The sequence below is a fragment of the Kistimonas scapharcae genome, from assembly GCF_039540975.1.
Classification (GTDB): domain Bacteria; phylum Pseudomonadota; class Gammaproteobacteria; order Pseudomonadales; family Endozoicomonadaceae; genus Kistimonas; species Kistimonas scapharcae.
Map to the genome: position 1 here is coordinate 1 of NZ_BAABFL010000134.1, position 57,671 is coordinate 57,671.

Here is a 57,671-nt window from a genome sequence, read left to right on the forward strand (position 1 = left end):
GTTTTGTGCAAAAACTGTACTCTGTTGCCAAAAGTACGGCCAGCTTGCTCACATTCCCAAGGTTAAGCGGGATTTAAGGCTTATGAACATTACGACTGGGCAATGATTATTATCGGCTGTTTATTGATTCTTCCTATCATGGTCTACTTGGTGAAACTGGCGGCTGAGCAGAATAAACCCTCCTGATCGTCGTTCACAGTACATCGCTTTTTCCTACTGCTGGCATTTGCGACCTGATACTATCAGCGTCAACCATGTCAGCTGTTTTGTCTTTCTCTATGTCCACGTTGTTAATCAGGCTACCTCAGGAACAATACCCCTTAGTTAATCGCTTCTACAAAGCCAACGGACACAAGGGTAAGGCCCGCGGAAATGAAACCGTCTATGTGGTCCGTGATTCGCAGGCGATAATCGCCGCTGTTCGCCTTTGTCCGAAGCGGGATGGATGGTTACTGCGTAGCCTGTGGGTCGCCCAGGCTCGACGGGGAGAAGGGATAGGTTCAAAGCTATTGCGGGAAGTGATGGCAGTCTCCGAACATCGTCCCTGCTGGTGTTATCCCTATGACCATCTGGAAGCATTTTATGCAGCCTCAGGATTCACAGTGCGGCCAGCGGACGAAGTACCGGATGATATACGAAGCCCCTTTGAAGCTTATCGCCAAAAAGGCACCCGCATTTTGCTGATGGGCTATAACAATCACCGGGGTTCCACTGAACCCCGGTGAAACCGGTAAATGTTATTCCACCTTTGTTTTTTCAGACTGCTGCCAGAGTACCTCGCCACCGGACTGACGGGCAGTAACGCGACCCAATACAAACATCAGGTCAGACAGACGGTTAAGAAACTGCAGCAGGGGCGCGTTGATTTCCTCGCCCGCTTCTTTCGCAGCAATCACGCGCCGCTCAGCACGACGGGATACGGTGCGCACCATATGGCAGTGGCAGGCCAGCCGTGAACCACCGGGCAGGATAAAGTTCTTCAGCGGCGGCAGACCTTCGTTGAACTCGTCCAGTACCTCTTCCAGGTACGTCACGAACTCCTGGCGAATCAGCTGATAGCCGGGCATGGCCAGCTCACCGCCGACATCAAAGAGACGGTGCTGGATGAATTCCAGCGGCTTCTGCAGCTTGTGGCGCAGGATCTGGCAGTCTTTCAACTCACAGATCAACATCCCCATCCACGCGTTCAGCTCATCAACGGAACCGATGGCTTCGATCCGCGCGTGGGTCTTGGGGACGCGGGTGCCTCCGCCGAGGCTGGTTGTGCCCTTGTCGCCGGTGCGGGTGTAGATTTTTGTCAGTCGGTTGTGTTCGTTCTCAGACATCTCAAAGCCTCGGTTTCGTCGCGCCGCCCATAGACCTGGGCAGCCACCGGTTCAGTTATTCCGTGACCAGCGCCAGAATCTGGTTCATATCCAAATAGGTTTCGATGGCATCCGCCAGACGGTTCAGGTTGTCTTCCCGCACCTGGTCGAAATTGAAGGTGGCCGCCTCACTCGCTGCCAGTCCCGCCCAGCGCAGGATGGCATGGCAGGCATCGGCATGTTCAAAGACACCGTGGAGGTAAGTGCCGAACACTTGGCCGTCCGCTGACAGCACACCGTCTTTGTGGCTGCCCAGATCAATCACCGGATAATCCAGGTCATCGCCTTTCGTCACCCCCGCATGGATCTCGTAACCGGTCACAGTGACCGGTTCCTGGCCGGGCAAGCTCAGTGTACCGGACACCCGACGAAGCTGCTTTTCACGTTCCAGCGTGGTATCGATATCCAGCAGACCGAACCCTTCGCTGATGCCAGGCTTGCCTTCAATGCCTTCAGGGTCATGCACAAACCGGCCCAGCATCTGGTAGCCGCCGCAGATGCCCATCAATTTACCACCCAGGCGCAGGTGGCGTAGAACATCCTCTTCCCAACCGTTGTCCTGCAGGAATTCCAGATCAGAGCGGGTGCTCTTGGTGCCGGGGATAATGATCAGGTCACAGGGCGGAATACGCTGTCCCTTGCGCAACCAGGTGAAATCAACATTCGGGTGCAACTGAAGCGGATCAAAATCCGTGTGGTTGCTGGTGCGGGTCAATACCGGCACAACAATCTTCAGTCTCTGGCCGTCATGTTTGTCGGCATCAGAAACAGTAATGGCATCTTCCGCATCCAAATGCAGGCCGTGCAGATAAGGCAGCACGCCCAACACTGGCTTACCGGTCTTTTCCTCCAACCAACACAGGCCGGGTTCCAGCAGGCTGACATCACCACGGAATCGATTAATCACAAAGCCTTTCACCCGTTCCTGTTCGGATGGCGAAAGCAGCGCCAGCGTGCCGTAAAGATGGGCGAATACCCCACCACGATCGATATCTGAAACAATAATCACGGGGCAGTCGGCCGCTTCGGCAAAGCCCATGTTGGCAACATCGTTCTCGCGCAGGTTGATCTCGGCAGGACTGCCAGCACCTTCGACCAGCACGTGCTGATACTGGTCTTCCAGACGACGCCAGGCGGCCAGAATACTTTCCAGCACTTTGGGTTTGTACTCGTGATAAGCACGGGCATCCATCTCCGCCAGCGCTTTGCCGTTGACAATCACCTGTGCACCGGTATCGGTATTGGGCTTGAGCAGCACCGGGTTCATATCGCTATGGGGTTCCAGACCACAGGCAAAGGCCTGCAGGGCCTGCGCCCGTCCAATCTCGCCACCGTCCACCGTCACGGCGCTGTTCAACGCCATGTTCTGCGGTTTGAAAGGGGCAACGGAAATGCCGCGCTGTTGGAATACACGGCACAGTCCGGCCACCAGCACACTCTTGCCTGCATCACTGGTGGTTCCCTGCACCATCAGGGTGCCGGGACGGCGGGTGACAGATTCAGTCATCCGGGACTCCTTGTTCGGTCAGTAACCGAAGACCAGCGTTTTCACGATCACCGGTAGTACCTTGTCCTGCGCCAGGGGCTTGCCGATATCGATATAATCGCCGTCTTTCACCGAAATGGAATCGATACAGACGACATCTTTGCCGTACTTCAGCTTGGCCTCGATGCTCTGGCCGAGCACTTTGGCGAAATCTTCTTCCACAATCACGATCAGCGGCTGGGGCAGCTTGATCATGGTGTCCATGCCCGCAATGATAATCTCCGCCAGCTCCTGGACATAGCTGAAATCAGGCTGGCGTCGTCCCTGCAAACCCAGCGCCACATGCTGGACGCCGGTTTCCAGATCAAACCAGGACAATTTTTCCTTAATGACCCGGATCATTTCTTCAGCTGGCAGGGTTTCATCCTGTGCCGTCAGGCGCAAGACCGGGACGTTCTTGATGGGAAATACATCACGGGAGAAATTGATGGTGCTGCCACTGATATCCGTGGCATGGGAACCCGCACCGATGACCGTAGCACGTATGGTTTCTACCGCATCAAACACCGAGAAGTGGCTGAACAGCGGCGATTTACGGATCGCACGCCCCAGCAATACGCCCAGGTCACCGTATTCAAACTCACCGACTGACGGCATTTCATCATAGGCATAGACCGCTACACCGCCGGAGAAGCAAATCTGGTCAATGGTGTAATCGCGACGCATATCCTGAGTGCCACGGCCTACCAAGAAGGCGAGATCGTCGGTCGCAGGACGAATACCACAGGCTTCTTCCAGAATCTCTACCATGCGTTGGATGATGCGGTCGATCTGGCTGCGGCTCAGGACATCGCCGATACTCACCGGCATGCCCATGCGGCGGGTCATCTCGTACCATTTCTCGGAGATGTAAGTGACTTCAGTCCCGCCTTTCTCGAACTTGATCAGGCGGCCGCCGATATCCAGACAGCTGGTATCAATGGGTTCACCCACCTGATACGCCGCAATGTTGGTCGTACCACCACCAATATCCAGGTTCACGACAATGGAGTTTTTGTCGAAGGACTGCTTCGACGCACCCGCCCCTTTGCCGGCAATAATACTTTCCAGATCAGGCCCGGCGGTCGCAACCACAAAGTCACCGGCCAGCTGGCTCAGGGCATCCGCCACCTGTCGGGCATTTTCCTTACGCGCGGTTTCGCCGGTGATGATCACGGCACCGGTATCAATCTGTTCCGGACGGATATCTGCTTTTCTGAATTCGCTTTCCACCAGCGCCCGCACCTGAGTGGCATCAATCATGGTAGGCGACAACAGTGGCGTGAAATGCACCTGGCTGCGGTAGACCACCTCACGGCCAACAATCTCCACCTTGGGAATCATCGCACCCGGCGACACGTTTTCCAGAAACAGACGGGTAAAGACCAGCTGGGTGGTGGAGGTGCCGATATCAATACCGGCGCTCAGGATTTCTTCACGCATGGGATAACCTGATTCGAGTAAGTGTCAGCCGGGATGGCCCTTCAGAGGAGGAAAATCCCAGCGCCGTATCGGGCAACGGCTCGGGTTTGGCAACCGTATCGGGGACGATGATGACAAACCGGAGCGGTCGCGGGTATCGGGGAAAACGCTGCCGGCAACAGGCCGGCAGCATCAGAGACATCAGCGGTAACCGCTACAATCAGGCAGTCTGAGCTTCAGCAGAAGAAGACTTGGACGCCATGTTACGGGTAACCCAGATCGCCAGGGCAACGGCAGTCACACCACCGACCAGCTTACCGGCAACAACCGGCGCGATCATGTCGCTGTTAACAGCGGCGGTGAAGCCCAGGTGGTCACCGAACGCGAAGGAAGCGCTCACGGCGAACGCCACGTTGATGATCTTACCGCGGTTGTCCATGTCCTTCATGATGTTGAACATGGCGATGTTGTTGGCCAGGGTAGCAACCAGACCGGCAGCGGCGGTTTCACCCATGCCCATCATGCGGCCCAGCTTCATCAGCGGCTTGTTCAGGTGAGTGGTGATGAAGTGAACCATCGGGAACGCACCGGCCAGAACCATAGCGATTGCACCGATGATCTCGATACCTTCAGAGATCGGCGCCATGCCAGGAATGATCACGACACCGGTCAGGGTTTCAACAACGATAGACGCCAGCGCCAGGGTGATAACGGCAACAACGCCCTTACCGAAGATTTCGAAACCGCTGATCATCTTGTTAGGCATGAAGTACAGGCCTGCAGCGATCAGACCGGCAACGATGATGATCGGTACCAGGTTGACCATGATCATGCCGATATCGAAACCGGCAACAACACCACCGACCAGGCAGCCCACGGGAACAGTGGTCAGACCGATCAGAACACCACGTGCCAGGTACTGGGTGTCTTCCTTGGAGATGATGCCCAGGGCAACCGGGATGGTGAATACGATGGTCGGGCCCATCATGGCGCCCAGGATCAGACCGGCGAAGTTACCGGCTTCAGGGGTCTTGGCCATTTCCAGCGCCAGCGGGTAACCGCCCATGTCGTTAGCCAGCAGGGTGGTGGCGAACATGGCCGGGTCAGCACCCAAGGCTTCGTAAACAGGCACAACAACGGGGCTCAGGATGGTGTTCAGCACAGGGGCCAGTGACACCACACCGACCATGGCCAGCGCCAGGGCGCCCATGGCCATGAAGCCTTCTTCAAACTGGGCACCGTAGCCCCACTTGTTCCCCAGGATCTTGTCGACGGCGCCAAGCACCATGAAGCCGACCATGACGTAGAGGATGATATCGTTGATACTCATAAATTCCTCGTGGACTGTGTGTTGGTAAATCTCAGAGTTATGGTCCGTCACGCGTCATCGAATCATGCAGTGCATGACCCGGGGATGGCCCGGGGATGGCCCGAGGCATGCGGGTCGGCTCGTGCTGAGTGTACGGACTGTTGCGCGGCAGGCTAACAGGAACGGACGTGAGGATTTATGACACTGCTCAATGGCGAAATCGCGATCATCCGGGGAGTTGATTTGCGTCAAGAATTGCAGAAGAAGATGAGCGTCAGTTTGCTCTGACGCTCATACTTTCGAGGCGTTCTCAGGGCTCAAAATGCATCACTTGCGAGGCTCATTGTCACTTGCGAAGCGCACTGTCTTTTTGACTTTAGATGCCGGTGCACCTTCAATCTTCAAAATAGACTTTGGCTTATTGCCGTCACCCTGAGTCGCAAGCTGCTCAGCATCGCAATCAACGGTCTGAGAGCTCTCTGCCTTTTTGACCGAAGATGCCGGTGCACCTTCAGGCTGCAAAGTAGACTTTGGCTCATTGCCGTCATCCTTAGCCGCAAGCTGCTCAGCATCAAGCTCAACGGTCTGAGCACGTATATCCCGGCTTAATTGATCATAAACGGCCTGCACTTTTTTCTTGTTTGTTCTATCACCAGCAGGCAATAGGTCCATAGCCAGATGACGCATAGTCTTTTCATTTTGATTCATCCGAAACAATCTGGTCTTTCCACCATGATGATCCCATGATGGCAACTCATCGTTTTTCTTCATCAAGGTTGATAAAGCGGATTGGTATTCGGCCTTGTCAACAACAACATTCACCTGCCGACTAAATAGCGCTTTTCGTGAGGTCTTATTGGTAGTGCAACAAACTACCTCGCTGACTGCTACCTTATGATTCTGAGCACATTTTCGACCATTCTTTGTGTTTTTCTGGCCATTTACGGTGTTCGAAGAATCTTTATTATCTGAAGCATCAAGTGAATACTGTTTTTGTGTTTTAAACATTCTAAAAAATGCATTAATTGAAGCCATAAAAAACATCCTTTTTTATTTTGTTGTCAATATATTAATTATCTACTAAAAGTTCCCTGACACCATTAAACATTGGTAGTAAAAAGGCTATTTATTCGACATTTATTTCAATAAGTAATAAATAAATAGACAACTATCACAAACAGTCAACACGTCAAAAAATATCCTCTTCGATTGAATCTAAAATTAATTAAATAGCCATCATAACTAACAGGATGTTTTTAATGTCGACTCTCGTTCAGGAATTCCTGCAGGAACATGCCCATATCACAGATACCTTATTAAATGTCCAGCGTATTGGTATCCATACCGAGCAGGGCAGGAAGCTTCTAATTCTGGCCAAGGAAGAATTGCTGGCCCATCTGGCAAAAGAAGATGCCAATTTGTACCCTGTTCTCTGGAAAGCAGCAGAAACAGACGAAAAACTGAAAACCACACTGGAAAAATACGCCAAGGATATGGATCAAATCTCAGCCAGCGCCCTCGCCTTTTTCGAAAAGTATTGTTCACACGGTGACGAGGAGGGTTTCGAGAAGGACTGTAAGGGCCTGATCCGGGTTCTGTGCAAGCGCATCGGTAATGAGGAAGCGGTACTGTACAGAAAGTACAACGAAATCATGCGCTAACAACTCGTCTAACGTCAGACTGTCGATCCCCTATACTTTGCCGAGGCGTAGTATCGCGCCTCTTCGATGCAATCTGCAATAATTCTGCTGTCTGTTAGAGAACCTCACTAAATTCGTGATTTAATATCCCAGCGTTACACCCATCACTTGGAGAATAATGATGAAGCGGCTACTTGCCTGTACAGCTGCCCTGCTGTTTACCACCCTGATCACTGCCTGCTCCCCGGAAGTAGGCTCAGAAGCCTGGTGCAATGGGCTCCAGGAAAAACCCAAGGGCGACTGGACCGCCAATGAAGCCACTGACTACGCCAAACACTGCGTATTTAAATAGTCTGAGGCTTACCATGACGTTGGTCGATTCAGCAATGACGGTAGTCTGGCCAACGTCTGCTTAAGAGACGCAATACGGCTATTCTCTAGTTTGGGAATGCAACCACAGGGATGTCACGATGAAACGATTACCACTCACTACTTTACTCCTAGTGTTCTTTCTGGGTGCCTGTAACAGTGATCAGGAACCCCAGCAGAATGAAGCGGATTCACACTTCCTGTCCGGCCATCAAAAAGCCATCGATCAGGCCAAAGCCATGTCCGGAACATTGGAAGAAGCGGCGCAAAAACGTGATGAGGCACTGAAAAATCAACTCGGTAAATAGCCATTTCCCCCCTCATGGCTTCAGTTGACTGAATACCGCATAACACCGAATAGGCAACCAACCGCTGCCTGACGACAATGTGTTATTTCAGATCAATACAATAGTCAGGGATTTCACATTGCTTCAGCATCTACTGCAAGCCTACCGGGGGGAACTTTACGGTATTGCTTTTTTCCAGACGTTACTTAATACCGCTACCAGTACCCACGAGCGTCGCGCATGGCAGCTTTTAATCGATATTGAGCAGCGCACGGCAGAATGCCTGAGTGCCTACCTGATACCACGGGGCATTCCCTGCCCAGAAGACGATGACGACATGGTTCGGGCAGGACAACAACAGGCCAACCTCTGGATTGACCTTCCCTGGGATACCTTGATGGCAACACTGGCACCTTGGATCAGAACCTACGCTGAACGTTACCGGCAACAGGTGACAGCGGATAACCCTCACCACACTATCAGCAGTCTGGTGGCAGATCATGAAGATGCCATACTGGCCTTTGTGGAACGGGAAATGGCACAAGCGGCTAACAGTCTGGCGCCATTAACCGAATTCCTGGCCAGGTATCCATCCCCCCGCGCGCTGGCAAATACCGCCTGAGGGAAGGGGCAAGCTGTCCTGCTACACTGAAGTGACAATAAACAACAAACTACGGCATCCATGCGTAATGTCACCAGGACGGTCATCCACCTAGTCTGCTTACTTCTTTTCCTGAACCTGCCGGCTCAAGCCTTGGCGGACACACTCTGCACCAAGGGCACACCCCGTATCAAAGTGCAGGTAACGACCGACTGGAAACTGCGCTTTGGCGGTCGTCCCGTACCGGGCATTGATGTTGAGGACCGGCTGGTTTTCACTATCAAGAAAACCGGATACCGGTTCAATCTTCCCGATCGCTTTCATGGTGACCCCTGTGGCAACGTCAGGGTTTCCAAGGATGGAAAGTATATCGGTATCTTCTGGAGTGAGGATTATCTGGCCAGTCAGAACGGATTGCTGACATTGCGCTCAGAGGATTTCGGGGAGAGCTTCAAACTCTATTGGCTGCCCAACACCGCCTTCTACGGAAAACTGGTGGTTGATGACAAGGGCAAGTCCACAGGCCGCTGGCAGCTTGGTATTAGCAAGATTACATCCATCGACCCGCAAAGTGCCCTTAAAGCCCATAACACCAGACAGTTTAAAAAACTCGCCCCCAATATCACCCAGATGAAATCCAATCAGCAACCTGACGGCTTTCCTTCGGGCAATCACAACAAGGTATCAGCGGATATGTTCACTGTACTGGGCCGTCGTACCGAAAAAGGTGAATATTATGAAATTTTCATCCTGAATTTCCTGCAAACCTTCAATATGGGCAAAAGCTGGCACGTGTCAGCCGATGACAACGATTATCAGCACTTTTTCGCACCGTTAAGCGCTTATCGCTACGTGTGGGGTGCCGATACGGACAAACAGCACCTCAAACGGTTTCAGGGTTTGCCCCCTGAATTCACAGCCGTGTCCTATACAGCCATGGCAGAATGTATTGCCACCTATCCAAAGGGCTCGCATGACATTACTTTCAAGACACTGAAAGCCGCTATTGAGGCGGGAGAGAGCTGCTCCTGATGGAACCCGCATGCGATAATCAGGTCTAAACTGCTACGCGTTGCCCATACGGCAATACCTGCAGGAAACCTTTATGAAACAAACAATCACTTGCCTTGGATTGCTCTGCGCACTGCTCACATTTGCCGTGTCAGGTACACAAAATCCGGACCTGATTGACTGGAACACCCCGGCAGCTGCCCCCCTGCAGCAAAGAATCCCGGCCAATGCGGATTTCTGGCAACTGATTCCACAGCTGACAACCCAGAAAACACAAACCTATTGTGGCATCGCCAGTGCAGTGACTGTTCTCAACACCATGGCCTTTGGGCAAGCAGGTGACCCTGTCTATTTCCCTTATGTCCATGTCACCCAGGACAGTTTCTTCACCCCTGACGTCCTGCAATACGTCACACCGCTGTCCGTATTAACACGCGGAATCACCATGAAAGAGCTTGGCAACGCCCTGCAAAGCCATGGTGTCCTGGTCCACAGCCTGCCAGGAGACAGTATTGACACCGATCAACTGCGCAATCGCCTACGCCATGAGTTAACCGACAAGGAGCACTATCTCCTGATCAACTACCATCGCCCCTCCCTGAACCAGAAAGGCGGTGGCCATTGGTCAGTGTTGGGTGCGTATGACGTCGCATCGGATCGTGCACTGATTCTTGATGTTGCTCGCTATGCCTACCCACCCACCTGGGTCAGCCTGTCGGCTTTACATCGCGCCATCAATACCCTGGATGCGAGCAGCGGAGAGTCCAGAGGTCTATTGATTATCTCTGCACCATCAACCACCGCTCAGAATACCCCTTGAAGAATAACCACCCAGCGACTTAAGGCGCTGGATTCGGCTGTTCGGTATGAATTGCTTCAATGGCTTGCAGTAACTCATCGGACAATGTCAGCTCACTGGATGCCAAATTACTGTCCAGTTGCTCAAGGGTCGTTGCACCAATGATATTACTGGTGACAAACGATCGAGATGTGACAAAGGCCAGCGCCATCTGGCTGGGATCCAGGCCAGACTCCCTAGCCAGTGAAACATAAGCTTCAGTCGCTTTCTGTGCCTGTGGATTGTTATAGCGCTGAAAACGGGAGAAGAGCGTCAGGCGTCCATCAGCAGGCTTCGCACCATTGAGATACTTTCCACTGAGTACACCGAAGGCTAATGGTGAATAGGCCAGCAGGCCCAAATGTTCGCGGTGAGCGATTTCTGCAAGACCAATCTCAAACGAACGATTCAGCAGGTTGTAGGGGTTTTGAATACTCACCGGACGCACCTGCTGCCTGATCTGACTATCTGTCAGGTAGCGCATGGCACCCCACGGGGTCTCATTGGACAATCCGTAATGCCGGATCTTGCCAGCCTTCACGAGTCCATCCATTACATCCAGCGTTTCTTCGATCGGGGTACTATCATCATTGTCCTGATGTGAATACCCAGACGGCCAAAAAAGTTGGTGTTACGGTCAGGCCAGTGCAGCTGATACAGGTCTATGCAATCCACGCCCAGTCGCTGAAGGCTGCCATCCACCGCGCGCTCAATATGCTCACAGTTCAAACGCCGACCACCGTCCATATAGTCATAACCGGGCCCACAGACCTTGGTAGCCAGCACCAGATCATCATGCCGACCACGCTGGCGTAGCCAGTTACCGATGATCTGCTCCGTTCGCGTCCATGTTTCCGCACCCGGGGGGACGGGATACAACTCCGCCGTGTCAATGAAGTTAACGCCGTACGCTGTTGCTCTGTCCAGCTGGGCAAATGCCTCCTGTTCCGTATTTTGTTCACCCCAGGTCATCGTACCCAGACAAAGTGCACTAACCTGAATATCGGTCTGGCCGAGTCGTCTGTATTCCACGTCAAGACTCCAATGTTGGCTGTTATATGTCCATCTGCCATCTGTCTAATGGGTAGATGATTATACGACAGTTATCGAAAGAATAGACTGCGCGCATGTATGTTGACGCATAAGGCAATCAAAAAACAATGGGGGTGATAGAATCTTATGCAAAATAAAAAACCTATAATGCCCAGGATTCGTTTGGGCAACATCGAAAGGCATATTCTATACTTCGGCTGCAATAATAATTTGATACTTGAATATAATAGTGCAACAAAACATTCGCGCTCACTACACCACTTTTTATTGATACTTATATTCTCAGGCTTTAATCATGACAAAAGTACATATTCATTTATTGTCTGCAACCCTAATGCTGACAGGCTTAACATTCATCACAGAAGCACTATGCAATAACATACCCTATCGCACAGGTGAAAATCCTATAACGCTAAAAATAAGAAATGAGGGATGGTATTTGTTGAACTACGAATTTGATCGGTATATTTGCACACATAACGAAATTGGTACAGGCTCTATTATCAGCGGATCTTTATTAATGGGGAGATCGACCTCCTACCCAATATACGATACCAATCCGACAGGTCTACAATGCAGGGTAAAAGTCTGCCCCACCCCCTGCTATGAATCATTCACCCATTATTACACCATTACAAAATCAACCACGATTCGCTGCTCTGGAACCATATTCTCATTCAATTGCGACATTTACTAGCACTAAAATCATATCCACCGACTAAATACAGCCGGTGGATTATTTCATCAATTTGACTTTATAGTAATCGACAACCTGGAGTTTTTAGGGAAAGATTGCTTTTCAACAATGGTTGGATTCCAATATCCTGTATGCGACGTACAATTTTTACCTACCTCTTTAAAGTTAAGATTTAAGTAAATACAATATTCATCCATCTTATTATCACCACCTAAATAGCCTCCGGCAGAAATAATAAACATGTACTGATCTTTTTCACGCCCATGTTTCCAGCTAACAAGCCCTGCGAGATAATTATGTAACCCATCGAATACCGGAGTCAGTGTCATTATTGTATTCACCGGGAAGCCTGAATAGGATGCCAAATGATAACTGCCCGTTGCTATTGCAGGATCTTCAAGCCCTTCGATCCCGCGAGCACTCACCTCAAACAATGGAAAAATTTCCTGATGAATTTCCACCGTTCCGGCATGGGCCATGCTACCAGACACAACCAATGCAAAAACAAGTGGCATGGAAGAAATAGATCTCATTTTCAAACCCCTTTCACTGCTGCCTGGTATTAACCTTCGCAGTTTTCTGGAAAATGAATGTCGGACACAATGCCTGACGATCCCCACCGGCATCTCAATACATCAAACACCAGGTTCGGATAAAAATAACACAACATGACAAACTCTGTTTTTTTATTCATTATATGGAGCATTTTCTTGCATTAACGGTTAAAATAATGCTGTTATTCATATATACCGTGTTTTGCTGAACATTTTTACCAATAACAACAGTCGCGATCAAAAACAAAAAAACACCTCTAACAATATCAGATGACACCTTTCTTCCTAAAGTCCATCCTTTAGACATGGCACACTCTCCAATGCCTTTTCCACTGACCCAATATGCCTAGAAAGGTTAGCAACAATATAGGGGATTCTTGCATACATCGCGTGAGGATTTTCATGTCTTGGCACCATGTAATATCTCCCCCGTCCCAGAAAATATTTAGCACTCTTCTTCAACTCGCCATTATTACTCTCTGGAAAGCACTCTTCTATATAGGCGACAATTTCCAAGCAACACCTGATAACATCATTAATTAAAGGCGACATAGCTCTAATAAAAGAATACTCCCGCACCCCTAACTCTTTATTGTATGCGCAATCGTATTGATCAAATTCATATTGCCTATCGACGCCTCTTTTTAATTTCTCTATTTTATGACGCGCAATCGCTAAATTAAGGTACTGCTTATGAATCTTGCCACATCCAACAAATAGCGGCTTAATCGCCTGATCGGATTCATCATCACCACCTGACGCGAGATACTCCTCCAGCGATTGGTAATACTGCCCCGTCTCCAAGCATCGATACCCCACTAAAATAGCAGGTTGATTCACATACTCTTCAACAGGAACGTCAGACGGATCAATAGTAACATCATGTATCAAAAACTCTTCAATACGGCGTATATTGCAGCAATTTTGACAATTGATTAAATGGATAACCGGATTAATCAGGTAATGAATTAATACATTAATACAAGGTTTAACGATATGATTCAGAAACCACGCACTTCGCGTTATACAACAGGGCTCTGTTTCACCATTACCAGACACGTTCATTGAGATACTACATGCTGCAACCATTACTCTAACCTAGCACAGTGTGTTGATAAACAGCTCGATCGAAAAGTTAGAGGAACCCTTTATGGAAAAGTTCCTTTCAGATGCTAGCGCGTAACGATAATAACGGAACTGTCAGAAAAACCAAACAATATCGAAACAGAATAAGCCTGCATCCATAGGTCTCCTATTCGGATGCAGGCAACATAATTTTCCTTAGAAAGGATAGCGATCGTTATAGCGAAGCTTAACCCCTGCCTGACGCAGAAGATCACCCGCCAACGGTGAAAGCAGCGTACGACGACTCAATAAGATTTCTTTCACCCCCCACTCCAGCAGCATGAGCACATCCGCTTCTGAAATGGTTTTCTGGTTACTGAAATCATGCACACGGATAGGCTGCACGGTTTTCTTTTCTTCTTCCTTCGGAGCTTCTGGTAAAACTTCCTTATGCATCAGCCCCATCCGGCTACCCAGAATCGCATTCAGACGGTTGCCAGCCGCTTTATTATCAAAAATCTGCATGGCCCGTTCTGCAACCAGCGAACCGGCTTCCAGTGGTGGAATACCCCCGTGATAGATATTCGGCACCACTGTATCCTCAAAGGCAATCGCTTCCACACCGGAGTACTCGGCTGCCAGTTGCCGGGTTTCCTCATCACCCAACCGATAGACCAGGTAAGCCGACAGGCTACGGGAAGACTCGGCATCGGAACCGGGACGTTCTCCCAGCAGCACGATCACCATCCGGGCATTCACAACCTGTGCAATATCCTCCGCCAACCGGACCCGGCCATGCGGTGCAATCATGGTTTGCCCAAGGCTGTAGCCACGGCTGCGCAACCCGTCTTCCAGTACAGGCAGCAGCTCCTCGATGTTGTGATGCACTGCCTCGGCACTGAGTCCATCGGTGACAACAATCTGGATATCATTATTTTCCGGCGTTAGCTTTGAACGACACTCATCGCTTAATGTCGCACCGGTATCCGGACGGGAATGGTGTAACGCCAGGGTCGATGCCTTCGAATCAATCCGGCGATAATCGAGGTCTTCAAACGCCTCAAACCGCAATTCACTGACCGCCGCGGCCCGGGCAATCGCCATATTCAAACGAAGATTGCGCATGACCCGGTTAGCCATCCGCGGTCCGGCATTGTCCAGGCCATAAGCCATGGGTACCCGCGACATCAGATGACGGAATTCATGTTCAGAATCTGCAAAGATGGCAGGATTCCCCCAATTGGGACCACGCTGAATCTGGCCTCGCTTATCTTCAGTGAAAATGCCGCGTTCAATACACCAGTGATAAAACTCAGGCGCCGGTTTCAGGTTGTGAATCTCCCGCATGGTCTGGTCATCGTGGCAGCTGGTATCGGCATAGGCCAGCATCCGGTCTACCCCGAGGTAGATATCCATAAAATAGTTGGCGCCGGCCACGGTCAGCAGTTCCACTGCCATTTCCTGGCCTTCTTCCGCTGCATCCGCATGCAGCGTGAAACAGGGCGATACGCCCATCGGCAACCCCATCACCTTGGCCATGAACAGATCCTGCAGATTGGAGTAAACAATCTGTCGGCTGTTCTCATGGGTTTCCGGGCCGATAAACCCGGTCACACTGTTCACCATGCACGGGTCGTAACGACGACATAAGCCGTAAGTCAGCGCCTCAGTCGTTGCCATGTCGATACCGTCATGCTTGCTGTAACTGACCTCGCTGCCCTGCCCCGTCTCAAAATACATGAACTGCTCAGCCCTGCCGGCCAGAGAGCCTTTCTGAGCCATTAAACGGTATGCGTCGTCCATATAGGTAACGGTGACATCAAAGGCTTCACGCAATGTCGCATCCGTTCCGGCCAGCGACTGGAACAGGATTTCCACCGGCGCCCCTTCAGCCAGGCAGGCCAGCTGGGTACGCACATGTGACAGCACACAGATTTGTGTCGGCGCCCCGGTCTGCTTGCGGATTTTATCCAGATGGAACAGGCAGGCGCTGATGTTGTCGACCGAATCCTCAGAGGGATTCAAACCAATCATCAGGTCGCCGTTGCCCATGGAAAGACCCAGCCAGGTCAATGCCGTAATCGCACTCAAATCATCGGTTGGATGGTTTGGCTGAATCCGGGTAGAAAGCGAGCCCTGCAGGCCAAGGTGCGTTCGCGCGCGGGTCGGGCAGGTGATCTTGCGCGCATTGTAGATCAGGTCATGCACGCCCATCAGTTTGGTGACTGCCGCCACCATCACTGGCGTCAGACCGGTTCCGGCCTTGACCAGTTCCGCGCCGCTGGCCGCCTGCATCCAGTCCTTCAACTCGCCCACGGTCATTAACGCGAGTTCATCGAACACCTCAAGGTTAAGGTCATACCCTACCCGCATGATGTCGTCGATTCGTCCATGGCGGTTGACCAGCGGCCGGTCATAGAGGTGCTGGAGAGAGAGGTCTGACAACAGGGTGCGCGCCGCTTCCCGCTCGACCTCATCGGCAGCCGCCAGCCCGGCATTGATGTCGCCGGCCTTGCGCAGGTCAGCAGCACCCAGCAATGCCTTCAGACCGGTAAAGCTGTATTCCCGCCCCATGACATTCAGGCGGTACACTTCATCCGGCCGGGGCTCCGGTACCGAAATGTCTTGCAGCGGGGTCAGGCGGGCATTCGCCATAGCCATAACTGTTTTCTCTCCAGAATTTTGTCTTCATCATGCGCCGACATGCACTGGGCTCAAATCAGTGCATGCCGTAAAAATAAACCGGAATCACATAATTCCGTACCGCCCCCAGGCTGACGAACTCCGCCGGCCGGTCCGGCACTTCATCGACGGCCATCAGGTTCACCGGCAGCTGTCCCCAGCGGGTCGCATAGTTTCCAATGACCTTGCCAAAATCCTGCGGCGCCAGCAGTAGCAACGGATGCCCTTCAGGAAACGCTATCGTTTCCAGCAACCCGGCCAGTCGCTCACCAAACTGTTTGACCTGGGGGAAACGGGGATATTCACCCGCCGGCACCATTGCCTGGATACAGGCCCCGTTGGGACTGCGGCAGGCCAGTTCCACCGCACTCGAAAGCGCTGAGGTATCCGCGTCCAGTGTCAGGCGGGCGACAATCGGGAGGTCATGTAAGGGTAGCTGTCCGGGTCGCGGCATATACAGGGTATTTCCCGACAACTCCGCACTGTGAAGGGTCAGGCCATAGACCGTCGCACGTCCCCCAAACTCCGGAATATGCGAATAGAGACTGCGTGATAGCAGTGGAGAATCCACAATGCCACGGCAAATATCAATACCCAGATCGCCATACCAGGTCGTCCCGGGCAACGCTTCCCCCATGACCAACCGGTAAAGCAGCTCTCCGACACCACCGGAAAACGTAATAATGGTGTCGTCGGTCAGAGGGCTGACATCTTCGTTATAAGGGGCCTGGCACAATCCAGCCCCGGCACCATCATCGGAAAACCATGCCGCCTCACCGGTAACAATGGCCTCGAGACCTCGCACGGTGAAATCCACCACCGCCTTGACGTCAGCCTTTGAAAGCACTTCCCCGACGGAGGTATCAATCCCCAGTCGCTCAAAGACCATTCGCCCGTAACGGGATAACCCGAGAAGATGATAGCTGCCAGGCTGAAAACGGAAATGACGTGCGCCAAGGAAATAGCTGCCGGCTGCCAGAACATTACCGTCAAGACCCAGTGCAGGGTTAGTCGTGCCACCCCCAATATCCAGGTTGATCACAGGACGCTGCGGCTCCTGGCGGGAAAGCTCCAGGCTGTTGCCCATAAAGGCCAGCCAGGATTCAAGACAGGGGTCGTCTGCTGTCGCCACGATGACATGCCCGATCCGTTCACGTACCGCCTGGGCAATGACATGGGCATTAGCCTGCTCTGCCGCCAGACCGGTGATAATAACGCCGCCCGAAAAGATCTGCTGGCAGTCGATACCACTTTCTTCCAGCCAGCAATCAAGGCACTCAATGATTCGGGTACGCGACAGTTCTTCACCATCAAACGGTGTGAAAACCGGTTCAGAGCGATAGAGCAAATCAGGACTACCGAACTCCATTCGCCCCGTCGTCATGCTGCGCTCCATGCGCGCACGGGCCACCAGGGCACGACTGGTGGTCGACCCGAAGTCCAGGCCTATCATCAGTGCCGTGTCGCGGTCACCCGCCTCGTGCGCATACACACGCTGTCTGGCGGACTCTGTTCTCGGGGGAAAAGGCGTCATGGAATCAATACGTCGTAAAGCAAAGAGATTATCTTAAAACCTGAAAAAACTGTGCAGAGTGATAAGTAACTAGTCCATTGTGTTGACCTTAACCAATGCTAATAGAGCCGTCTAACCAACAGCGGGCTTACCGAAAACCGATAAGCCCGCTGTTTATGTGTCGCAAGCTGGTATTACTTAAGCGCATCCTTGGCCAGCTGACCGACTTCAGGGTGAGTCAGGAATTTCGAGAAGGGGGCGGTAGCCGCCTCTGGACCGAAGGTCATGACAAGCACGGGAGTATCGGTATGCGTACCGGTTCCCCAGACCACATACTGATCTTCCGCCAATGCATGGCCCATCAGGTTCCAGCGGGTTTCTTCACCATAAACATAGAAGGACTCGAAAGGCGTATCCACTGCCGGCCAGGTCTTGGAGGCCAAGTAAGAATGACCTGCTTTCTGGAAACGGTTCGGGCTGGTTTTCAGCACAGTGGCCGCCATGGCTTCTGTCACTTCAAACGCATGGTGCTTGCTCATCAGCTCTGCCAGTTTCTTAGCCGTCTGCTGATCGGCTGGCAGGGATTCGAAATCACCCCAGATGTTTTTGTTGCTGCGAGTCTGTGCATAGATGCGATCCAGCAGGCTCAGGTCAGCAAAGTTGAACATGGGCTGATAGTCGTGCTCGTCACCAAAACCAGGCGCCGGCAGTTTCTGCGGCTCAGGCACATCCTTCATGCTGTAACTGAAACCGAAGGAACCGGTTTCGTGGTCAGCGGTCACAATCATCAGGGTATCGTTGCGCTGCGCTACCCATTCGTAGACGGCTTCGATCGCCTCATCAAACTTGACCATGTCATGCAGCATGGCGCCGACATCGTTCTCATGGCCGGCCCAGTCGATCTGACCACCTTCAACCATCAGGAAGAAACCGTCTTCATCCTGGCTCAGGATATCCAGCGCCTTCATGGTCATTTCTTTCAGGGTGGGCTCAGAGCGATCACCGGCATCTTTGGTTGCCGCGTAATCAATACCGTCCATCATGCCGGAGTTGGCAAACAGACCCAGCACCTTGCCATCCTGAACCTTGTCCATCTGTTCACGGGTGAACGCCAGCTGGTAACCTGCCGTCTGTGCTTCGGTGAGCAGGTTCACTTCATCCTTGCGCTTGGAGCTGAAGGTGAAGGCTCCGTCATTCAGTTCACGAATGGCTTCATAGGTCGCGCCCTTGTCATTCACTGACTTGGGTACAAAATGACGCAGGCCACCTGAGAACATCACGTCTGGCCCGATACGGATCATATCCACCGCGATCTCATTTTCCAGGTTGCGGTGGGGCTGATGCGCGGCAAAAGCGGCAGGTGTCGCATGAGTCAGACGGGTATCGGATACCAGGCCTGTCGCCTTACCCATCTTCTGGGCACGCTCAAGGATGGTTTCCAGGTATTCACCTTCGGTGCCAACACCAATAACTTCACTCAACGCCGGTTCACCGGTCGCCAGCTGGGTCGCGGAGCAGGCGGAATCCACTACGATCTTGTCGTGTGGGCCTGTGCTGGAAACACCCAGAACACCCGCTTCAATCAAACGATCAATACCGGTCGGGCGGCCTTCGTAAATGGAGTTGGGTGCACGATGCGCATAAGTACGGAGCAAACCTACCTGCTGAGGCCCCATGCCATCACCGATCATCATGATGACATTCTTGACCTTGCCGGATTCTGCAACCGTTTCAGTGTTCTGCTGGCCATCCAGCGCACATCCGGCCATTGCCGCACATCCGGCAACAACAAGGCCTGCCAGTAGTTTCTTTCTGAAATACATCAGAATTCCCCCAAAAATGAACGTACAGAGAGTTCGCCCGACCTTATTCCATGCAGTTCCTTCACCACGATGACAATTGTCAGGCGTGTATAGATCGCGGCACATTCTTGCAATTTCAGGGTGTTTTACATTGATATTCTGCAACAAATGTCGTGGCTGCTATTTTGAAACATGACCTGCATCAAGCAGCACGTCAGTTTTATAAAGAATGGAAATCAATGCCGAATCCGAGCCGGCAAAACGTATGACACCCTGACAATTAACTGGCCACCCCAAGGTAGGCTTTCAGTTCAGCAATCCCCTCGCCAGTCACTGAACTGATTTCAAAAAGGGTGTGGGCACCGGCCGCTTTCAGTATTTCCCGTGAGAAAGCGACATCGCCCCCATCACTATCAATCTTGGTGATAATGCCGATCGCCGGACGATTGAACATGCCGGTAAAGCAGGGAGGGTAATGGTTGTTTTTACGTGTGCAGTCGTGCACCAACCCGATAACATCGTAATCCACGGACGATGTCATCAGAGCTGAATAGAAGTGGCGGTTCTCAATGAATTCACCGGGTGTATCCAGCATGTACTGGCTGTATTCCATCGCCTGCGTCTTGCGATAGACCAGTTCCTGACCATAGAGCGCCTGGGTCAGTGTAGTCTTGCCCGATGACGTCGAGCCGATCAGCATCATCTTTTTCATCGGCATGCCATCAGGAACGGGTAATCTGGGCAGGCGAAAACTTCAGGATACCACCCAACAGATCCAGCACTGCCGTGAGTGCGGCTTCCACACTGCCAACATCACCACTGATCACCAGGCATCCGGAAAAGCGATCCAGGAAACCAATCTCAACACCTGCGGCTTTCGTCGCAACATCGGCGGCAATAATGGAACCTTCACTTGGCGTGATCGTCATGATACCGATGGCACTGACCGTCTCGGCATTCAGGCCAAGCTTGGTCACCAGGCCAGGCTGGGGATGGGCAATCAAATGGGCCAGGGTGACCTGTTTACCAGGTACATACTCCTGAATGATGCGTTCTTTCTCTTGCGACATAAGCTAAAAACACCTGCCGCATAAACGGCGAACAAAAACATAATACGTGCAAACTGAAACTCGTCGGCGATCACGCTGCCAGTGTCGATGGCGTCGGTGTCCGTTTGCAGCAGCGGCAGGGATGCCGCGGTAGCGCGGAGGGCTAAGGATAGCCCTTCAGCGCGGGCGGAAAACGGGCACCGATGCCATCGGCTCCCCCGATCCCGAAAAACCGGATCAGGGACGGATCAATCAGCCATTCTTCTGGCGAGCAATCTCTTCCCAGTTAGCGGGATAGACAACAAACAGGAAGCGTGCAAAATCTGGCGCGCTGAACTGGATCTTGGAACCCTTGGGAATGAAGATCACATCACCGGCATGACCGACCACTTCGCGGCCATCGATGATCACTTTCAGGGTACCTTCGATGATGTAATCAACTTCATCATACTCGAGGGTCCAGTCAAAGGTGGTCTTATCCATCTCCATCATACCGCAACCCAGACGTGGGCTTTCGGACAGTTCCAGCAGGTCGGTAATGAAAACCTTGTCACCCGGCTTGCCGGTATCGAATGGCTTGCACTTGACGGTAGCCGCCTTGACGACTGCAACACCGGACGCATCCACGTGCTTGTCGAATTCGGGCTTGGTGATCTGTTGTGCCATCTGCTCAGCGACAACCTTGCGGATGATTTGCTCGAGCATTTCAGCGTTGATCTGGGTCATGTCACACTCTCAGAACGGTTAAAAAGAAAGAAACAGAAAGCAGCTCAGGAGGTTGCCAACAGCTTGACCACGGTTGCCTGCACGATCTGAATCGTACGGCTGTCGGTGATAGCAAACTCTTTTTCAAGCATGTCGGCGATACGCTGGCGCAACGTGTCAGGCGTTTCCACCGGTGTTGGCGCCTGAGTTTCCGCCTGCGCGCCGTGCACCACGTGAATGCCATGAATCCGCGCGTAATCGACCGCGCCGGGGGTCATCAACATATCCCGCTCCAGCAGCAGTGTGTCTCCGGTCAGGAACCCGGTGATGTTGTTCCGGGTCACCAGTCGTTTACTCATCCACTGATCTCCATGTTGTCCACAATACCGACAATGGCAGCATCCACAGGACCTTCATGGATCATGGCCGCCTTACGTGCCGCACCGCCCCGGGCTACCAACACCATGTCACCGATCCCGGCGCCAACCGTATCAACAGCCACCATGGCACTCTTGGAATCCGCACCGTCGGAATTCACCAGGCTGACGATCATCAGCTTGAATCCGTTGAGGCCATCCAGTTTGCGGGTCGCCCAGATGTTGCCTGTTACCTTGCCTATCAGCACCTGCGATTCTCCTGCATCAATGCTCCGGATCGTCCGGATACCTGCCGTAAGGCGATGGGGAAAACCGGAAAATCGAAATGGTCGTAACAGTAATATGGGAAGGGGTTGGGTAGGTTGACACGCATCAAGTCGGCTAACGAGAATCGGTTAACTTAGATCAATAGCATCACAAGAATTCTGATTGCAGCACGGTGGCACGTTAATGAGCGGCTCCACTATGGGCGTTTTGTTGACGCTGCTCCAATACCGCTCGAACCACCTGCAAGCCATGCGTTTGATAGAAATTCTGCAGATACATCTGCCATACCTTATTGACAGAACCCAGTCTCTCCTCACAAAAACAAACGACCAGCAAATTCAACAGTGTCCTATTTTTTCTCTGCCAGGAACCAGACAACAGACTTCTGTTAACCAGCTCTGAACAGCAAGTACTGTCAGGCACGAATAACTCCAGCAATGCACCAGGATCGTGATTAATATAGAAATAGTCACCAAACATTAAGTAAGGCTTCCATGCAATTTTTAAACATGGACTTGCAACCATATTACAAACATCATAATTAACCGCTATATTAATCAATGGTTGACCTTCATATTCAAAAATCACTTCTTTGCAATTCAACATGATCTGACTATCAACAATGGTATATTCGTTAGTTTTTCGAACCAACAGACCCGCAACTGCCGAAGGTAACAGACACAACCTATCGAACAGTTCCTTCTGTACATCTTCATTATCTACAAGAAAATCAAAATCATTAACAAATAAAGCGAATGGTGATGAAAAAAAGGCGTTAATATCACATTTAAACAATCCCCTCACACAATATTCCACCAAAAGTGATGAACCATATAAGATGACTTTTCCATTCCCTCTCCTGGGATAATTAAAAACATATGATATATGACCAACTAACGCATCACAGACTGAATATCGACGTTCCAATGCCGCATCATAAAACCGGGCAATAGCAATATTTACCTTTTCCGTCTGCCTTTTTCTTCGTGAAGCATATAGCAAGATCTCAAACTTCTCTTTCAACTTACCGTCTGAAAAAACCTCTTTGAAAAATTCATATGCTTGACTAATTTTATAATTTTCTCCCGTTGCGTCACGATCAAATTCGGCTGACTCCAGTTTCCAGTGAAATGCCATCATGATCTGAGCAAAAAGTTCAAGCCATGAACACAGCATCAAATGCTTCCATTCCTGTAAAACAGATGCATTTCCCTGAAAGGTTGGTACGTATTGCGTAAGAGCAGCAGAAACCCACTGATAAAGATGATTAAGATGCCATATGGGCCATGCCTTAAGAGGTTGTTGCAGAGCCCCTAGAAAGCCCTCAAAAAAAGCATCAAACAGTGGGAAGTATACTTTGCAATCAACACTCTTATCACCTACATATCTAAGCACCTTTAGTACTATTTTTTCCTTATTCAAATCCTTATTGTAAATTGATGCGACTTCTACTAACTTACTGCGAGATAAATCTAATAGCCTTTCATAAGCACTCACAACCTTTACACAATCAATATTTGGCAGCTTTTCATTTATCTCAACGAGTGTACACAATATACTCCACAAATCATCAACGTTCGCATCATATAAATTTTTCGATAGAATCTTCGAAACAACGCAGTCAACATGATGAACACATAAGCGTTTTTCAAAGTACTCATGAGATTCATCCTTGATAAGCTTCAACAAAGAGGAAAGCACAGCATTGAAATCTATCACATCATATCCGCCAGCAACAACATCTGCATGTTGCAATAGCCGATCAAGGAATGCCTTTAAAAGCCGCATACCTATTTCATGAATCCCCTCATCTATCCCTTTCGATATACACCAGATCCCATCTCTCACTGCTCTTGCATCAAGAGAATCCATCAAAATATTCAAGTGCTGGATAATATCTTTTGCCATATCCATATATTGATTTCTTGAAAAGAAACCAAAAGGCTGCATAATCACAAGGGCTGTATAAAATCGCCCAAAAGAACGTCCAACCTCATTATCACTCGTATCTCCACCATAATCACTAATAAAACAGGATACGCCAGAAAAAAGCATTACAATGGCCCGTTTAACGATTTCTTTCTCTCTTTGCTGACTAAAAACACCTGATTTCTTTTCTTTTTTCAGGATATAAGCAAGATCGTATAAAAGGAACGATAATCTGCTGATAGTAAAACGATGTAAATTGCGTGCCATAACATCGATTAATCCAGCCATACCAGAATAAGCAAGAAATGATTGGTGCTGTATATTATTGCCGATAATCTCCCTGACTCTTTTAATCAAGGCCCCCCATAAAAACGCACTATGCTCTTCTGCATCCCAGTTGTTACTGATAGTTGCAGTAAACGCCTCCACCAGATCATTCAACTCAGCTAGAGACGTAGAAGCGGCTACACGGTCTAAAAAGGACTCATAACGCATCGGTTCCCGGGCAGGCGGCAGACCCGGCACCACTTCTGTTTGAACATGTGCAGTGACACCAATACTTCTGACTGTTGTCGGCCTAACAGCGCCCGTCAATTGAGCAGGCAAATGAGCCAACCACGGCCGGGGACTCTGCAATGCGCCTGCTGCATACCAAGCGCCATAAGCCCATCCCAATCGGGGGGAAACAACATGGGGCCGTGGCAATTGATCCCACCCCATCCCCCTTGCTCTTTGACGAGGGTAAAATCCAGGTCTTTGCATTGCTGACAAAAATCTCAAAATGATTAATCGGCTCTCACGTAAACCCATTGGCTTACGAAAGCACATAAATCACTAGACCCGTCATCAAGTCGTAAGTTCACGGTGAATAAATATGCCATTCGCCGGCTCGTGGGGTTTGTTAGTAAGAATGCTGCTGAGTCGAAACACAAGGTAAATAACCAAGACCCTACCACCGCTTAATTCTGTTATTGTATGCCGATAACAGCATACCCATGACGAAGACAGATGGTGGCATTAAACAATGAAAAAAGCATGGACATTCATAGTAGCCGCAGTAACAGTGCTGACATTATCCGCCTGTTCTATCACCACACCATTGGATCCGCACAATCCTTCCCCCAAGCTAACAGATTGCCCATCCACACCCAATTGCGTGTCTACGGACACAGACTCTGCCAGTCACCGTATCCAACCATTTAATCTGCTCATACCGGCTGATCAAGCCTGGCCACAAGTCGTCAACACAGTCTCAGGAATGCCCCGTACTGTTATCACCGTTGAGCGCCCCGGTTACCTGTATGCCAAAAGCTACAGCAAGATTTTTCAATTTTTGGATTATCTGGAAGTCCTGAGTATTCCAGAAGAAAACCGGCTGGCGGTACGCTCTTCTTCCATGCTGGGCATCTCTGACCTGGGCGTAAACGCCAGACGCACTGAAACACTGAGGAAGGCGCTTCAAGAGAAAGGAATCATCGAATAAAACACAGAGAGGTCTTGCGACCTCCCTGTCAGACACACTTACAAGGCAGGATAGGTATACGGCGCCTGAATGCCCAGAGGCAGACCCAGCGCCCAGTAACCCAGCAGGAAAATGGTCCAGGTCACTAGGAAGAACAGGGTGAACGGCATCATCATTGAAGCGACGGTACCGATACCGGTGTCCTTGATATAGCGCTGGCAATAAACGACAACCAACGGGAAGTAAGGCAGCATCGGCGTGATGATGTTGGAAGAAGAGTCACCGATACGGTAAGCCGCCTGGCTCAGCTCGGGAGAGATACCCAGACTCATCAGCATCGGTACGAAAATACTGCCGATCAGCGCCCATTTGGCAGAGGCGGAACCCACCAGCAGGTTCACCATGGCAGTCAGGAAGATAATACCGACAATCGTCGCCTGACCCGGCAGATTCATTGCCTGCAGGACTTCAGCACCGCTCAGCGCCAGCAGGATACCCAGGTTGGAATCTGCGAACGCCTTCAGGAACAGGGCACAGAAGAATGCCAGCACCATGTAGCTGCTCATGCCCGCCAGGGTCTTGCTCAGCGAACCCATGACGTCCTTGGAGCTTTTGAAGGTTCCGGCCAGCTTGCCATAGACAATACCCGGTACCAGGAACAGCAGGAAGATCAGCGGCACGATGGATTGCATCAGCGGTGCGCTGTAGCTGCTCAGGGAGCCGGACGCATCACGCAGGCTGGAAGATTCCGGCAGACTGGCTGCCGCCAGCAGCACAAGACCCGCTACCATGGACAGCGTGGCCCAGGTGAATGCCCGGCTTTCCTTTGCCGTCATCTCACTCATGTTGGGCGCTTCTTCAACATCATCGTCCAGCTTGAGTTTACCGAGGCGGGGCTCAATGATCTTTTCAGTCACATACCAGCCAAGACTGATAATCAACACGGCTGAGCACAGGGTGAAAAAGTAGTTGCTCAGTGGATTAACCACATAGTTCGGATCATAGATCTGGGCAGCAGACTGGGTGAAGCCCGCCAGCAACGGATCAATACTGGACGGTACAAAAGCCGCTGAGAATCCACCGGAAACACCGGCAAATGCGGCTGCAATACCCGCCAGCGGATGACGGCCGGCAGCATAGAAAATGATACCGCCGATAGGAATGACCAGTACGTAACCGGCATCTGAGGCCACATGACTGAAGATACCGATCGCGATCAGTACCGGCGTAAGAATCTTTGCCGGTGTAATACGCAGGATTTTCTTGATACTGGTATTGATGTAACCGGACTGTTCCGCCACACCGATACCCAGCATGGCAACCAGCACCATACCCAGGGGGGCAAAGGTCATGAAGGTCGTGACCATTGAGCTCAGGAACCCGGCCAGGTATTCACCGGTCATCAGGTTCTTTACGGTTAAGGCTTCCCTGGTTACGGGATGGATCAGGTCATAGCTGAACATGGAAAGGAAGGTGGAGAGGGCAAAGATCAATACCAAACCATAAACGAATAACATGGCCGGATCAGGCAGTTTATTACCGGCTTTTTCGATGCCGTTCAGAAAACGGTCCATCAGTGCCGGCTTACCCGACGAAGCGGGCGGTACAGCTGCAGACGACAGGTTACTACTCATTCGACCCTCGTATACTCTTGTAATAGGTGTGTATTGGTGCTTCTTTGAGTAGCCCGAATGTAAAAAAAAAAATGCGAAAAGGTAGATGATATGGATCAAGAAAGCGTACGATCGTGCGCCTTTTTTACACGAACCGGAATCAATGTTTCGACAAGGCAGACATCTGCGGTGAACTCACAACATGCTTGAGAAAGAACAACTGATCAAACTGGCCAACATGCCCATGCCTTTCGGCAAGTACCAGGGACGTGTGCTGATTGACCTGCCGGAGGAGTACCTGCTCTGGTTTGCTAAAAAAGGATTTCCAAAGGGCGAGCTGGGTCAACTGATGGGTTATGCGCTGGAACTTAAGATTGAAGGGCTGGATGCCGTTGTCCGACCACTGACTGTAAACAAGCCATGATCAACGCTTCCTTTTCTTTTCAGTCGGACTCTTTATCCTGATCCAGACTTCACTATCACACCCCAAGGAGGTACAGCACTGAAAAGTCCCATCTAAAACAGATGGTTTAGTGCCTCCCGCTCCCTTGCGGAAGAGTCCCTTCCCGCATTCACCACATATAAAAGCTCTTGGCATTAAACACGATTCAGGAGCATCCAACGAGACAGGATTGCATGAAGATTCAGTACTATCGGTAAAAAAATATAGACCGTAATCAAAAGAAAACGGCTCGTTAGGCTGAACCTCTTCTGTTGTAATAAAAAACGGCATATCAACTACCAGATCAGGTTGATCTTTACTGTGAACCTTGATCCATTGAATGGCAACATTTGTTTTAGCCCTCGTACCACGGGGGTCATTGATGCGTCCAGCGGCATTCCCTACCCATTTACCCCCAGCATCATAGGATGTCACCAGGATTTGATGTCCACCAGAATGAGCACCGCCTTTAAGCTGCTGCCTTTTTCCTGACATGTGCTCAGCATTGTCTTCAAGACCCAGACAATAGTTATTTCTCAGCCTGGCGTTAGGCGACTCATTATCATAAAAATCCAATATCCCTGCATAGTGACATAAGACAGTCCCCCTTGGCATAAAGGCTGTTGCATACCCACCGAACTGTTGTTCAAGCAAAAATGGATGGTTCGCTGGAATTGATGGCGTTTTTTCTACGACCTTCACCCGCACTCGTTGATAAATTGGATCATCGGGATTTGCTGTGGATGCAAGATAATGGTCAATCTGTCTAACAATTTTATTGATTTCGTCAGACTGCCTCTTTTGATCCACCTTTTTCATTTTATTACCATTACCCCGTAATTCCGGGCTAAGAAAATGCAGACCTATATAAGGGGGAGGCGATTTTTTCCTGATAAACTCACTGCCAGACTTTAATTGTAAGAGCTTATAATCTGGGTTTCGGGTAAGATTGGCATACTGCTTCCGGCCTTCATCAGAAATGCCCAGCAGTGGCAGCCTCTTATTAAGAACCTGAGAATTCTCTACTTCCTGATCGCGACAACCGACATCATTTAGCCTTTTGTAATCCACTCGTGGCACATCAGAGTGCCGTGTTTTTCGTAAACGAATTGACGGGTAATGATCCGGTACATTTTCCTTCCGGTCACACTTACGCTTTATCTCCCGAACCAGTGATACCTCGGCCGCAACGCCTTTTCTTTTCAAATGGTGAGGGCTAATACCCTTCTTTCTGATCAAACGTAAACTGCTTGTTTTTCGCTGCAGATTTTCTTGAGCATTCTGATTTATCGGCCGACGAAGTATCCGTTTCAAAGCACGCGCACTATGCATCTCTTAACCGTCCATACCTTAATATAGGGATAGACCACCACTCGATGCCTTTGTCTTCATCTCGTTGTATTTTCCCACGGATACTGGGCAGTATTGTCAGCCACACTGACAATAGGCATTAATCACGCCGTACTTTCCTGACCCGTCCTATCTGCTGCTCCATCAAACTGGAGAGGTAGAGGTATTCATCCGTTTCCAGCACGCCGGTGGTAAAGGCGAAGCGTCCCAGTTCATCTTGAAGATTTCTGACAATATTGCCGTTATCGTCAAAGGCGACGACATGCCCGTAACGCTGTGCTTTTGGCCTCATTGCCGGGGGAAGACGTTGTGCCACCGTGCGCAGAAACGGTTTGTCTGACAGCTTGTCCAATGCAGTGCTTCTGGGTGATGCCAGCCCGATCCAGTAGCGTCCATTTTGCCCTTTGGACAGGTTATCTGGGAATCCGGGCAGATTATCGATAACGACATCAACCGTGCCAGCCTTATCCCCTTCCAGCCAGTAGCGAAGCACCCGATAACCACCGGTTTCATTGACCAGTACTGACCGGCCGTCATGACTGACTGCGACGCCGTTAGCAAAGTTCAACCCATTCACCAGCTCACGGACTTCGCCCGTGGCAGGATCAAACGCGAGCAGGCGCCCATGCCCACCATGCTCCATGAGATCCAGCAGGCTCGCCTCGTAGGTGCCACCTGACGCTTCAGCCCCAAACTTGACGGACGATTCGGAAAAATAGAGCGTGCCATCCGGCCCTTCATCGACGGCATTGGCATACACCAGCGGCTGGCCATCGACCTGGTCTGCCAGCACGGTTTTCCGTCCCGACGGATCAAATGATAAAAGCCCCCGGTAGGCATCAGCCACCAGCAAATTGTCCTTTGAATCAAAACCCAGCCCCAAGGGACGCCCGCTGGTTTCCGCCCAACGCTCCACCTTGCCGCCGGGAATAATGCGGAGGATCGTCCCATCTTTCACTCCGGCATAAATCCTGCCCTGCTGATCCATGGCCAGGTCTTCCGGGCCATCACGCCCTTCCAGCGTGAGCGTTTCCAGTGAAGAGAGTTCGCTGTTCGCCGCGAAGTCACCGGTATAGCCGGGATTATCCGGCGCCTGCCAGGCCACCGGTGTCACCGGCACAGGCCAGGCCACCAGATAGAGAGTTACCAGCAGAAGCACACCCGCTACGATCATCCACAGTTTCATCAGCACTCAGCCATTATTGGGTTTCACAGGGTTTATCCTCTAACCCTGCCATCATAGATGAAGCATTGCCATACGGCTTGCAGATCCCCATACTGATCTGCGGTTTAGCACACGATTGAGACGGCATTCATAATGATGAATAAAAAAACGATTGCCCTGCTACTGTTTGATGATGTCGAGGTCATGGACTTCGCCGGTCCCTTCGAAGTTTTTTCCGTCACCAATGAGCTGAACCAGGATCGCCTGCTCACCCTCCACACTGTCGCTGTGACAACCGATCCGGTTATTGCCAGAAATGGTCTCTCCGTTAACCCGGATATTCAGCTGGATGCCATGCCGCAAGCCGATATCGTTATCATTCCCGGCGGGGATGGAACCCGTGAGGTACTGCAACAACCGGCAGTGATGCACTGGATACAGCAAATTAGCGCCAACGCTGAGCATGTACTGTCCGTCTGTTCAGGTGCTTTGCTGCTGGCAGGTGCCGGGCTGCTCAATGACCTGCCAGCGACAACCCACCACGACGTGTTCGACACACTGGCTGAACTCTCCCCATCTACCCGGCTGATACGTGATCAGCGCTTTGTCGACAATGGCCAGATAGTGACCTCGGCCGGTATCAGTGCCGGTATTGATATGAGCCTGTATATGGTGGCCAGACTGTATGGGCACGACACCGCACAAAAAACGGCCAGATACATGGAATACCCTTACCTTACAAAAGAAGGAAACCCTCAGGGCCAGGGCCGGTTTGACGACAACTCCCCTCTGGCGTTTATGTAACCCGCTTAATGGCAGTGAGCTACTATTACTCCAATATTCCTGATCAGGCAGAGGGTTCTTTCCATGAAGATCGCTGTCTTTGGCACCAAGCCCTATGACCGTGAATACCTGAACCGCGCCAATCAGCAGTACGCGTTCCAGCTTGACTATTTCAAGGTCCGTCTGAACGAGGAAACCCGTGAACTGGCGCGGGGGCACGATGCCGTATGCGTTTTCGTCAACGACATTCTCAACCAGCCGGTACTGGAAACCATGGCGGATGCCGGTGTTCGCCTGATCGCCCTCCGCTGCGCAGGCTTCAACAATGTTGACCTGAGTCTTGCCGATAAACTGGGTATCAAAGTGGCACGGGTGCCGGCCTACTCTCCGGAGGCCGTGGCGGAATATACCCTGGCGCTGATCCTGACCCTGAACCGAAAAACCCATAAGGCCTGGAACCGCATCCGCGAGGGCAATTTTTCCCTGAATGGCCTGCTGGGTTTCAATATGACCGGTAAGACGGCCGGCGTCGTTGGATTAGGTCGTATTGGGCTGGCAACCGCCAAGCTGCTACAGGGTTTCGACATGAACGTCATTGCCTATGATCCCTTTCCTGACGAAGTGGCCATTAAAGCGGCAGGGATAAAGACCGTACCGCTTCACGAGCTATACCACCATGCGGATATCATCACACTGCACTGTCCCCTGACGGACAGCACCTTCCATATGATTGATGCTGAAGCGCTGGAATCCATGAAACCCGGCGCCATGCTGATCAATACCAGCCGCGGCGCTTTGATTGACACTCAAGCAGCCATCCGTTCGTTGAAAGCAGAGCATCTGGGTTATCTGGGCATCGATGTTTATGAGCAGGAAGGCGACCTGTTTTTCGAAGACCTGTCCGAGCAGATTATTCAGGACGATATCATCCAGCGACTGCAGTCGTTCCCCAATGTGCTGATTACCGGCCATCAGGGCTTCTTTACCCGAGAGGCCCTCACCGCCATTGCCGAAACCACGCTGACCAATATTCATGAATTCGCTGAAACCGGCACCTGCAAAAATCTGCTGACGAAAGCCTACCTCGCCTGAAGTCTTGTCTTCAGGCAATATCCCCCTGAATTTATTCGTGCCAGGATGCCCCTCTCTGTCGGGAAACTGACTCATATCATTGTTCGCTTAAACCGTTGCGATCACGCTTCGCACAAATCGGAACAACTTCCCACAACCCCCTTTACGAACAGTGAGCGATTGAAACATGTACCTGGTACTGGTCCTGTTGGCCGTGGTCACCTTTGTCGTGCTGGCCACATCACGCTTTAAACTGCATCCGTTTATCACACTCTTACTGGCGGCGTTTGCCACCGCGTTTCTGGCCGGGCTGCCGCTTGATCAGGTGGCAGCAACCATCAGCGCTGGATTTGGTGGCATCCTCGGCTCGATCGGTATTGTGATTATTCTGGGTACCCTGATCGGTACCATCCTCGAAAAGACCGGTGCCGCCATTACCATGGCGGATACCATTATCCGGTTGCTGGGACAGCGGTTTCCGAATCTCACCATGTCCATCATCGGTTACCTGGTGTCGATTCCGGTGTTCTGTGATTCCGGTTATGTCATCCTGACCTCCCTGAAGCGTTCACTGTGCAAGCGTCTGGGCGCTTCGGCCGTTGCCATGAGTGTCGCGCTTGCGACGGGTCTCTACGCCACACACACTTTTGTTCCGCCGACACCGGGACCGATTGCCGCTGCCGGTAACCTTGGTCTGGCTGAGAACCTCGGCCTGGTCATCGGTCTCGGTCTGGTGGTCGCCGCCTTCACTGCCGTGGCCGGCTTATTCTGGGCCAACCATGTCTCTGACCAGCTGACCTGCGGTGAAGATGCCGACGACGACCAGGACTACGAGGCACTTCGCGCCCAATACGGTGAGCTGCCGTCACCGACCAAGGCATTCGCCCCCATCCTGGTGCCCATTCTGTTGATCTGCCTGGGTTCTGTCGCCAACTATCCCAGCCACCCACTGGGCGAAGGCCTGGCGTTGAAGCTGTTTGCCTTTTTAGGCACACCGCTGAATGCCCTGATGATCGGTCTGGGCCTTGCTATCACCCTGATCCGCGGTGACAAGCGCATGGAACAGTTCACCGACCTGATTGGCAAAGGCATCCTGGCCTGCGCACCGATCCTGCTGATTACCGGCGCCGGCGGTGCATTTGGCAAAGTGCTCTCCACCACTGAGATCGGCAGCTATCTCGGGGAAACCCTTTCCAGCCTGGGCATTGGTATTTTCATGCCCTTTATCGTTGCGGCAGCGCTGAAAACCGCGCAGGGTTCTTCCACTGTCGCACTGGTAACGACCTCTGCACTGGTTGCCCCCATGCTGGGTGACATTGGACTTGCCTCTGAGATGGGACGGGCGCTGACTGTACTGGCTATCGGCGCCGGCGCCATGACCGTTTCCCATGCCAACGACAGTTTCTTCTGGGTGGTTTCCCAGTTCAGCAACATGTCCGTGTCCACGGCCTACCGGGCCCAGACCATGGCAACACTGGTGCAGGGTATCACCGGCATCACGGTGGTTTACCTGATGAGCCTGATACTGCTGTAAACTCAGTCGAAACGCGACGAATGATGTCAGCCCGATGCTTCATCCATCGGGCCCTCATGAACACACTGAAAACCCTCTGACACCATGAAAATTGTGATAGCGCCTGACTCATTCAAGGAATGCCTGACCGCACTCGAAGTGGCCAAGGCCATAGAGGAAGGCATTCTGTCGGTTCTCCCTGATGCCGAATGCATCAAGGTGCCGGTCGCAGACGGCGGGGAAGGCACCGCCCGTTCTCTGGTGGATGCCACCGGTGGCCAGTTGCTGCAATATTCCGTGACCGGACCATTGGGACAACCGGTCAACGCCGCACTGGGATTGCTGGGGGATGGTGAAACCGCTGTCATTGAGATGGCCGAAGCTTCGGGCCTCGCGCTGGTGCCACCGGCAAGCCGAAATCCCCTGCATACCACCACCTATGGAACCGGCGAGTTGATCAGCAAAGCGCTGGACCTCGGGGTTCGACACCTGATCATCGGCATCGGCGGCAGCGCCACCAACGACGGTGGCGCCGGTATGATGCAGGCTTTAGGCATCCAGTTTCTGGATGAACACGGCAACCCAATTCCACTGGGCGGTGCAGGGTTACTGTCGCTGCATCGAATAGACACCAGCCGCCTTGACCCACGTCTTGCAGATGTAACCTGCCAGGTAGCCTGCGATGTGAATAACCCACTGACAGGCCCTAACGGGGCATCCCATATTTTTGGCCCCCAGAAAGGGGCTGGCCCCGAACAGGTTCTAGAACTCGATCGTGCACTAGTACATTACGAGCAACGACTTCAATCTCAACTGGGGAAAACCATCGGAGAAATACCTGGCGCTGGTGCTGCAGGAGGCATGGGAGCAGCCCTGCTGGCGTTCCTTGATGCTACTCTTCAGCCGGGCATTGACATTGTTATGGAAGCTGTCGACTTGGCCAGCCAACTGCAGGGAGCAGACCTGGTCATCACGGGCGAAGGCCGTATTGATGGCCAGACCGCCTGTGGCAAAACACCGGTTGGCGTCGCACGGCATGCCAAAACAGCGAATCTTCCGGTCATTGCTATCGCCGGTTGCCTAGGTCACGATCACGAACTGGTACATGCTGAAGGTATTGATGCCCTGTTTCCGGCAATAGACCACCTTGCAGACATGGAGTCCATCTTGCGGAACGGCTATAAGAACATCCGCCGCACAGCCTGCAATATCGCGAAGCTACTGACCATTTCAGCTGACTGCCGTAATGGCCTTTAACCTTCATTTTCTGACATTCACGCTTTAACCTCATTACAGGCAAAAGAGCCTTATGCTCTTTTGCCTGTAATGGTGCCCCCTTGCAATCGGCAGGAACTTTTCACCATAGAGCAACTCCAAGCTAAAAGTCTTCTATTTCAGCGCTGCTGACGGGGAGCAACAAAAAACACGCTGGGTTTCAAGGTATGAAAGAGAGCACACCGTCAATTACTCATCCACCAAGCACCGTGTTTACCAACAACACGCCAACATTGGATAATTGTGCGCTCCACCCGGAAAGCTATTGGCCAAATGAGGGAGATGTAGCGGCTCTGACACCAGCCCCCCGTATATCGTCGATGTATTAACAGAGGCATCGCTATTTTTGCCGTTATTGGCACCGTTCACTGTGCACTCATTGCAGCGCCAGTGATGGGGCTCGGGGGTGGCTTGGCGGCCGTTACAGTACTTGCTTCAGGAATACCGTTTATGGCCCCAGTCTGTGGGCCAGCAGCAGAAATTCTCGGCATATTTGTGCTGATTGTTTTTTCAGCCGGTGGGCTGGCTGGCGTTGGCTTTACCTTCTTTTATACCCCTTACTGCATGGCCTGGGTTTACGATTCCGCCATGAACAAACTGGAGTCTGATTATCAATCGTCTGGTTTCATACAAAAAGTATTACAAGCCTATGGAGACAGCGGGCCGGATCAACCCTCCTCTCAAGAAGTACTCTTTTCAATACAATGGATGAAACTAAATCACCGGAATGCGTGACGGAATCATCACAAGCACTGACTATTGCATCAGACGAGGTACTCCTTGGAAATCAAAGCACAAAGATACATTCGGAAATTTAATAAACCGGATTCTTTATCACTCAATCAAACCACTTCAATGTCCTACCAACATCACAATCATTGAATACTATGACCAAAGTAGCATTTAACCCCTTATCCCCACATGTAATACTGATTCCCATTCTTTGGGTGTATCTATCCGGAGGAATTAGTACCTTCGTCAAACGAACATTAAGGAACATATTATGTCATGCATCAGCCTACAAGGTACTTCTTCCTGTTGCCACAATCCAGAGACAAATCAAAATAATGCCCCCATTAAACGCACGGCTTTTGGACGGGCAATATTTCGTATTACATATCCATTGCGACGGCTGATATCAGATATTGTCATGACCACCAAGGCTTTTACCTGTTCGATTGCTGATGAAGCATGGCAATCAATAGAAAACAGGGGAATTACAGCGATCATGGTTCCCTGTGTTTTCCTTGCCGGGGTCATGGGTTTTGGCTTTGGTTTGGCATTCGGCGTTATTGGCGGTGTACTGACGTTCCTGCCCTCTGTTTATTGGGCATTCAAATCAGAAATCGATGAACTTGATACAAGCCTGGAAACATACCTGATGACCCCCAGGCCCTGGGAAGACATCTATGAATGAGCCTTTATCTAAAGAAAATACCGCCCTGGAGACACCCCCGTCTGCCGCCGGAACATCGCAATAAACGCACTGTCACTGGCAAAGCCCAATTGAGCGCTTATTTTCGATACAGGTAACTTCTCAGATAACAATTCCATTGCTTTCAATAAGCGCAACTGCTGCCGCCAGGCACTGAAACTCATACCGGTTTCATGCCGAAAATGCCGGCTTATCGTGCGGCTACTGGCACCGACATCCGCTGCAAGCCGGGTCAATATACGGCCATCATCAGGATGTTGTAATAAATGATCCGCTATCCCCCGCAAGCGCCTGTCCTGTGGCAGAGGCAGCATGAGATCGGCACGAACAGCTCGGATTAATTCGTCCTGAAGAACAGTAGCAAGCCGCATTTCAGCCCCGTCCTCAGGATAGCCTGGCTGCCATTCACAGACTCGCAGGATCAATTCCCGAAAAAGAGGGGCGACATTTAGAAGACTCTGACTAATCGGCAGGGACGTGAAATAACGGGTATCAAAATACAGGCTGCGATAATGGAACCCCTGTGTACACGTACTATGCTCAACCCCCGGCGGTATCCAGGCGGCACGGTTAGGCGATAAGATACACAGCGTGTCCGCCATGGTAATCGTCATGCTGCCTTCAACGGCATAAAGAAGCTGGGCTTTCTGGTGCTGATGACTGGGCGATTCGTGGGGTCCGGAATCCACCGCAATTCCCATCAGCGGGCAATCCAGTGTGTCCGGATCCTGTACATCATCATAGCGGTATAAGGGCATCGTAATAGGTCATCAAAAAGCGGCAAAACGTGTCTGTTCATTGCATTATATGATCACCTGAAAGACAACCAATAGCACATCGCTGTCAGCCATACTTACCATAGCCCTGAACACTGAGAGAACGATCAGTCCCGGGTGCCCTGTGGCGTGACAATATCCCAGAAGTCAGTCGGATTCATGGAAAGTGTTTTACCCGGGCGCTGCAGATCCAGCGTATCCTGATACTTGTGAGCCTGCTCAAACAGCGCCAGGCACTCCGTTTCCATAACAGGACCATCAATCACTACCGAGGCGTGTTCAAAAGTCCGGTTAAACATCCGTGAATCCATTTGATCCCCCCAACCCCATATATGATTGATCGCATTCAGCGATGCGCCATAGACTGCGCGGGATACCGAAAAACCCAGCAGGTTAGCCCAGAACAAACAGCCCATGCCCATAGGCTCAATCTCTGCGGTGGAGTAGAGCGTAAAAGTCTCCCCATTGTCCTGATATTCCGGCATTTCTGTTGCCAGCACATGAAGGGCCAGGGTTTCTGCATGATAGAGCGGACTGATATGGGCAGCATCCGTTGCGCGCACGAGAATATCGCCCGTCACATCATGCACAATCACTGCCGCAAAGGGCCAGACACGGTTCGTTTGGGCAAAGTCGATGGCCTCAGCCATGTAAGCAGTATCAGACATATGTAGACTCGTATAATCGCTAATTAACGCTTGGCTTAACAAAAATCTATCATCAACAAAATAGTTTAAAAAAATAAAAGAACGACAAAAAATGAACACATGACTTTCATGACGATTAAAATAGCAGTGTACTTATCCGCACCTAGAAACGTCCAAATAACATTTCTGTTAGAGATCTCAACTATTTCCAGCAATGCAATGATCATTTAAATGATCTGGTGGTCATAATCAGTGACCTTATATCAAATAAGGTTTTTCATTACAGCAGTTTCAATATAACCAGTGAAACATGTATTCAACACCACAGTCTTTAGAGGTATAAGATATGGAAAGAACAGTACCAACAAGCCCACTTAAAAGCTCTTCACAAGAAAATCTTCCTGAACACTTGTCTAAACTCGCAACAGAGGATACTACTCAGGTAAGCCAACATCAGACAGACACAATGGCACCACAAATTTCTAGCGAAAAACGTACGATTGCCGCGCAAACAAGTAATCCATTACAAGCACACGCCACCGCTATAAAAGAGCAAGCGCTAGGGGCTGAAGACTTTAAAAAAATTCAGTCTGCACTCGCCGGCAAAACTATAGACTCAGGCAATTTGGATCTTTTCGAGGCATTTCAACGCGTGATGTCATTCGAAAAAACAGATATTGAAACGTTACGATTCGCCTACAAACTACGCACAGCGCTTGAACCTGAAGATAAAGGCACAATGACCAAAGAACAAATTATAAGCTACTTGAAAAAGGGTAATCTAACTGGAGACGAACTCGCCTATTCATGGATGGATTTATTTTTTCATACGCTGCTAATCCAGCATTTAGGAAATCAGGTCATTGATATCTTGAACAACAATGCCGAGATAAAAAATAGAATTGCAGACTTATTCCCTGATGAGGATATAAAGGAAATAATTGCCGATTTAAAACATAAGCTCAGTATTCATGATTTAACAAAAGCACAAGATTTATATAAAGGCTACCGCAGCCTGCCCACTGTTTTTCGTGGAGGTTACCCCACATTCATTGCAATCCAGGAAAACCCTGAAGGCAATCAGAATCTTGTAGCCATTGCTAATGCGACGGATGAACATACCAGAAATGAAGACCACCATCCGGAATCCTATGTGACGCTGGTTGACCTAAAAACAGGCTCAACGCAAAAGCTACCAGGTGCCAGAACGCTTCTCGCCAACATCAATGAAAGAATGCCTGATGGGACAGCATTCAAAACGCTTGAGGAACTCAATCATTTTGCCGATGATGATAATACGCTGACAAACACTGAAGCGGTACGTAGAAACCTTGAGCAAGCTGGATTTAAAATTCGCTATACGCAGGATAAGCCGATGAAAGCTGCTGCTATTCTGGAGTGGTTCGTGGATGGCACTGCTGCCAGCTTCAGAAGTCCTGTGGTTTCATTAAGAATGTCTGAAGAAGCTTTAGCTTCACAGGGCGAGTTCAGCAAGAACAGGTTTGCTGGTACAGAGGTTAATTTCAGACAACAACCACAAAGAACAACATTCTGGGATTTTTTACCCGATTCATTAAAAGATCAGTGTATCCAATCAAGCGATTTATTGAGACCGCATCTATTTAAATCACTTATCCCCACTGATATTCCCGATGATGAACCTTATACATTTGGACAACTTCTGAATATCTAAAAGTTATAAAAACAAAAGAGTAAGTGTCATACTAAATGGCACTTACTCATAACAATCTATTTTCATTCCATAAAAAATAAAATAGATAATGAGAACTGAAAACACTTATACAATGACGGCACTATTCTCCGCTATTCTTTTAACCATCCGAATAGAGTACTTATACATTCTTGTTTTTTCCCACAAGCAAAACCTATTGCAGAACAGGTCAGGAAACCGATCATTAAACATTGATCAATGACGGCATCACCGATGATTATACGACAAACACAACTCACTTTTTGACAAAAATCAATTTTTCCACTCACTACCATTGCTAGTTTATGTCCCTTATGAGTTGATCGACGATGGACAACGCGTTTTGACCAAAAAGCTAATCACCCCGGATAACCTGGAGAATTTCTGTACCGACGGCACCCTTTACGTGGAGCCCGGCTACATCCTGACGCCCGGCGCCATCGATAAGGCCCGCCTCGCCGATATCACCATTCATCACGGCAAACCCCACCCGAAGGAGCCGCCGGCACTGTCCGAGGCGGGTCCCAGCCCCAGCGACCAGCACGCGGGCCATGATTTCATCATGCCGACCATCAACCTGCTGGGCAGTGGCTGTCTGACGCGCGCCATCGGCAAGATCAAGGCCATGGATTGCAGCAAGGCACTGGTCGTCACCGACGCCATGCTGTGCAAGGTCGGCGTTGCCACCATCGTGACCGATATGCTGTTCCAGCACGGGATTGATGCAGTAATCTACGACGGCACCTGCCCGAACCCCTCTGTCGCCAACGTGCAGTCCGGCCTGGGTCTACTGCGCAAGAATCGCTGCGACTTCGTGATTTCCCTGGGCGGCGGCTCGCCCCATGACTGCGCCAAGGCCATTGCATTGCTGGCCACCAACGGCGGCGATATCAGCGATTACGTGGGCATTGACCGTTCCCACAGTCCGTCCCTGCCCCTGGTAGCCATCAACACCACGGCAGGCACTGCCTCCGAGATGACACGGTTCTGCATCATCACCAATGAGCAGACCCATGTAAAAATGGCGATTGTTGACCAGAACGTAACACCCGCCATTTCCATCAACGATCCACAACTGATGCTGGGCATGCCGGCCAGCCTGACCGCTGCCACCGGCATGGATGCACTGACCCACGCCATTGAAGCCTACATCTCCACCCAGGCCACGCCCCTGACCGATGCGGTCGCCAGCAAGGCGATGGAACTGATCGTGAAATACCTGCCACGTGCGGTGGAAAACGGTCAGGATGAGGAAGCCCGGGAACAGATGGCCTATGCCCAGTTCATGGCCGGCATGGCGTTCAACAACGCAGGTCTGGGCTACGTACATGCCATGGCCCATCAGCTGGGCGGCAAATACGGCCTGCCCCACGGCATCTGCAACGCGGTACTGCTGCCTTATGTGATGGCTTACAACATGGAAACGGCGGCCAACCGCCTGTCCGATGTCGCTTACTTCCTGGGTTGCCGTGTACACGGTAAAAATGCCCGTGAAGCCTCTGTGATGGGTATTGAGGAAGTCTGCCGTCTGTTGCTGAAGGTCAATATTCCCACCAGCCTGACCGCATTAAATGTCAGCGAAGCCGATATTCCGTGCATGGCGGCAAACGCCCTGAAGGATGCCTGCGCACTGACCAATCCCCGCCAGGGCACCCAGACGGATATTGAACAGATTTTCCGCAACGCGCTGTAAATAGCCAAATAGCGGGGATGCACTGACAGCATCTCCGCTTAATCACCCAATATGAGTAGCAGGACAAATGAATACATCAACAAAGGTTGATATTTATTCCGACATCAATGTCACCTAAAGCCATGTTCCAAATGTGGCGATACACTCTGCACGATACCAAGCCTTTGAAGTATATAAATAACACCAGTTGGTGTAAGATGATTCGTACCTAAATCGCCCATTCTATCTAAAAACTGATCCATCCTTTGACGATTCACTCGTTTCAATCTGGTAATTTCCGATTGATCATCAGCCATTAGAATTTCTGATTGACCTTGATCTAGAGACGTCAAATCAACGTCTGATAACTCATCAATCATTAATGCTCTACTAAAGTCTTTCACCCACTCAAGACACATATCGTTGGCACCAGTGATTTCTCCTCTTATCCAAGGAGTGCCTATTACATCGACCATATAATCAAGCGCATTGTCTTTAGTCATTCTCCTCTTTACATCCTCTAAAAGCTGAGGGGGCACTTGATCCTGATAATTTTCTGCCTGCTTTGGATTAGCCAGCTCATTCCGTGCTATTCCATATTTATCAGAGTCTTTCGAATAGGCCAAATGATTTATGATAATTCTTTTCAGTTCTACCATTTCTTTTTCTGCACGATCACTCAGAAGCCCTTGATTTTGATAATACTGTATCCTGTCTTCAATAATGCGCATTTTCCATTGATGGAGTCTCAATGCCATCCAAAGCCTGGCATGTCCTATAGCATCACTCTTTGCGTTATATTGATCACCAAGACCAACATATTTCACAAAACACCCCTCTATAACATCACCTAACTGATCAACACAGGTGTTTGAAGCCTCTATTAGATTAGCGAGAATTTCACAACACTCCTCCTTAAACTCTCGCATTTCCTTCTCTCTATCTAATCTGCTTCTGTTATCCTGACGGTGTTCGATATCCTCCGTTCTTATTCCCCCCCTCCGTTGAGTAACCCTGACAACCTTCCGATTATCAATCCATGCTTTCTTTCGGATCATATAATTTATCAATGCAGAGAAGTAGCGATTTAGTTGATAATTATCCGGGCATTTTTTATAAATATCACTAAACGCACTTTGCAAGTGTTCAACAGAAAAGTCAGGCCCGGCAAAACGGATAATCTCTGCGAACGGATTAGTGCTGAAATAAGACCAACCTGTCCTATCTCTCAATATTTCCCATGAATTTGCCTCGCGGTTATGCATACGGAAGATATCATCAAGATTGAAATTCCAGACGTCATCAACCAAATCAAAAGCGATCCGAGCGGGGCGAGCAGCACACTCAGCATGAATATCTTCCACTGCTTGGCACTCTCTTTCCCAGCGAGAATCCAATGCTCTCCAGTCATAAACCGTCAATTCATCAGGCTGGTTACACATGGAATTTGGTTGTTTTTCAACGGATGCGTGATCTGCATTTTGTCTGCAGCAGAAGAAATTAACGATTGCATCAATACAAGAAATCAAAAATTCCCGAATACGTCTTATACTGCAACAACAGGAGGCATTTGAATCTTCGATATATCTTTGTCTCGCCCCAGCATCAGATATGCGCCGAGAGCTACCAGAACGAACGAGTGGATCTATCTCCCTATCATGCCTATATGCAGGCATATGGCCAGGCATTCGATTAAAACCGTATTCCATAACTCCTAACGTCCATCTCTAAACAAAAATCCCCAATAATAAAAAGTATGTTTTTTAATTTAATCTGTTATCAAAACCAGTCGACATTTTTCATTTCACAGTATCTATAGACTGGTTTTAGATGTCATAGTTCATAAAATAAGGAAACAAGGACTTCCCTGAGATAACAGATACAGGAAAAAATTGTCCTTCACGTTCCATTCAAGCGTTCTGGTTCGATGTAAAATGTGCGATTGAATGAAACACCAAGCTCACGATGACAATCCCCCCTCCAATAACAGCCCATAGAGTCGGTATCTCTCCCAGAACAAGGAACGCCCAGACAGGTCCCAGTGTTGGCTCCAACAACATCATCAATGTCACTTCCGGCGCCGGTACTCGCTTAGCGCCCTCGCCCAGCATAAAAAAGGCCAAACCGGATAACAGCCCCATTATTGCGAGTACCAGCAGCGACTGGAAACTAAACGATAATGACGGAACAAGCAGCAGACACCCGCTGGCCAATAGCATGCCGCCCCAACCGTAGACAGACATGACATTCATCCCTGATGCAGCACTGCGAATCACCGTTATATGGGCGGCAGTCAAGCAGGCACAAGCCAGTGCAAACAGATTGCCCTGCCAGTTTCCCCCTTGAATGTCCCCGGCAAAAACCACTGCAATACCTGTCGCCCCGCCCCCCATGGCCAACCAGGTTCGCCAGGGCGTTATCTCGCCCAGAAACAGCCGACCATATAGGGCAGCAAACATCGGCGTTGTGCTCAATATCACCAAAGCACTGGCAATAGTGGTATGCGTGATGCCCAGAACAAACATCATACTGCTGGCGGCAAACAACACAGAACAAAACCAGGCACGGCGGCTTCCAGGCATAGCATGATGCCAAAAGTGTGAACGATGCCGCGCAGCGAGTATCAGGAACAATGCTGCAGCAATCATGGCGCCTCGCCAGAAGACAAGGCTCCAATCATCCACACCAGCCAGCCTGACCAGCACACCATCAGGTGTCAGACACAGGGCACCGGCAAATGCCAGCAAATGCCCCTGGCGGGAATGCGCTGAATGCATCAATCCGGTTTCCTCCATTGCGTCTCTGGTTGAATATGAAGCTCGTGCCCCTTCCAAAAGCGTCATCGATACCGTCGCTCTTCTCCATTCATAGTATGAGTGAAATGCCTGAAAACCAATGTCCTACCTGAAGATGCGGAGTCCATCACACGGGAAAACCATGGATTGCCAGCTCAGCGCCACTCCTGCCGCCTTGGGTTTCGATGGGTGAAGCAGACAAGATACAGACTGGTGGTGCACCACCAGGCACAGTAAAGACGGTACCACTTAGGCAAGCGACGCCCTGAGAAAGTCCAGAAAAGCACGCACCTTGCCAGAAACCAGTGTTCGATTCAGATAAATGGCGTAGGTGGCACTTAAGTTTTCCTGCGGACTGAAACGATGGCTCGGCAGCAGGGGAACCAGCTCTCCACGACTCAGTTCATCTTCCACAGCCCAACGCGGTATCAGTGCAATACCACCATGGTTCAGTACCAGTTGTTTCTGTCCCTGTACCGTATTGACCGTGAGTGAACCTTGGATAGGCAGGCGAGCTGGTTGCTCATCGAACAGGTACCATTCCCGCCAGCCAGCATAACCATAACGAATGCATTGGAACGCTGTCAGTTCATCGGGGGTTGATGGTTGGCCCTGCTGAGCAAGGAACGCGGGGGTTGCGCAAAGCAGGAAGTCATTGTCAGCCACCTTGGTGGCAATCAGGCTGGAATCCGGCAATCGACCACTGCGAAGGGCCACATCAATATTTTCATCCACCAGATCGACCACTCGCTCCGTCAACTCAATATCGACGGCAATGTCCGGATAGCGAGCCATAAAGGCGGGTATCAAGGGCAGTACGACGCTCTCACCAAACCCCACCGTCATACTGAGCCGCAACCTTCCACGGGGTGTATCGGACAACGCATGAACCGCTCGGCGGGCCTCCTCCAGCTCCTGCAACACATGACGGGAATACCCGTAATACTGGCGACCCGCTTCCGTCAGACCAATACTCCGTGTCGTGCGGTTAAGAAGTGCGATTCCCAGCTCTTTCTCAAGCGCAGTCACCTGACGTGAGACCGATGACGGCTGTACATCCAGCACACGCCCTGCTTCCGAGAAACTACCGGTTTCCACCACCGCATTAAAGTACATAAGACGTGTCATCATCGTAAGCAGTTTCTACCAGCATCCGGTTTACCTTGAGCATCCGTGCGGCAACTTATGCCACCTTTGCGCATAAAGCAAAAATCCTTTGCCGGACGCTGCCTTGTGGGCGGGAACCCGCCCCCCTAGACTGCGTTTATCTTTTTTGAGCTGGATGAGAACTGTTCCATGAAAGCCATGATTGTCCGCCAGTTAGGCGCTGCTGACGTGTTTGAGCAAACTGAAAAACCGATGCCTGTTGCCAAGGCAGGCCATATGGTCGTCGAGGTAAGAGCGACCAGCGTCAACCCTCTTGATACCATGCTCCGCTCTGTCGAAACCCCGTGGTCAGCCAACCTGCCGGAGATCCTTCATGGTGACGTCGCCGGTATTGTCAAAGAGGTCGGAGATGGAGTTACCCGGTTCAAGCCAGGTGATGAAGTCTATGGCTGCGCCGGTGGCATTGCCGGCCAGGATGGAGCGCTCGCGGAATACATGCTGGTTGACGCCGATCTCATGGCCCATAAGCCGAACAGCCTGACTATGGAAGAATCCGCTGCACTGCCCCTGGTAGCCTTAACCGCCTGGGAAGCGCTGCACGACAAGATGAACATCCAGAAAGGCGACAACCTGCTAATACACGGCGCTACAGGCGGTGTTGGTCATATCGCCATCCAACTGGCCAAACATTTTGGCGCAACTGTGACGACAACTACCACACCGCGCAACCTGGAAACCGCCAGACAGCTGAACGCCGACCATGTGGTCAATAGCGTTGATACGCCGGTAGCGGATTACGTTCGTCAATATACGGATGGGCAAGGGTTCGACAAGGTCTTTGACACCATCGCCGGCGCCAATATCCAGCGCAGCTTTGAGGCCGTACGTTTCAACGGGGAGGTGGCTACCACACTGCCAGTAGACGACACTTCACAAGTCGTACTGAAAAGCCTGAGCCTGCATGGCATCCTCATGCTGATCCCGCTGGTACACGGCATCAACCGCCCGGCCCACGGCAAAATCATGGAAGAAATTGCACGGCTGGTCGACAGCGGCGTGATCAACCCTCTGATTGACCCGAAGCGGTTCACTATCTGGGACGTAGCAGACGCACACCGTCATCTTGAAGCGCGTAAAGCGGTCGGCAAGATTGTCCTTAGTGTTGAATAATGCAACCTGCCGTTGTCTGGTCCATAAAAAAGCCCCTCATTAAGGGGCTCTTCGTTTCTGGATTACTGGAACAGGGACTTCAGTTTGTTCAGGTTTTCCTTGTCTTTATCAGACAGTTTTTTGGATAACTCTTCTTCCAGTTTTTTCCGCGCAATGTCCTGCAGGCGGTCAGCTACAACTTTCTCAGTTTGTGCCAACAGGCGGTTCAGAATCTCTTCACTCAGTTCGTCCGGCGTCAAACCCGTGGTTTTATCCCCCAGGTTGGTCATGACGATATTGGGCATCTTGAGGGTATGGTCGCCCTTGTCTTCAGTCATCAGGTTCAGTTTGGCATTGGTGAAACTGAGGTTTTCCACCATCAGGCGGATATCGGCACCTTCTTCTTTCTTGGCAGGCTCAGCGGGCTTTTCTTCTTCACCGGCAGGCTTCTTGGCGCTGCGTTCCTTGATATCCTTCAGCAGGGTCTGGATATTCGTGGTCACACCTTTCTGTTCTGCCGTGATATCCATACCATCAACAAGGATTTCATTGATGACAACCACCGGACCCGACAGGGACTTGGGGCTCACCTGCAGGGCGATCTCGTTCATGCTGAAAATATAGGGGCTTTCAAACCCTTTCGGGTTAGCGATGGCCAGTTGATGTAACTCACCACGACCATCACGGAGCGTGATCTTGACACTGTTCAGCGTGACGGGTGTACCCGTGATCTTTGACCCCGTCGTCTCAATCACGTCTTTGACTATACCATCCAGGTTCCGGAGGGTGATCACGACCACCAGAACCATTAGCGCCACAATCGCAACCAGTGCAATCGAAACCGTCTTCTTGATACTCATGGGCTTTCCCCTTACCCGGCCAGAATGATGTCCGCAAACAATCGACGCAGGTGAGTCTACTCCGCCATGCTCCGTTGTCCAGCGTAGTGCAACCTGTACAGCCAAAAGAATGGATACCCTGAATCTCAAAAAACAGACTAATCCACCCTGTGTGCATAACAGAGATCTTACTTGGAATGCTTACGTGGCACTTCTGGTGATAAACCTTCAGAGGGTGAATTACTATTATCACTAGGACTAGGTGTCGGTGGAATGACTTTTGTAGTTAGCTGAAATCCAAATGTGGCGGGTGAAAAGTCTGCTGGTAATGAACAGCATTCTCTGGTTGGAGATAAATATCTTGATCTATCTGGCGACCTTGAGGGCGATTCTCCGATAGTAGCATGCCGTTCACGGGGCCGTCTGCCAGCTTTAGCCGTTCCTGTTTGTTTTTCTTCTGCAATGCTGACCGCTTTTTCTTTCCGCTCTGTTCTCCTTAAACCTTTTACCGTTGTTTTAAATTTTCGCCTGAGTTTAGCGGTAAACCTTTCCTTTTCATGCATGGTTACCTCCATCTCCAATATTTGATCACACAACGTTTGAATGGACGGAATGAATATACTCCACAAAGCCTCAAATTTTTTAACATACCCACACAAATCATCAATAGTTTGCCACTCCTTCTCAGACAACTTCGTCTTTTGCTCTATTCCTCGGGATGTTTCCTCCCGAGAAACGTTCATTTTTCTTACCAGCTCCTGCCCCTGCTTGAGAATATCTTCAAGTAATGCTCTCGGAACAGGCTGATAACAGAAATAGTCTTTAGGCTTAGGGTTGACATCAACTCCCAGCCTTATTGCAGGCATCACCTTACTCTCTTCCAGCCTGCATTCAGTATCCTGTTGTGATCTGCCCGCCGCAACAAACGCATTCGCTTCTTCCATTGAATTAAAGGAATGGTATTCCGGCTCCATAAGAGATAACGGTGAAGCTTCCTCTATAACCCAACCATTTGCTGAAGATGGCCGCCGGTCTTTCAATACTTGCTCTCCCTCTTTCCGTAAGATATTCACCTCTCCTAGATTTCTCACAGGCGGTACTGGTTTTTCATCAGGCAAATGAACAGAGTGATGTTCTTGTTTATAGAAAACAAGTGCTTGCCGGGGACTACTCGATAATGTTTGCTGCAAACAGTCACAATTTCTTCCCATTTTGGCCCTGCACTCGTCTAGCTTTGCAAATCTTTCTTCTACAGACATATCTGATTTTTTATTATTTATATCCATATGGTCTGGTAGTTTCTCTTGTCTGTAAAATCTAAAAATAGCGGGTAAGCTCTCGCGAAACTTATCCATATAGAAAATAAGTGACTTACATTTACTTCTACAGAGTTCGACCATATTATCTGCAGATACAGTAACCACATAGCGCTCTTCTTCGTCTTTAAAAACTGTCCTTACTGACCATTCTCGATCAATCCTTTTATTATCAGAAAACGCGGACATACAACGTTTTAAATCACCACGAAGAAGATGAAAGCTCTGCATTAATCTACCAATATTATCATAAATAGTGTCACAAACTCGTTTTGGAAGAAACATATTATCCGTCTCTTTCATCTTTTTTACCTTCTCAGCAAGGAGCTCTAAATAATCTAAATCCATAGTGGCTTGCTGAGCAAAACGAAACAACTGATAGGTACTAAAATCATTATCCTCCATTCTTTTACAAAGAAAGGAAGACAAATAAAAGTATTCATACGGTGCCATATGTTCAGGAGGATTATTTACCGTTATTCGCAAATCCTGAAAACTAGTAGCACGCGACAGTGGTTTTAATGCTTCACTATCTGGCAGCTCTTCTATTTCATCTAAATGAAGCATTGAACACGTCCGGCGTAGAGAAACAGTTTTATCAGTAAATTTTCTAGCAGAAGCATGCCCACGGTATGAATCGGGCACATCAGAAGGCCTTAAATATTGTCCATAATCTATGCTTTTTGATGCCATAATTCAGCCATTTAATTAACAATACCTGATTAAAAGATCTATTATCGGATATCTTGATATAATTCATATAACATTTTCACTCAGGTATATTAACACTCGATCTCATCATTGTGCCTGCATACAAGCCTCTGGAAGCATGCGAACTCACCGAAACTAAAAAAGGCGTACATAAAAGTACGCCTTTTTTAAGAAACACTGGTCAGAACATCAATCCAGGTAACCCGCAGGCGGCTGCTTACGATTCGTCAGCGGCGGATAGACGTAATCCGGCTTGCCTTCACAAACCACGTTGACATTGGCATCCATACCGGTACCAAACGTGATTTTTTCAACGCTGCCAACCTTACAGTTGCTTGCTTTCGGCGGATACACGTTCCACAGTTCAACGTTGGTCATGTTGCGGTAAACGTCTTCAGGCACTGACAGCATGAACGCATTCAATACACGACGACCGTAACGTACCCCTTTATCGAAAGCGACTTCATAACCCAGTGCATCGTAGTTTTGGAAGTGACGACGGGATACCTTGCCACGGAACGGATAGTCCTTGCTCATGATGTTGTGGGGATAGTCACTGCCCTCAGGAATACCCGGGATCGGCATGTCCGGATCATAGTGGGTCAGTTTCAGGGTTTTCGGCATATCATTGATGTCGCGGCCTTCAAAAAAGATTTCATCAATAATCCGCTGCTCTTTCTCGGTCATCTCAATGTAGTTGGAGTGAGAGATGAAGTCTTCAGACGCATGCAGGGCACTGCCCAGGTAGGTGAATGCGCCGTTCAGATCACCGGCAATGGCCATCTTGGAAGCGGCTGCCAGGTTCTTGCGGAACATGACGATACCGTTGGTGAAGGCTTCCTTGTTGGTTTCTGTCTGGTAACGGTCAAAATGAACCTCAGGAATGTAGTCCTTGTTACCACCAGTAGTGTTGAAATCACGATCCGGATAAACGACAGAAGCTTTCAGAAGCTGCATGGCTTCCGGCGCCCACATGCCATACTTGGCAGCTTCTTCAGTGATTTTAGGATGCGAACCAAAGGTCGACATACCATAGGACGCTGTAGCGGCAACAGCCAGGGCAACACCCGCAGCAATCTTGCTGATATTTTTGATTGTCATAATCAAAAAAAAACCTGAAATACCTAAGAAAATAAAGGGGTTAGGAACAAGATTTCCTGTCGGTGGATAGTAGTTTTTATCCCCCCGTGCATAGTGATTTACGTCAACGGGCTCTCGTTAATTTTCAGTGCTGATCGGGGTTTAGAGAGGCAACTCGAATATAAGTCAATATTTAGCACTAAAATACCAAAAACGCCTTTTCCCATAAAAAAATAAGCAGGCTGAAAAACGATCAGACCTGCTTATTTTCTCATCCATCACAGTAACGTTTTACCAGGTAATGTAATCTGTCACCAATTCTGCCTTCATGGAGTACATTGCATCCGAGTATTCACTGGTCGTCATGGTAGACGTCAGTTTGCCGTAGACCCAGTAGGGATACATGGCCGTTTCCTCGTAGGCCATCCCTTTTTCATACTCAATGTAAACGATCTGGTTCGGGCTGGGCGGCGGTACATGCACACAGGCGCCGGCGGTCGGCACCAGCAGGAACCGGGTCGCCGTCATGTCATCACGCATGTTCAGTGGTACAAGGTAACCGGGAATCTTGACCAGCTGGTTGTCGTAATCAGTAATAATCTTACGACCATAGCCTTCCATATAGGTATCAAAGACAGCTTTGGTAATGGCACCGTTGCGGTAATCCTTGACCACCGTTTTATCGACGGGAGGCCGAAGGTCTTTCCAGACAACCCGTAGCACATCCTCCTGAATGCCTGCCAGAGTCTGCGTACTGGTCAACAATGCCAGCAGCAACACGGAACAACGGGAAAGCAAACGAACCATAAATGCAGTTTTCATCATGTTGTATCGCATTGTCAGAACCTACACACGAACCGTCAGACCATCCGCCAGCGAGTGCTTGTAAGCACGCCACGCTGGTAACAACCCCAACGTCGCAGATAGCAGGATAATCCCGGCCAGCATCATCACTTCCTTAAACACAGGCAAACCAATCGGCAGGTAAATGCCCAGCTGAGACTGAACCAGTGGTTGCGCCACCAGCAGACCGCCATAGAGCAAGCCGATACCAAGGGCACACCCTGCCACGGTATAAATCAGCGTTTCACTGAGCAGTAACAAAAAGGTATGAACAGGCTTCGCGCCAATGGAGCGGAGAATAGCAATTTCACGACGACGCTCGTTTAATGACGTCAACACCGTGGTCAACATCCCCACCAGCCCTGCCAGCAATACCAACCCCGATACAAACAGCAGCGCTTTCTCCCCCGCCCCAACGATCTGCCACAGGTTCTGTAACGCCACACCGGGCAGAATGGCCAGCAAGGCTTCATCGCCATACTCATTGATCAGGCGCTGAACCCTGAACGTGGCCATCCTTGATGTCAGCCCCATATAAAATGCCGTAACGGATGTGGGCTGCAGGGCCATTGCTCGTGCTTCTTCGGCGCTGGTTTCCAGCCCGGGCACCGGTGCCGAGCTGTTATGCCAGTCAATATGCATGGCTTCGATGCCTTCAAGGGAGACAAGAATGGTTTTATCAATGGGCGTGCCAGTAGGCGCCAAAATGCCACTAATTCGGAATGGCTTGTCCTCGTGATGGTGCATGGCAACAGTATCCACACCGTGCGACAGAACAATGTCCTGACCAACGGTATACCCGAGTTTCCTGGCGACTTCGGCGCCAATCACCGCATCGAACAGATCCGAGAATGGCTGGCCATCCGCCACAACCAGCGGGGAGTCACCGCGGTATCGGAAATGCTTGAACAGGTCACGGCTGGTGCCCATCACCCTGCGCCCCCGGTGGGAATCCCCCAGGGAAACCGGAATGGTCCAGGCAACGGCAGGATGATTGCGGATCTCTTCATAACTCTCCCAGCTGACATTGCTTGACGCATTGCCGATATGGAAGACCGAACTGAGCAGCAGGTTAATATCACCGGTACGGGCACCGACGATAAGATCTGTGCCGGAAAGGGTATTGGTAAAGCTCTGCCGTGCTTCCACCCGGATGCGTTCAACCCCCAGCAGTAACAAAACACTGATGGCGATGGACAGCACGGTCAGTGTCGCAGTCAACCGGCGGTTCAGGATACTTTTGATGGTCAGGCCGAGAATCGACATCAGCAAGTCTCCAGTGTGTTGCCCGCAGCACGGTTGATGGCGTTCAGTGAAATGGTTTGGTCAAACATGCCTTCCAGCGACGAATCGTGGCTGACAAACAGCAACGTGCTACCCGCTGAACGACACTCTTCAAACAGCAATTCGAGGAATGCTTCCCGGCTGTCGCTGTCCAGGGCTGAGGTTGGTTCGTCGGCAATAATGATCTCGGGCTGACCGAGTAATGCCCGGGCAGCCGCCACCCGCTGCTGCTGGCCGATACTCAGCTCGGTAACTGGCCGATGAATAAGATGTTGTCCACTTAATCCCTGGTGATTCAGAAGACGCACGGCTTCCTCTGCCAACGATGCACTGTTCTGCGTGGCACGCGCTTTTCGCACCGGCGCAAAACTCGCAGGCAAGACCACATTTTCCAGCACGGACAGGTAAGGGATCAGGTTGAACATCTGAAAGATGTAACCAATATGGTTGGCACGGAAAGTATCTCTCTGGCTGACCGGCAATTGGTTAATCGCCGTTCCCAGAATATTGACCATCCCTTGCTGGGGCTCCAGTACCCCGCCTATCAGCCCCAATAGCGTGGTTTTACCACTGCCGCTGGGACCTTTCAGAAAGCAGCGGGTGCCCGCCTGAAGTTCAAACGCGGCAATATCGATAACAGGTTTGTTAGGCTGCCAGCCGAATAGCATGTCTGACAGTTGGATAGTTGATGCTTGATCAAACATGGTGATGACCAGATTGCTCCTGCAGAGAAGAACGACGCGATTACGCGCGTCCTTGCGATGTCACAAATAAGACAGGATCAGAACTGGATCGGCAGAATAAAGCACCAAAGTCTCAATTCGTTGAGATTGGTCATGTCCTGCGATTGAAAAAATGATTTATGTCGGGCGGGTTAATTTGAATCAATGAATACGAGGCACTGCACCTGACAAACAGGTACCGTCTTTTATTATGGGAACGATATAAAACAGGAAGAGGATTCGGTCATGACAGACCCACCAGTTTAACTGACAGGTCTGTCCATGCAGGATTACAGCAACTTGCGGAACAGTTCTTCGGTGGGAGACGCAATAACAGTCTTGTGAATCAGCATGCCGGATTCATTGGCCGCCATCACACCGGAATCCACAGCCGCGTTCACCGCAGACAGTTCACCGGTCATGGTCACGAACGACTTACCGCCAATCGCCATGCCCAGCCGCACTTCCATCATCTTCACATCCGCCGCCTTGGCCGCCGCATCCGCAGCGATGACCGCAGAAGCCACATTAAAGAATTCCAGTACGCCGACGGCGCCGGTGTGCTGGATATCGGTCATGCCGCTCAGGCCGGCAATCAGCTCTTCGTGAATATTCGGGATCAGCAGGCGATCAACGATGGTCTGGCGGCCGATCTCTTCACCGGCTTCCACAGAAGCACGTACCGCCGCCACATCACCGGACACGATGACCAGGTACTTACCCGGGCAGATGGTCTTGGCTTCCTGCAGACGCACGTCAGCCGCCTTGGTCATGGCGTCCGCCGCCTGGATTCCCTTTGCAATGCTGGTGAATTCCAGCAATCCCAGTGCATTACTCATTACGCATGACCTCGGGCAATAACAACCTGACTTTCATTCACTGCGACCACCTGGCCGTCGATACTGGCGTGGATCGTGGAGCCCAGCTTGCCTTCCGGAATGTTACCGATCACCTGGCCTCTGACCACGGCGTCACCCACCTTGACCGCTGCTTCACTCGGCGCACCGATGTGCTGCCACAGGGATACGGTGACCTTATCGATGGCCACATCGCGGAACTCCTTCAGCGGCTGATGGTCATAGCTGCCGAGATCCAGACGTGAAATCAGACGGTGCGGCGGCACCTTGCGCATTTCACGGTTTTCACGGGCAATCACTTCGCTGCCATCGTGCTGGTAACGAATGCCTTTCTCGCGCAGTTTGCCGGCGATATACAGGTTCACCTGGCGCGGAGAGATACCCATCGGGCAGGCATACATTTCACAGACACCACAGGCGCAGCACAGCAGCGCTTCGCTCAGGGATTCATCGATCTCCTTCGCGTACTTCACGGCCTGCATCATCTTGTGCGGATGCAGCGGATGGCCGATCAGGTAACGGGGGCACTGGTCGGTGCAGTAACCGCAACTGATGCAGGCACGGGCGCGGTTGAGCATCTGGATTTCGGTTTCATCCGCACGCTCGACCAGGTAATGGTCAGCCGGGATAACAATCAAAGCGCCATCGGTCTTGGTGATGTACATGTCCGCCAATTCGTGCTCATGCACCATGCCGCCCATCATCGGGCCGCCACGGATAATGCAGAACTTCGGAATGCTGACACCACCAGCCGCCGCCAGACACTCTTCAAAAGAGGTGCCCACCGGTACCTTGATCACGCGCGGCTCATTTACATCACCCAGCACAGAAACGTATTTCTCAGTGACGGGGATATCCTGGGTCGCTTCGAACACGTTGATCATTGTGGCGACGTTGGAAACGACACAGCCCACGTTCAGCGGAATACCGCCGGGGGGTACAGAGCGTCCGGTGACTTCGTACACGGTCATCTGCTCGTCACCGGCCGGATAGAAATTCTGCAGTTCGAAAATCTCTACCGGGGCATCCATCCGTGCGATGGTGTCACGCAGTGCGGCAATTTCACGGCCGTACTTACCCTTGACCGCGATCACGGCTTTCTCGGCCTTGATCTGGGCACTGGCCAGCAGGATACCGCCAATCAACTCCGCCGGACGCTCGCGCATCAGGAACTGGTCGGTCTGCAGCAGCGGTTCACATTCCGCTGCATTGATAATCAGGTATTCCGCTTCGGCATTCAGTTTGACGTGGGTAGGGAAACCGGCACCGCCGGCACCGACGACACCGGCCTTGCGGACGAGTTCAACTAAGTCCATGGCTCTCTCGTGGCTATCCGGTACAGCTGTGGCGGACAGAGAATCACCGGGACAGCCATACAGAAAATTTTCGATGGTGGCGCATGGTAACCGCAGTGCCAGACCGTCAGATTGAACCAGGTCAAAAGAGGTGGGGTTGAGCAGTCAAAACCTGCCTGAAATATCATCAAACAGTGACATACATCAATTGGGTTCAGGACGCGTAATCCCCTGCTTTTATTCACGTTTTTTCAGGAACCAAGCAGCCCATACCGTGAACAAATCCACGGGACAAAGGAAACTTTACCTCGGTTTCGCAATCAGAACGGGTAGTTAACACAGAGAGGTTTAATTTCCATGTCCGTTTCATTGCGAAAAACGTTTTTATGCCTGCTTGCCCTGACGGGCAGTATCCAGAACAGTTCTGCCACAAATATTGATGAGGATCACTACATCGTTCCGACAGGACAAACCGTTAATGTCATCCATATTGTGGATCTGTTGAATGTCGCTGCTGACAGTGAGTCTGTTTACAACACCTTGCGTCACCATGTCATCGATGAGGGTGAAAAATACCTGATTGATGTTGTCGACAAACAAGCTTCCCGCAGCGTTGCTGAAATGCGCAAAGCCGTGCAAAACCTGTTTGGTATCGCTTTTGATCAGGATCGGCTCATGGTGAGTCGCTATAAGGAGCAGATGCTCTACACCCCCTACAACAGCCAGGATGACATCACGCTTCCGGAGCTCATTGAAAACCTTGATGCGATCGAGCTGCGCGATCAGGCCCGATCCATGCGGGAGTATCGTACTGTCAGCAGCCCAGACGAGCAAACCTCCCTGCCGCACCTGGCGTTTTACATCAACATGTTTCACCCAATGACCAGTGAGGAGTGCACATTCCCAACCTCTTATATCTGGCCGGAAAAGGGGACGTCCAACTTTTGTGAACGTGGCAATATTTCCCTTATTTACCGCGTCAACTGGGAACGTTCACTGCAATACGGCACCACCGGCTCTGCCACACCGGACGCAAAAATCGTTCGTATCACCCTGGATGACGACGTTTCAGGCGCCGGTATACACCTGAACAGTCGCCTGGGGCACCGTGTTACCAAGCCGGGTTATACCGGCGTAAACAGCTGGTATCGCGACTGGAGTACGGATGTCTATGCCCAGTCATACGAACTCTCCATCAAGGCTTCGAATGATAAAGCGTCAATATTGAAAACCACCCCATCTTCGAATATCAACCCGCAGTATGAGAAGACGGAAACCTCCGGTTTTTCTCTGGGTGTTTCAGCCGAACTGGGAACAGAAAACACACAAGAGGGTGCCAAGGGGTTGCTGATTCCAATTGCCGCCTATGAGCAGAATCGTACCCTGACATTCAGCACGGAAGAATACAGTATCCAGAAAGCCACCCCGAGTGACCGCGAAGTTCTTTTCACCTGGGAAAGAAGTGAATACGCCAGCCGGGACTCCCTGTTATCCAAGGGCACTGATCCGGTGTTTGATTCTTACGTGACCTATCCGGTCGACACCAGCAAAATAAGCCCGATCGCCTATTCCAACTTTACGCCGCGACTTGATGTTATTTATAAAGCTAACAGTCAGGAATCCGGTACGACGACGTTTTCTCTGGACACATCCGTACAAGCGCGCCCTCTATATACGGGCGCATTCCTCTATTTTTACCTGATTGGCGCTCATGTCGCCTATGAAGCCTTCGAGACAGACCACCTTGACCAATACATCACCGCGCATGCCGGCTTTACGGTCGACTGGAATCATCCCGTGTTCACCGGCGGCTATCCGGTTAACCTGCAGCTGGGCAGTTTCAACAATCTCTGCCTGAGCTATGACAATGATTTCAACCTGTCTCCACAGGAGTGCAGCCTGATCAGCAAGCACCAGGCCTTTATTTACGACGCAATGGGGCGTTATCTGAGTACACTGGATACAACCATGTGCCTTGATGGTGACGACATGAGCCGCCTGAACCGTTGTGATGCCCGCCTCAGTCAACGCTGGCAATGGCTGGAAAGTTCAGATTATCTTCAGAATACCCGTTCCTGCCTTCTACTCGCACATGATACTGATACAGGCCAACTTCAGATGCGAGCCATGGATACTGAGGATAATGACACAACCAGCCTGAGGACACTGACATCATTCACTACCATCTATAACACCCCCAAGTGTCACTACTGGCTGGATACCCCCAACAATATGGGACAGGTTGGTGATATTTACCGTTACGATGATTACAACGAGGGTATAACAGAATACTTCCGGTTACTCACGCCGGTTTATGGCGCCTATCCCGATGAAGGGAACAACAGTGACTGGGAGTCACTCGGTCAAGCAACAGCCTGCCATAACTAATAAATGAAAGGGGTGCACCGCACCTGCCTATGGGTAGGTGCGACATCACAGCCAAAATATTTTTATATCCAAGATGAAAAATCGAATAAAAAGGGTAGGTTAAAAATAATCTTTATTGAGAAAGTCATGAACCAACATGAGACAAGAACTATTACTTGTTGTGAATTAGTCGGGAGAAAATCCTGCCGCAAAGGTTTGCTTGATGAAGGCTTCTTGTCTACAAAAACCACAGACCTTCAATTTATGTTTTTCAATCGCACAGACTTTACAAGCAAACATATGTCCACACGGTAAGGCAACGGTATTCACAA

General features: G+C 50.6%; 53 protein-coding genes and 1 pseudogene (1 of these 54 running past the window's edge). 19 read left to right on the forward strand and 35 right to left on the reverse strand.

The features are described from left to right. Positions 1-278: 278 nt before the first annotated feature. Positions 279-725, forward strand: a complete 447-nt coding sequence (locus ABD892_RS09285; protein WP_345195283.1) for a GNAT family N-acetyltransferase — start codon at positions 279-281, stop codon at positions 723-725. A gap of 12 nt (positions 726-737) precedes the next feature. On the opposite strand, the gene ABD892_RS09290 is transcribed toward ABD892_RS09285, so the two are convergent. The 6 genes from ABD892_RS09290 to ABD892_RS09315 form a co-directional block, all read right to left on the reverse strand. Beyond that, positions 738-1,325 carry a cob(I)yrinic acid a,c-diamide adenosyltransferase gene (locus ABD892_RS09290; protein WP_345195284.1) on the reverse strand — a complete coding sequence of 196 codons (588 nt, stop codon included), beginning with the start codon at positions 1,323-1,325 and terminating at the stop codon, positions 738-740. A 55-nt stretch (positions 1,326-1,380) separates the two neighbouring features. Next, positions 1,381-2,871, reverse strand: a complete 1,491-nt coding sequence (locus ABD892_RS09295) for a cobyric acid synthase (protein WP_345195286.1) — start codon at positions 2,869-2,871, stop codon at positions 1,381-1,383. A gap of 18 nt (positions 2,872-2,889) precedes the next feature. Then, on the reverse strand, positions 2,890-4,332 hold the full coding sequence (gene eutA / locus ABD892_RS09300) for an ethanolamine ammonia-lyase reactivating factor EutA (RefSeq protein WP_345195287.1): 1,443 nt from the start codon (positions 4,330-4,332) through the stop codon (positions 2,890-2,892). After that, positions 4,325-4,513: a hypothetical protein gene (locus ABD892_RS09305; RefSeq protein WP_345195288.1), complete on the reverse strand. Its 189-nt coding sequence runs from the start codon at positions 4,511-4,513 to the stop codon at positions 4,325-4,327. Before ABD892_RS09305 ends, eutA begins: the two co-directional genes overlap by 8 nt. 18 nt (positions 4,514-4,531) lie before the next feature. Beyond that, positions 4,532-5,641 carry an ethanolamine utilization protein EutH gene (gene eutH / locus ABD892_RS09310; RefSeq protein ID WP_345195289.1) on the reverse strand — a complete coding sequence of 370 codons (1,110 nt, stop codon included), beginning with the start codon at positions 5,639-5,641 and terminating at the stop codon, positions 4,532-4,534. A gap of 306 nt (positions 5,642-5,947) precedes the next feature. Beyond that, positions 5,948-6,655, reverse strand: a complete 708-nt coding sequence (locus ABD892_RS09315; protein WP_345195291.1) for a hypothetical protein — start codon at positions 6,653-6,655, stop codon at positions 5,948-5,950. 224 nt (positions 6,656-6,879) lie between these two features. Here ABD892_RS09315 and ABD892_RS09320 point away from each other — a divergent pair, with 224 nt between their 5' ends. The 6 genes from ABD892_RS09320 to ABD892_RS09345 all read left to right on the forward strand — a co-directional run bounded on the left by ABD892_RS09320 (position 6,880) and on the right by ABD892_RS09345 (position 10,348). Then, on the forward strand, positions 6,880-7,281 hold the full coding sequence (locus ABD892_RS09320; RefSeq protein WP_345195292.1) for a hemerythrin domain-containing protein: 402 nt from the start codon (positions 6,880-6,882) through the stop codon (positions 7,279-7,281). Between the two features lie 160 nt (positions 7,282-7,441). Beyond that, entirely contained in the window at positions 7,442-7,612 is a 171-nt protein-coding gene (locus ABD892_RS09325; protein ID WP_345195294.1) for a DUF3012 domain-containing protein, read from the forward strand. 118 nt (positions 7,613-7,730) lie between these two features. Further along, entirely contained in the window at positions 7,731-7,937 is a 207-nt protein-coding gene (locus ABD892_RS09330; RefSeq protein WP_345195295.1) for a hypothetical protein, read from the forward strand. A gap of 118 nt (positions 7,938-8,055) precedes the next feature. Continuing rightward, positions 8,056-8,538 (forward strand): hypothetical protein, encoded by a 483-nt coding sequence (locus ABD892_RS09335; RefSeq protein ID WP_345195297.1) that lies wholly within the window; start codon positions 8,056-8,058, stop codon positions 8,536-8,538. A gap of 132 nt (positions 8,539-8,670) precedes the next feature. Continuing rightward, positions 8,671-9,549 (forward strand): hypothetical protein, encoded by an 879-nt coding sequence (locus tag ABD892_RS09340; RefSeq protein WP_345195298.1) that lies wholly within the window; start codon positions 8,671-8,673, stop codon positions 9,547-9,549. A gap of 73 nt (positions 9,550-9,622) precedes the next feature. Next, complete coding sequence (locus ABD892_RS09345; protein ID WP_345195300.1) at positions 9,623-10,348, forward strand: phytochelatin synthase family protein; 726 nt, start codon at positions 9,623-9,625, stop codon at positions 10,346-10,348. Positions 10,349-10,367: 19 nt separating this feature from the next. Here the strand turns inward: ABD892_RS09345 and ABD892_RS09350 are convergent. The 12 genes and pseudogenes from ABD892_RS09350 to ABD892_RS09405 form a co-directional block, all read right to left on the reverse strand. Then, positions 10,368-11,398 (reverse strand): annotated as a pseudogene (locus ABD892_RS09350) (NADP(H)-dependent aldo-keto reductase). Positions 11,399-12,163: 765 nt separating this feature from the next. Then, on the reverse strand, positions 12,164-12,649 hold the full coding sequence (locus tag ABD892_RS09355) for a hypothetical protein (protein WP_345195301.1): 486 nt from the start codon (positions 12,647-12,649) through the stop codon (positions 12,164-12,166). A 306-nt stretch (positions 12,650-12,955) separates the two neighbouring features. Then, complete coding sequence (locus ABD892_RS09360; RefSeq protein WP_345195303.1) at positions 12,956-13,735, reverse strand: hypothetical protein; 780 nt, start codon at positions 13,733-13,735, stop codon at positions 12,956-12,958. A 216-nt stretch (positions 13,736-13,951) separates the two neighbouring features. Then, entirely contained in the window at positions 13,952-16,396 is a 2,445-nt protein-coding gene (eutB, locus tag ABD892_RS09365; RefSeq protein ID WP_345195305.1) for an ethanolamine ammonia-lyase subunit EutB, read from the reverse strand. A 58-nt stretch (positions 16,397-16,454) separates the two neighbouring features. Next, positions 16,455-17,951 (reverse strand): ethanolamine ammonia-lyase reactivating factor EutA, encoded by a 1,497-nt coding sequence (locus ABD892_RS09370; protein ID WP_345195306.1) that lies wholly within the window; start codon positions 17,949-17,951, stop codon positions 16,455-16,457. A 173-nt stretch (positions 17,952-18,124) separates the two neighbouring features. Next, positions 18,125-19,753 carry an alkaline phosphatase gene (locus ABD892_RS09375; RefSeq protein ID WP_345195308.1) on the reverse strand — a complete coding sequence of 543 codons (1,629 nt, stop codon included), beginning with the start codon at positions 19,751-19,753 and terminating at the stop codon, positions 18,125-18,127. A 259-nt stretch (positions 19,754-20,012) separates the two neighbouring features. Then, the gene (locus tag ABD892_RS09380; protein WP_345195309.1) at positions 20,013-20,444 is read right to left on the reverse strand and encodes a EutP/PduV family microcompartment system protein; all 432 of its coding nucleotides are present in this window, start codon (positions 20,442-20,444) and stop codon (positions 20,013-20,015) included. 10 nt (positions 20,445-20,454) lie between these two features. Then, entirely contained in the window at positions 20,455-20,802 is a 348-nt protein-coding gene (eutS, locus tag ABD892_RS09385; protein ID WP_345195311.1) for an ethanolamine utilization microcompartment protein EutS, read from the reverse strand. 231 nt (positions 20,803-21,033) lie between these two features. Then, complete coding sequence (locus ABD892_RS09390) at positions 21,034-21,507, reverse strand: cupin domain-containing protein (RefSeq protein ID WP_345195312.1); 474 nt, start codon at positions 21,505-21,507, stop codon at positions 21,034-21,036. 44 nt (positions 21,508-21,551) lie between these two features. Beyond that, positions 21,552-21,845: a hypothetical protein gene (locus ABD892_RS09395; RefSeq protein ID WP_345195313.1), complete on the reverse strand. Its 294-nt coding sequence runs from the start codon at positions 21,843-21,845 to the stop codon at positions 21,552-21,554. Continuing rightward, positions 21,842-22,111 carry a EutN/CcmL family microcompartment protein gene (locus tag ABD892_RS09400; protein WP_345195315.1) on the reverse strand — a complete coding sequence of 90 codons (270 nt, stop codon included), beginning with the start codon at positions 22,109-22,111 and terminating at the stop codon, positions 21,842-21,844. Before ABD892_RS09400 ends, ABD892_RS09395 begins: the two co-directional genes overlap by 4 nt. 199 nt (positions 22,112-22,310) lie before the next feature. Next, on the reverse strand, positions 22,311-24,779 hold the full coding sequence (locus ABD892_RS09405) for a hypothetical protein (RefSeq protein ID WP_345195316.1): 2,469 nt from the start codon (positions 24,777-24,779) through the stop codon (positions 22,311-22,313). A gap of 304 nt (positions 24,780-25,083) precedes the next feature. Here ABD892_RS09405 and ABD892_RS09410 point away from each other — a divergent pair, with 304 nt between their 5' ends. Beyond that, the gene (locus ABD892_RS09410) at positions 25,084-25,542 is read left to right on the forward strand and encodes a DUF1499 domain-containing protein (RefSeq protein ID WP_345195318.1); all 459 of its coding nucleotides are present in this window, start codon (positions 25,084-25,086) and stop codon (positions 25,540-25,542) included. A 38-nt stretch (positions 25,543-25,580) separates the two neighbouring features. Here the strand turns inward: ABD892_RS09410 and ABD892_RS09415 are convergent, their stop codons facing one another. Beyond that, positions 25,581-27,155 (reverse strand): AbgT family transporter, encoded by a 1,575-nt coding sequence (locus tag ABD892_RS09415; RefSeq protein WP_345195319.1) that lies wholly within the window; start codon positions 27,153-27,155, stop codon positions 25,581-25,583. A 181-nt stretch (positions 27,156-27,336) separates the two neighbouring features. Here ABD892_RS09415 and ABD892_RS09420 point away from each other — a divergent pair, with 181 nt between their 5' ends. Further along, positions 27,337-27,558 carry a DUF3820 family protein gene (locus tag ABD892_RS09420; RefSeq protein WP_345195321.1) on the forward strand — a complete coding sequence of 74 codons (222 nt, stop codon included), beginning with the start codon at positions 27,337-27,339 and terminating at the stop codon, positions 27,556-27,558. Here ABD892_RS09420 and ABD892_RS09425 read toward each other — a convergent pair whose 3' ends face one another. Both ABD892_RS09425 and ABD892_RS09430 read right to left on the reverse strand, forming a co-directional pair. Then, positions 27,559-28,908 carry a hypothetical protein gene (locus ABD892_RS09425; RefSeq protein WP_345195322.1) on the reverse strand — a complete coding sequence of 450 codons (1,350 nt, stop codon included), beginning with the start codon at positions 28,906-28,908 and terminating at the stop codon, positions 27,559-27,561. A gap of 118 nt (positions 28,909-29,026) precedes the next feature. Continuing rightward, positions 29,027-30,112, reverse strand: coding sequence for an SMP-30/gluconolactonase/LRE family protein (locus ABD892_RS09430; RefSeq protein WP_345195323.1), 1,086 nt, complete (start codon positions 30,110-30,112; stop codon positions 29,027-29,029). 132 nt (positions 30,113-30,244) lie between these two features. On the opposite strand from ABD892_RS09430, the gene ABD892_RS09435 reads away from it, so the two are divergent. From ABD892_RS09435 to ABD892_RS09460, 6 genes are all read left to right on the forward strand, one after another. Continuing rightward, complete coding sequence (locus ABD892_RS09435) at positions 30,245-30,895, forward strand: DJ-1/PfpI family protein (protein WP_345195324.1); 651 nt, start codon at positions 30,245-30,247, stop codon at positions 30,893-30,895. A 63-nt stretch (positions 30,896-30,958) separates the two neighbouring features. Further along, positions 30,959-31,966, forward strand: coding sequence for a 2-hydroxyacid dehydrogenase (locus ABD892_RS09440; protein WP_345195326.1), 1,008 nt, complete (start codon positions 30,959-30,961; stop codon positions 31,964-31,966). A gap of 166 nt (positions 31,967-32,132) precedes the next feature. Continuing rightward, complete coding sequence (locus ABD892_RS09445) at positions 32,133-33,479, forward strand: GntP family permease (RefSeq protein ID WP_345195327.1); 1,347 nt, start codon at positions 32,133-32,135, stop codon at positions 33,477-33,479. An 84-nt stretch (positions 33,480-33,563) separates the two neighbouring features. Beyond that, the gene (locus ABD892_RS09450; RefSeq protein WP_345195329.1) at positions 33,564-34,715 is read left to right on the forward strand and encodes a glycerate kinase; all 1,152 of its coding nucleotides are present in this window, start codon (positions 33,564-33,566) and stop codon (positions 34,713-34,715) included. A gap of 429 nt (positions 34,716-35,144) precedes the next feature. Continuing rightward, complete coding sequence (locus ABD892_RS09455; RefSeq protein ID WP_345195330.1) at positions 35,145-35,468, forward strand: hypothetical protein; 324 nt, start codon at positions 35,145-35,147, stop codon at positions 35,466-35,468. 268 nt (positions 35,469-35,736) lie between these two features. Further along, positions 35,737-36,150, forward strand: a complete 414-nt coding sequence (locus tag ABD892_RS09460; protein WP_345195331.1) for a hypothetical protein — start codon at positions 35,737-35,739, stop codon at positions 36,148-36,150. An 8-nt stretch (positions 36,151-36,158) separates the two neighbouring features. On the opposite strand, the gene ABD892_RS09465 is transcribed toward ABD892_RS09460, so the two are convergent. Together ABD892_RS09465 and ABD892_RS09470 are read right to left on the reverse strand one after the other, a co-directional pair. After that, positions 36,159-36,926 carry an AraC family transcriptional regulator gene (locus tag ABD892_RS09465; protein ID WP_345195332.1) on the reverse strand — a complete coding sequence of 256 codons (768 nt, stop codon included), beginning with the start codon at positions 36,924-36,926 and terminating at the stop codon, positions 36,159-36,161. Between the two features lie 125 nt (positions 36,927-37,051). Beyond that, the gene (locus ABD892_RS09470) at positions 37,052-37,612 is read right to left on the reverse strand and encodes a cytidine/deoxycytidylate deaminase family protein (protein ID WP_345195333.1); all 561 of its coding nucleotides are present in this window, start codon (positions 37,610-37,612) and stop codon (positions 37,052-37,054) included. 325 nt (positions 37,613-37,937) lie between these two features. Here ABD892_RS09470 and ABD892_RS09475 point away from each other — a divergent pair, with 325 nt between their 5' ends. Next, a complete protein-coding gene (locus ABD892_RS09475) occupies positions 37,938-39,284 on the forward strand; it encodes a hypothetical protein (RefSeq protein WP_345195335.1) in 1,347 nt (448 codons plus the stop codon). 361 nt (positions 39,285-39,645) lie between these two features. After that, a complete protein-coding gene (locus tag ABD892_RS09480) occupies positions 39,646-40,995 on the forward strand; it encodes an iron-containing alcohol dehydrogenase (RefSeq protein ID WP_425559216.1) in 1,350 nt (449 codons plus the stop codon). A 110-nt stretch (positions 40,996-41,105) separates the two neighbouring features. On the opposite strand, the gene ABD892_RS09485 is transcribed toward ABD892_RS09480, so the two are convergent. The 3 genes from ABD892_RS09485 to ABD892_RS09495 form a co-directional block, all read right to left on the reverse strand. Next, positions 41,106-42,683 carry a hypothetical protein gene (locus ABD892_RS09485; protein ID WP_345195336.1) on the reverse strand — a complete coding sequence of 526 codons (1,578 nt, stop codon included), beginning with the start codon at positions 42,681-42,683 and terminating at the stop codon, positions 41,106-41,108. Between the two features lie 201 nt (positions 42,684-42,884). Beyond that, the gene (locus tag ABD892_RS09490) at positions 42,885-43,751 is read right to left on the reverse strand and encodes a DMT family transporter (RefSeq protein WP_345195337.1); all 867 of its coding nucleotides are present in this window, start codon (positions 43,749-43,751) and stop codon (positions 42,885-42,887) included. A 267-nt stretch (positions 43,752-44,018) separates the two neighbouring features. Continuing rightward, complete coding sequence (locus ABD892_RS09495; RefSeq protein WP_345195339.1) at positions 44,019-44,900, reverse strand: LysR family transcriptional regulator; 882 nt, start codon at positions 44,898-44,900, stop codon at positions 44,019-44,021. Between the two features lie 165 nt (positions 44,901-45,065). Between ABD892_RS09495 and ABD892_RS09500 the strand changes: the two genes are divergently transcribed. Next, a complete protein-coding gene (locus ABD892_RS09500) occupies positions 45,066-46,046 on the forward strand; it encodes a zinc-dependent alcohol dehydrogenase family protein (RefSeq protein WP_345195340.1) in 981 nt (326 codons plus the stop codon). Positions 46,047-46,108: 62 nt separating this feature from the next. On the opposite strand, the gene ABD892_RS09505 is transcribed toward ABD892_RS09500, so the two are convergent. From ABD892_RS09505 to ABD892_RS09540, 8 genes are all read right to left on the reverse strand, one after another. Further along, entirely contained in the window at positions 46,109-46,885 is a 777-nt protein-coding gene (locus tag ABD892_RS09505) for a DUF748 domain-containing protein (RefSeq protein WP_345195342.1), read from the reverse strand. A gap of 167 nt (positions 46,886-47,052) precedes the next feature. Continuing rightward, positions 47,053-48,873, reverse strand: a complete 1,821-nt coding sequence (locus ABD892_RS09510; RefSeq protein WP_345195343.1) for a hypothetical protein — start codon at positions 48,871-48,873, stop codon at positions 47,053-47,055. Positions 48,874-49,080: 207 nt separating this feature from the next. After that, positions 49,081-49,992, reverse strand: a complete 912-nt coding sequence (locus ABD892_RS09515) for an HET-C-related protein (protein WP_345195344.1) — start codon at positions 49,990-49,992, stop codon at positions 49,081-49,083. Between the two features lie 270 nt (positions 49,993-50,262). Further along, positions 50,263-50,796: a DUF3299 domain-containing protein gene (locus ABD892_RS09520; protein WP_345195346.1), complete on the reverse strand. Its 534-nt coding sequence runs from the start codon at positions 50,794-50,796 to the stop codon at positions 50,263-50,265. Between the two features lie 21 nt (positions 50,797-50,817). After that, the gene (locus tag ABD892_RS09525; protein ID WP_345195347.1) at positions 50,818-52,080 is read right to left on the reverse strand and encodes an ABC transporter permease; all 1,263 of its coding nucleotides are present in this window, start codon (positions 52,078-52,080) and stop codon (positions 50,818-50,820) included. Continuing rightward, positions 52,080-52,802: an ABC transporter ATP-binding protein gene (locus ABD892_RS09530; RefSeq protein ID WP_345195348.1), complete on the reverse strand. Its 723-nt coding sequence runs from the start codon at positions 52,800-52,802 to the stop codon at positions 52,080-52,082. Before ABD892_RS09530 ends, ABD892_RS09525 begins: the two co-directional genes overlap by 1 nt. A gap of 308 nt (positions 52,803-53,110) precedes the next feature. Further along, entirely contained in the window at positions 53,111-53,659 is a 549-nt protein-coding gene (locus tag ABD892_RS09535) for a BMC domain-containing protein (protein WP_345195350.1), read from the reverse strand. Then, positions 53,659-54,993, reverse strand: a complete 1,335-nt coding sequence (locus ABD892_RS09540) for a 4Fe-4S dicluster domain-containing protein (RefSeq protein ID WP_345195351.1) — start codon at positions 54,991-54,993, stop codon at positions 53,659-53,661. Before ABD892_RS09540 ends, ABD892_RS09535 begins: the two co-directional genes overlap by 1 nt. A gap of 336 nt (positions 54,994-55,329) precedes the next feature. Here ABD892_RS09540 and ABD892_RS09545 point away from each other — a divergent pair, with 336 nt between their 5' ends. Continuing rightward, a complete protein-coding gene (locus ABD892_RS09545; RefSeq protein WP_345195353.1) occupies positions 55,330-57,360 on the forward strand; it encodes a leukocidin family pore-forming toxin in 2,031 nt (676 codons plus the stop codon). A gap of 165 nt (positions 57,361-57,525) precedes the next feature. Here the strand turns inward: ABD892_RS09545 and ABD892_RS09550 are convergent, their stop codons facing one another. Beyond that, positions 57,526-57,671: the final stretch of an RING finger protein gene (locus tag ABD892_RS09550; RefSeq protein ID WP_345195354.1), read on the reverse strand. It continues 961 nt past the right edge of the window; the window shows 146 of its 1,107 coding nt (coding positions 962-1,107); its start codon lies off the right edge, out of view; its stop codon occupies positions 57,526-57,528.

Coding starts and splice junctions, on each gene's coding strand:
- ABD892_RS09485 (WP_345195336.1), bottom strand. CDS start 42,683: ATGGAATACGGTTTTAATCGAATGCCTGGCCATATGCCTGCATATAGG.
- ABD892_RS09435 (WP_345195324.1), top strand. CDS start 30,245: ATGATGAATAAAAAAACGATTGCCCTGCTACTGTTTGATGATGTCGAG.
- ABD892_RS09460 (WP_345195331.1), top strand. CDS start 35,737: ATGTCATGCATCAGCCTACAAGGTACTTCTTCCTGTTGCCACAATCCA.
- eutB (WP_345195305.1), bottom strand. CDS start 16,396: ATGGCTATGGCGAATGCCCGCCTGACCCCGCTGCAAGACATTTCGGTA.
- ABD892_RS09450 (WP_345195329.1), top strand. CDS start 33,564: ATGAAAATTGTGATAGCGCCTGACTCATTCAAGGAATGCCTGACCGCA.
- ABD892_RS09425 (WP_345195322.1), bottom strand. CDS start 28,908: ATGCATAGTGCGCGTGCTTTGAAACGGATACTTCGTCGGCCGATAAAT.
- ABD892_RS09525 (WP_345195347.1), bottom strand. CDS start 52,080: ATGTCGATTCTCGGCCTGACCATCAAAAGTATCCTGAACCGCCGGTTG.
- ABD892_RS09395 (WP_345195313.1), bottom strand. CDS start 21,845: ATGAGTAAACGACTGGTGACCCGGAACAACATCACCGGGTTCCTGACC.
- ABD892_RS09500 (WP_345195340.1), top strand. CDS start 45,066: ATGAAAGCCATGATTGTCCGCCAGTTAGGCGCTGCTGACGTGTTTGAG.
- ABD892_RS09445 (WP_345195327.1), top strand. CDS start 32,133: ATGTACCTGGTACTGGTCCTGTTGGCCGTGGTCACCTTTGTCGTGCTG.
- ABD892_RS09510 (WP_345195343.1), bottom strand. CDS start 48,873: ATGGCATCAAAAAGCATAGATTATGGACAATATTTAAGGCCTTCTGAT.
- ABD892_RS09380 (WP_345195309.1), bottom strand. CDS start 20,444: ATGAAAAAGATGATGCTGATCGGCTCGACGTCATCGGGCAAGACTACA.
- ABD892_RS09360 (WP_345195303.1), bottom strand. CDS start 13,735: ATGAACGTGTCTGGTAATGGTGAAACAGAGCCCTGTTGTATAACGCGA.
- ABD892_RS09475 (WP_345195335.1), top strand. CDS start 37,938: ATGGAAAGAACAGTACCAACAAGCCCACTTAAAAGCTCTTCACAAGAA.
- ABD892_RS09545 (WP_345195353.1), top strand. CDS start 55,330: ATGTCCGTTTCATTGCGAAAAACGTTTTTATGCCTGCTTGCCCTGACG.
- ABD892_RS09465 (WP_345195332.1), bottom strand. CDS start 36,926: ATGCCCTTATACCGCTATGATGATGTACAGGATCCGGACACACTGGAT.
- ABD892_RS09505 (WP_345195342.1), bottom strand. CDS start 46,885: ATGAGTATCAAGAAGACGGTTTCGATTGCACTGGTTGCGATTGTGGCG.
- eutH (WP_345195289.1), bottom strand. CDS start 5,641: ATGAGTATCAACGATATCATCCTCTACGTCATGGTCGGCTTCATGGTG.
- ABD892_RS09405 (WP_345195316.1), bottom strand. CDS start 24,779: ATGGGGTGGGATCAATTGCCACGGCCCCATGTTGTTTCCCCCCGATTG.
- ABD892_RS09285 (WP_345195283.1), top strand. CDS start 279: ATGTCCACGTTGTTAATCAGGCTACCTCAGGAACAATACCCCTTAGTT.
- eutA (WP_345195287.1), bottom strand. CDS start 4,332: ATGCGTGAAGAAATCCTGAGCGCCGGTATTGATATCGGCACCTCCACC.
- ABD892_RS09490 (WP_345195337.1), bottom strand. CDS start 43,751: ATGCATTCAGCGCATTCCCGCCAGGGGCATTTGCTGGCATTTGCCGGT.
- ABD892_RS09415 (WP_345195319.1), bottom strand. CDS start 27,155: ATGAGTAGTAACCTGTCGTCTGCAGCTGTACCGCCCGCTTCGTCGGGT.
- ABD892_RS09375 (WP_345195308.1), bottom strand. CDS start 19,753: ATGTATTTCAGAAAGAAACTACTGGCAGGCCTTGTTGTTGCCGGATGT.
- ABD892_RS09420 (WP_345195321.1), top strand. CDS start 27,337: ATGCTTGAGAAAGAACAACTGATCAAACTGGCCAACATGCCCATGCCT.
- ABD892_RS09495 (WP_345195339.1), bottom strand. CDS start 44,900: ATGATGACACGTCTTATGTACTTTAATGCGGTGGTGGAAACCGGTAGT.
- ABD892_RS09470 (WP_345195333.1), bottom strand. CDS start 37,612: ATGTCTGATACTGCTTACATGGCTGAGGCCATCGACTTTGCCCAAACG.
- ABD892_RS09355 (WP_345195301.1), bottom strand. CDS start 12,649: ATGAGATCTATTTCTTCCATGCCACTTGTTTTTGCATTGGTTGTGTCT.
- ABD892_RS09390 (WP_345195312.1), bottom strand. CDS start 21,507: ATGACCCAGATCAACGCTGAAATGCTCGAGCAAATCATCCGCAAGGTT.
- ABD892_RS09320 (WP_345195292.1), top strand. CDS start 6,880: ATGTCGACTCTCGTTCAGGAATTCCTGCAGGAACATGCCCATATCACA.
- ABD892_RS09540 (WP_345195351.1), bottom strand. CDS start 54,993: ATGGACTTAGTTGAACTCGTCCGCAAGGCCGGTGTCGTCGGTGCCGGC.
- ABD892_RS09515 (WP_345195344.1), bottom strand. CDS start 49,992: ATGACAATCAAAAATATCAGCAAGATTGCTGCGGGTGTTGCCCTGGCT.
- ABD892_RS09430 (WP_345195323.1), bottom strand. CDS start 30,112: ATGAAACTGTGGATGATCGTAGCGGGTGTGCTTCTGCTGGTAACTCTC.
- ABD892_RS09535 (WP_345195350.1), bottom strand. CDS start 53,659: ATGAGTAATGCACTGGGATTGCTGGAATTCACCAGCATTGCAAAGGGA.
- eutS (WP_345195311.1), bottom strand. CDS start 20,802: ATGTCGCAAGAGAAAGAACGCATCATTCAGGAGTATGTACCTGGTAAA.
- ABD892_RS09520 (WP_345195346.1), bottom strand. CDS start 50,796: ATGATGAAAACTGCATTTATGGTTCGTTTGCTTTCCCGTTGTTCCGTG.
- ABD892_RS09410 (WP_345195318.1), top strand. CDS start 25,084: ATGAAAAAAGCATGGACATTCATAGTAGCCGCAGTAACAGTGCTGACA.
- ABD892_RS09330 (WP_345195295.1), top strand. CDS start 7,731: ATGAAACGATTACCACTCACTACTTTACTCCTAGTGTTCTTTCTGGGT.
- ABD892_RS09440 (WP_345195326.1), top strand. CDS start 30,959: ATGAAGATCGCTGTCTTTGGCACCAAGCCCTATGACCGTGAATACCTG.
- ABD892_RS09305 (WP_345195288.1), bottom strand. CDS start 4,513: ATGTCTCTGATGCTGCCGGCCTGTTGCCGGCAGCGTTTTCCCCGATAC.
- ABD892_RS09345 (WP_345195300.1), top strand. CDS start 9,623: ATGAAACAAACAATCACTTGCCTTGGATTGCTCTGCGCACTGCTCACA.
- ABD892_RS09370 (WP_345195306.1), bottom strand. CDS start 17,951: ATGACGCCTTTTCCCCCGAGAACAGAGTCCGCCAGACAGCGTGTGTAT.
- ABD892_RS09530 (WP_345195348.1), bottom strand. CDS start 52,802: ATGTTTGATCAAGCATCAACTATCCAACTGTCAGACATGCTATTCGGC.
- ABD892_RS09295 (WP_345195286.1), bottom strand. CDS start 2,871: ATGACTGAATCTGTCACCCGCCGTCCCGGCACCCTGATGGTGCAGGGA.
- ABD892_RS09315 (WP_345195291.1), bottom strand. CDS start 6,655: ATGGCTTCAATTAATGCATTTTTTAGAATGTTTAAAACACAAAAACAG.
- ABD892_RS09325 (WP_345195294.1), top strand. CDS start 7,442: ATGAAGCGGCTACTTGCCTGTACAGCTGCCCTGCTGTTTACCACCCTG.
- ABD892_RS09290 (WP_345195284.1), bottom strand. CDS start 1,325: ATGTCTGAGAACGAACACAACCGACTGACAAAAATCTACACCCGCACC.